This window comes from Nocardioides bruguierae, from assembly GCF_023554635.1.
Taxonomy (GTDB): Bacteria; Actinomycetota; Actinomycetes; order Propionibacteriales; family Nocardioidaceae; genus Nocardioides; species Nocardioides bruguierae.
The window spans coordinates 1-45,147 of record NZ_JAMJPH010000017.1; the positions used below are offsets into that span (position 1 = coordinate 1).

Sequence of the window (45,147 nt, forward strand, 5' to 3'; positions counted from 1 at the left end):
TCGCGAAGCTGCGCCGCGACCTCGGCCTCGCCTGACGCCCCGCTCCATCCACCCCGACCACCCGCCGAGTCGGCAGCAGCTTGCTGCCGACTCGGCGGTGAGTCGGCAGCAAGCTACTGCCGACTCGGCCAGGGGTCTCCGGCGATGCGGGCGTGCAGGTGCTCGTCGTGGTGGACCCCGTCGGGGTAGCGGTAGCTCTGCCGCAGCGTGCCCTCGAGCGCGAAGCCGGCGCGACGGGCGACTCCGCACGAGCCGGTGTTCTCGACCGCGTGGAACAGGTGCACGCGGTGGCAGTCCAGCCGCTCGTGGGCGAAGGCCGAGACCGCCCGGACCGCGGCCGAGGCCGCCCCGCGGCCCCGGGCCCAGGGGGCGGTCCAGTAGCCGACCTCCACGTCGCCCTGCTCCAGGTCGAGGTGGTGCAGCGAGACCGCCCCGACCAGCAGGTCCTCGCGGTCGGCGACGGCCCAGGAGGCGTGGCTGCCGTCCGACCAGTCGTTGCGCGAGCCGACCCAGGCCTCCAGCTCCTCGGGGTCGGTCGGCCCCGGGTTCCAGGTGCGGGTCACGGGATCCGTGAACGCCTGCACGAGCATCGGGACGTCGGCCGGCAGGTACGGACGCAGCAGCAGCCCGTCGTCCGCGAGGTCGATCTGCTGCGGCCCGGCGGCCAGGACGGCGGCGGGCGCGACGTCGTCGGCAATGTCCTCGCTCACCCGACGCAGGATAGTTCTCGGCCGGGACGGTGTCGGCGCAGGCTTCTAGCGTCAGGGCATGCCTGCCGAGAAATACACCCGTCGCATCCTTGCCGAGGCCGTCGAGCACAGTTCGTCCATGGCTGGCGTACTGCGCTACCTCGGGCTGAAACAGTCCGGAGGCGGACATGCGCACATCAGCAGGCGGATCAAGCGGTTCGGGATCGACACCTCGCACTTCGTTCGCTTCACCAATGGCGCCCACCGCACCAGGCTCTCAGCCGATCAGGTGTTGGTCCGCCGCTCCAGCGACAGCCCGCGCGCAAAGCCGTACTTGCTGCGGCGAGCTCTCGCTGAGATCAACCGGCCGCTCCGCTGCGAGATCTGCGACCTGGGCTCCGAGTGGCAAGGACAGCCGCTACTCCTGGAGATCGACCACATCGACGGGGATTTCCACAACAACGAGCGGGACAACCTGCGGTACCTGTGCCCGAACTGCCATGCCCAGACACCCACGTGGTGCGGACGCAACGTGAGTCGCCCCTCGCTCGCGGGCCGAACACCTCACGGGCTGGGGTCCGACGCAACACCTCCGTCGGCCCGTTCCTAGGATGGTCCAGGGCCTCCGGGTCCGAGCCGAAGTGGTGGAACAGGCAGACACGCAGCACTTAGGATGCTGTGCCCCAGGGCGTGCGGGTTCAAGTCCCGCCTTCGGCACGTATAGCGAGCAACGGCGCCCCCAAACCTGGTCAGGATCGCCAGAACGCCGGACACGCTGACGGCGACGTCCTACCGTTCCGGTCGTGACCGACGCCTGCATGCCTCCCCGCCGCCGACTCCGTGTCGACGTCGCCTTACTTCCCTTGGCCCTGGCGCTCAGCGCATGCGCCGCTCCGAGCGCCTCGATCTCCAACGTCAGTGCAGACACGAGTCCCACGGCTACGGCGGCATCGGCAACCGCGTCCGTCGAATCTCAGGAGAGTGAGAGCCCCGATGCCGAGAGCGCTGAATCTCCGACGGAGGAGCCGGCGCCGGTCGTCGTGTTCACTCGCCAACGCGAGCGCGTCGACATCAAGCACGGTTCGGTGACGCATCGCTCCTCCAGCCTCGACAAGGGCGTCCGGAAGGTCACTCAGCGCGGCAAGGACGGCGTGCGCGTCATCGTTCGCCGAGTCAAGGAGGTCGATGGCGAAGTCGTCTCCCGGTCCGTCGTCAAGCGGTACGTCGCACGTCGTCCACGCCCGCAGGTCACCACGATCGGCACCTACGTCGAGCCCGTCAGCAACTGCAACTCCAACTACTCCGGCGCCTGTGTCCCCATCGCGAGCGATGTGGACTGTGCTGGCGGCTCCGGGAACGGTCCCGCCTATGTCTCGGGCCCGGTGTACATCGTCGGCTCAGACGTGTACGACCTGGACTACGACGGCGACGGCGTGGCCTGCGAGTAGAAGCCCTGGCGGCTCAGCGCAGCCGCGCCGCCGCCACCGGGCCCAGCTCCCGCAGCGCGCGGCCGCGGTGGGAGATGGCGTCCTTCTCCTGCTTGGTGAGCTCTGCGGTGGTGCGGCCGGGGAGGTCGTCGGCGACGAAGAGGACGTCGTAGCCGAAGCCGCCCTCCCCGCGGACCTCGCGCACGACGTGCCCGTCCATCCGGCCCTGCACGACGGTCTCCCCCTCCGGGCCGTCCCCGTCCACGAGCGCCACGGAGCAGCGGAAGTGGGCACCGCGCCGCTCGTCCGGGACGTCGTGCAGCTGCGCCAGGAGCAGCGCGTTGTTCCGCTCGTCGCTCTTGGGCGGCCCGGACCAGCGCGCCGAGAGCACGCCCGGCATGCCGTTGAGGGCGTCCACGCAGAGCCCGGAGTCGTCGGCCAGGGTCGGCAGCCCAGTGGCGGCGAACCCGGCCCGAGCCTTGATCAGGGCGTTTCCGTCGAAGTCGGGTGCGTCCTCGACCGGCTCGTCGTAGGCGGGGACGTCGTCCAGGCCCACGACCTCGATGCCGGGCAGGTGCTCGGCGAGGATGCGCTGCATCTCCGCCACCTTCTTGGCGTTGCGCGAGGCCAGGTGGACGCGGACGCTCCCCGCTGCCGTCATCGCGCGAGAGCCTCGTTCTGCAGCGCCGTCAGGTCCGCACAGCCGCCCGCGGCGAGGTCGAGGAGCGCGTTGAGCTCCTCGCGGTCGAAGGCCGCGCCCTCGGCAGTGCCCTGCACCTCCACGAACGACCCGGCGCCGGTCATCACGACGTTCATGTCGGTCTCGGCGCGCACGTCCTCGACGTAGGGCAGGTCCAGCCGCGGGACGCCGTCGATGATGCCCACGGAGACCGCGGCCACCGAGCCGGTCAGCGGCTCGCCCTTCAGCGCGCCGGTGGAGCGCAGGTGGGCGACGGCGTCCGCGAGCGCCACGTAGGCGCCCGTGATGGCAGCGGTGCGGGTGCCGCCGTCGGCCTGCAGGACGTCGCAGTCGAGCTGGATCGTGTTCTCGCCCAGGGCCTCGTAGTCGACGACGGCCCGCAGCGAGCGGCCGATGAGCCGGGAGATCTCGTGCGTGCGGCCGCCGATGCGGCCCTTGACCGACTCGCGGTCGGAGCGGGTGTTCGTGGAGGCGGGGAGCATCGCGTACTCGGCCGTCACCCAGCCCAGGCCGGAGCCCTTGCGCCAGCGCGGCACGCCCTCGGACGCGGAGGCCGCGCACAGCACCTTGGTCCTGCCGAACTCCACCAGCACCGAGCCCGCCGCGTGGTCGAGCCAGTTGCGGGTGATCGTGATGGGTCGCAGCTCGTCGTCGCGCCGGCCGTCCTCGCGTGCAGTCATGACCGCGACGCTATCCCCCGACGCGTGAGCGGGTCACTTCGGCTCGGAGGTCAGCACCCGCCGGAAGCCGATGACGAAGGGCAGCACGACCCACAGCAGGATCGAGGTGACCACGGCCAGCGGCTTCTTCTCCAGGAACATCACCGTGGGGTCGTTCTCCGCCGCCAGGTAGGGCGCCATCGAGTAGTTCATGTCGATGTAGGGGATGACGTCCGGCGCCCAGCTGAGCAGCGCCAGCAGGATCGAGTAGACGACCAGCGGCAGCAGCAGCGCCACCACGTAGAAGAAGGCGATGCCGCCCGGCGAGGACAGGGTCACGGTCGCCAGGCCGAAGGCCATGAGGAAGTAGCAGAGCAGCTGGACGATGATCCAGGTCAGCGTCGCCGCCGGCAGGTTCCACTCCGGCGAGGAGCCGTCGATCCCGGCGTTGACGACGTTGGCGATCGCCGCGAGCCCGACGGAGACGACGATGACGCCGACCGCGAAGAGCACCACGGCCACGAGCTTGGCCAGGAGCACCCGCAGCCGGTGCGGCTCCAGGGTGAACGTGACGAGGCTGGTGCGCTGGCCCCACTCGCTGGTGACGGCGATGATCGGGAAGACCGGCAGCAGCAGCGTCAGCGGGGTGATCATCACCTGCACCCAGCCGTTGAAGCCGATGCCGAGGTCGTTGAGCTGCACCACCAGCTCGGTGATGCCGATGGCCGCGATGAGCAGCAGGCCCGTGATCAGCATCAGCCAGAAACCGGCGCGGGTGTCGGTCATCTTGCGCCACTCGACCCCGACGAGGCGGGTGAACGGGACGCGGGCGGTGGCGCTGACGTCGATGGCCAGCTGGGCGGCGGGGGCGGCGTGGCTCATGCGGAGGCTCCCTGGTCGGCGGGCGTGCTCGCGGGGGCGCCGGGCGCCTCGCGCTGGGTGTCGGAGGTGAGCTCGAGGAAGAGGTCCTCGAGGTTGACGGACGTGGCGCGCAGGTCGGTGAGCACCACGCCGGCCTCCAGGGCGGCGCGGCCGATCACGGCCGGCTCGGCCGCGACCTGCAGCCCGGCGCCGGCGGGGTCGACCTGGACGCCCTGGGCGCGCAGGGTCGCCGCGAGCCGGTCGTTGTCCTCGCTCATGGTCTGGCTGCCGCCCTGGCTGCCGGCGGTGAGCGTCTCGCGCGTGCCGCGGGCGACGATCCGGCCCTGGCCGATGACCACCATCTCGTCGGCGATGATCTCGACCTCGTGCAGCAGGTGGCTGGAGAGCAGCACGGTGCCGCCGCGGTCGGCGAAGCCCTTCAGCAGCCCCCGCATCCAGCGGATGCCCGCGGGGTCGAGGCCGTTGGCGGGCTCGTCGAGGATGAGCACCTGCGGGTCGCCGAGCAGCGCGTGCGCGATGCCGAGCCGCTGCCGCATGCCGAGGGAGTAGTTGCGGATCTTGCGCTTGGCCTCGGTGTCGGTGAGGGAGACCAGCGCCAGCATCTCGTCCACCCGGGACGACGGCAGCCCCATGACCTTGGCGCCGAGGCTCAGCACCTCGCGGCCGGACCGGCCGGCGTGCTGCGCGGAGGCGTCGAGCAGGACGCCCACGTGCCGCCCGGGGTTGGGGATGTCGGCGTAGGCGTGGCCACCGATGAGGGTGCGACCGGAGGTGGGCGGGGTGAGCCCGACCATCATCCGCATGGTGGTCGTCTTGCCGGCACCGTTGGGGCCGAGGAAGCCGGTGACCCGGCCGGGCTCAGCCGTGAACGACACGTCGTCCACGGCGGTGTACGCCCCGTAGGTCTTCGTCAGGGCCTCGACGGTGATCATGGCCTTTACCCTGCCATGCGGACCCAGACGCCCACCTCGGGGATCACCCTGGTCCGCGGCCGTGTCGCGCAGGAGTGGTGCCAGCACCCCCGGCACCAGGGACCAGGGACCCGCGCCACCAGCGCAGGGCCCAGGTCTCAGGGCAGGGCTCAGGTCTCAGGGCAGGGCTAGGGCTCAGAGCTCGACGAGCATCCCCGGCTCGGCGAGCGAGATCCGCCCACCGCCGAACGTGCTGCGCGCCTCGTCCACCTGCGGGGCCTTCTCGTACCACGGCGGGATGTGGGTGAGCACCAGGTGCTGCACCCCCGCCTCGGTGGCCAGGGTGCCGCACTCGGCGGCCGTCAGGTGCAGGTTCGGCGGGTTGACGTCGCCCTCGCGGAACGACGCCTCGGCCAGCAGCACGTCCGCGTCACGCGCGAGCTCGCTCAGCTGCGGGCAGGGCCCGGTGTCGCCGGTGTAGGCCAGCACCGCCCCGTCCACCTCGATGCGCATGCCGTAGGCCAGGACGGGGTGGTCGACGGCGCGGGTGTGCACCGTGAACGGGCCGACCCGGACGCCCTCGGCGGGTGCGTCGGCCCAGTCGAGGAAGTCGAACTCCTCGCTCATGCCCGGCTCCTCGGGCAGGTCGTAGGCCCGCGCCATGCGGCCGGCGGTGTCCTCGGGGCCCCAGACGGGGATCATCGGCTGCTGCCCGGTGGGGTGGTACTTGCGCATCACGTAGTAGCCGCACAGGTCGAGGCAGTGGTCGGCGTGCAGGTGGCTGATGAGCACCGCGTCGACGCCGAGCGGGTCGCTCCAGCGCTGGAGGTTGCTCAGCGCGCCGCTGCCGAGGTCGACGACGACGCGCCAGGTGCGCTCACCGGTGCCGTCGTCGAAGGGCGCCTCGAGCACGTAGGACGAGGCGGGCGACTCCGGCCCCGGGTAGGAGCCCGAGCAGCCGAGGACGCGGAGCGTGGGCCGGGCGCTCATGCCGACACCTCGCCGCAGGGACCAGCACCGCGCTCGACGCGGTGGCCGCGGGGGGCACCGTTGCCCGCCGGGGTCGTCACAGGACACACAGGAGAGAGGTTAAGCGCAGGTGACGACCGTGTGCACGACCGGGCTCCGCCACCCGGTCGCGGGCTGCGTCCCGGCACGCTCACCGCGGGGCCGCGCGTGGCACGGATCTCACCACCGGTACGCACCGTGCACACCTGCTAGCCGGCCACCCGGGAGATCTCTCCCGCGACGGGCCACGGGTTGAAGGTGCAGCCGCCGAGGTCCTTGGACTGCTGCATCATCACCGGCGCCGGCTGACCCGACCCCGGGCAGGTGCTGTGGCCCTGGCCGAGCCAGTGCCCGGTCTCGTGGTTGACGACCATGTGCCGGTAGTCGCGCAGCGAGCCGTCCGCCTCGTTCCAGGCCGGGGACGCGTGCCGCCACCGGGTCTGGTTGATCACCACGTAGCGGCCGACGCGGCACGACCACTGCGTGGAGCACTCGCTCGAGAAGTCGGTGAGGGTGGAGGCCTCGGCGAGCACCAGGGTGAAGTCGCCGCCCGAGCGCACGCGGGTGAAGCGGACGCCGGCCGAGCGCCAGCCACGGGCGTCGTCGTAGGTCTGCTGGGCCAGGCGCTTGAAGCGGCGCACGCTCGCCGAGACGTCCCCGCGGGTCTCCACGTGGTAGGTCACCGACCGCGAGACCCCGACCCGGTGCCGCACGCGCGGGGTCCGCTCGCTGCGCTTGGTGGCCGGCACGAGACCGGGCCCGGTGGCGCGGGCGACCACGAACAGCGTCGCGCCCACGTCCGCGGGCTGGAGGCGGTAGCGGCGCCCGGAGCCGACCTCCACCCCGCCGGCGCGGTACCAGGTGATCCGCACCCGGGCGGGGCGGTGCTCCCAGCGTCCCTGCCCGGCCCGCAGCACGCGGCCGTAGCGGGTGGTGCCGGCGACGCGGGGCGCGCGGGTGGCACGGTTCTCGGCGCGCCGCACGCGCGTGGTCCGACGGGACGTGGCGGTGCCGCTCGCCCCGTCCGTGGCCGTGGCCGTCACGACCACGGAGAGGCGGTTGCCCAGGTCCTCGAGCGAAGGGCGGTACCGCTTGCCGGTCGCCCCGGGGATCTGCTCACCGGCCCGCAGCCACTGGTAGGCGACGCTCACCTCGGACGGGGAGCGCCCCCAGCCTCCTCGGCCGGCGACCAGCGGCTCGCGGAAGCGCGGCTCCCCGCTGATCGTGGGCCGCTCGGTGGCGGTGAGCACGTCACCCTCGGCCGCCGTGGCCGGGGGCGCGAGCAGCAGCCCGCCCACCAAGAGCAGGCAGGCGAGGACCGGGACCCGCAGTGGGCCCCACGACGGGTCGCGCAGGGGGCTCAGGCCCAGAGCTGACCCTCGAGACGGTCCTCCGCCTCGTCGATCGTGCCCTCGTAGGCTCCCGTGGACAGGTACTTCCAGCCGGCGTCGCACACGACGAAGGCTATGTCAGCCTTCTCCCCCGCCTTGACAGCCTTGGCGGCCTGTCCCATGGCGGCGTGCAGGATCGCGCCGGTGGAGATGCCCGCGAAGATGCCCTCGTTGTCGATCAGCTCGCGCACCCGGCGGACCGCGTCTCGCGGGCCCACGGAGAAGCGGGAGTCGATCATCTCGGGGTCGTAGAGCTCGGGGACGAAGCCCTCGTCCATGTTGCGCAGGCCGTAGACGAGCTCGCCGTAGCGGGGCTCGGCCGCGACGACCTTGACCTCGGGCTTGGCGCGACGGAAGAACCGGCTGATGCCCATGAGCGTGCCGGTGGTGCCCAGGCCGCCCACGAAGTGGGTGATGGAGGGCAGGTCGGCGAGCAGCTCGGGGCCGGTGCTCTCCTCGTGGGCGAGCGCGTTGGCCGGGTTGCCGTACTGGTAGAGCATCACCCAGTCGGGGTGCTCCTCGGCGACCCGCTTGGCCACGCGCACGGCCTCGTTGGAGCCGCCGGCCGCGGGCGAGGAGATGATCTCGGCGCCCCACATGCGCAGCAGGAGGCGACGCTCCTCGGAGGTGTTCTCCGGCATCACGCAGACCATCCGGTAGCCCTTGAGCTTGGCGGCCATGGCCAGGGAGATGCCGGTGTTGCCCGAGGTGGGCTCGAGGATCGTGCAGCCGGGGCGCAGCAGCCCGTCCTTCTCGGCCTCCTCGATCATCCGCAGCGCCGGCCGGTCCTTGATGGAGCCGGTCGGGTTCTGGTCCTCGAGCTTGGCCCAGAGACGGACGTCCGGGCTCGGCGACAGGCGCGGCAGACCCACGAGCGGGGTGTTGCCGACGGACGCGAGCAGGTTGTCGTACCGCATGGGTGTCTCTTCAGGTGCCTTCGTGGGTGGGGGGTGCGCGTCAGCGCAGGAACGCGGCGGGGTCGAAGTCGTCGAGGTCGATGACCCGGACCCGCGGCAGGGGGGAGAGGAACGCCTTCACGTCGTCCTCGAGGTCGTGGACCTGGAGGCCGAGGGCCGTGAGCTGGCTGGAGGTGAACTCCCGCAGCGCGACCAGGCCCATCTTGGCGCCGGTGCCGAGGAGCCCCTCCATCTGGGGGGCGAAGTCGCCGTCGTGGCTGACGAGCAGCACGTCGGTGACGGGGCCCTCGTCGTCGCCGTCGAAGGCGCGCGCCGTGAGCTCCTCCAGCGTCCGCTGGATACCGATGTCCACGACCTTCTGGTCGGGACGGCCGGACAGCGGCACCGGCCGGTAGCCGATCGCCAGCAGCGCCTGGATGAACGGCGTGGGGAGGTGACCGCCCGAGGCGTTGAGGAAGAACAGCCCGACGACGGGCTGGTTCCACAGCTTCTCGGCGTAGTTGATCACCCGCTCCCAGCGGGGCCGCTCCTCCGGCGTGGGACGGCGCCCGAGCAGGGAGTTGCCCAGGGTCGCGTCGATGTTCTCGCCGTCGACCAGGACGACGGTGCGTCGCTCGTACTGGGGGATCTCCACGATGGGCGCCGTCCTCGCTGTCGTTCCGCTGCTGGGGTGCTGCTGTGCTGACCCTAGGGCGACCCTAGGGCAGTGTCAGGCGTCAGCAGCCACCCGCGACGGCGGGCAGCACGACGACGGCGTCGCCGTCGGAGAGCGGGGCCTCGAGGGAGCCGAGGAAGCGGACGTCCTCGTCGTTGACGTAGACGTTGACGAAGCGGCGCAGGACGATCTCGCCGCCCTTCTCCTCGACGAGACGGTCCTTGATGCCGGTGTACTTGGCCTCGAGGTCGTCGATGAGCGCGCTCAGGCTGGCGCCCTCACCGGTGACGGCCTTCTCGCCGCCGGTGTAGGTGCGCAGGATGGTCGGGATGCGGACCTCGATGGCCACGGGGTACTCCTTGCTCGGGACTGCAGTGTCGGTGGTGCGGCCCGCACCGGGTGGTGCGGACGGGGTTCTGGTCGGCGCTCGCGGGGCGAGGCCGGTGCCGGTCCGGTCCAGGGGGCCGGGCCGACGGCGGCCGGCTCAGGCCGGCGGGAGGGCGGCGACGACGGTGACCTCTTCCTCGGTCACCTCGCCGTCGACGATCCGGTAGGAACGAAAGTCCACGGGGCCCTCGTTATTCCCGTGCTCCCTCGTGGAGACCAGGACGTAGTGGGCGCCGGGCTCGTTCGCCAGCCCGATGTCGGTGCGGCTGGGGTAGGCCTCGGTGGCGGTGTGCGAGTGGTAGATCACCACCGGCTCCTCGTCGTTCGCCCACATCTGCTTGTAGAGGTCGAGCAGCTCGGTGGAGTCGAACTCGTAGAACGTGGGGCTGCCGGCAGCGTTGACCATCTCGACGTGGCGCTCCGGGCGGTCGGACCCCTCGGGCCCGGCGACGATGCCGCAGCACTCGTCGGGGTGGTCCCGCTTGGCGTGGGCGACGATCGCGTCGTACGTGGCCTGGTCGATGGTCAGCACGCCTGCCAGCGTAGGGGCGAAGAGGGCGCCACCCCGCATCCGACCGGGTGCCGGACGGCCCACCCGCCGCGGCGTCCGGGTGTGCCTGTCGCGCTCAGCGCACGAAGCGCGTGACGCTCTCACCCGCCACGACGTCCGAGATCCGACGGTGCATCTCCCCGGCCATGTCGGGGAGACCGTCCAGGGGCCACCAGCGGACCTCGGTGTTCTCGTCGTCGCCGACCGCGGCCTCGCCGCCGACCCAGGTGCAGGCGAAGGTCAGGTCGAGGTAGATGCCGAGGTCCCCGTTGCCGTGGCGCACCTCGTCGCTGACCGAGACCGAGGCGAGCCGGTCGACGGTGACCTCGACGGAGGCCTCCTCCAGCGCTTCCCGGCGCGCGGCGACGGCGGGCTCCTCCCCCGGGTCGACGATGCCGGTGATCGGCGCCCAGCGGCCGTTGTCGGCACGCAGCGTGAGCAGCACCTGCTCGTCGTGGACCACCACGGCGGTGACGGCGGGCAGCCACAGCCGGTGGGTGCCCACCATGGCGCGGAGCTCGGCGACGAACGGCGGGATGGGCATGGGTCTCCTCGCGGGGATGGGTGTCCGGCCGGACGGCCAGGGTCAGTGCGTCAGCGCGTGGACCAGGGTCTCCTGGAGCCCACCGACCCAGTCGTAGACGTCGTGGGCACGGGCCCGCGGGTCGTCGTCGGGCAGCGAGGCCCAGTACTCCTCGTCGTCGTCCTCGACCCCGAGGCGGACGGCCAGGGCCAGGCGCAGGTCCGTGAAGGAGCGCAGCCACAGCTGCGCGTCGGGCTCGGCCAGCTCGACGTCGATCACGAGCGCGTCGTCCTCCTCGAGCTCGTCGGGCAGGCCGCCCTCCTCGAGGCCGTCGATGATCGCGGACGCCGCACGGGCCTTGCCGTCGCGCAGGGTGTTCTCGGTGAACCGGCGGAAGTCGGAGGCCGCCTCCTCGTCGTCGGTGTAGGCCGTCGGGAACAGCCGCGCCAGCACCGGGTCCTCCGGGGCCGAGGTGGGGCCGCCGAAGTCGAGGAGCGCCTCGAGCGGGTCGCGGTCGTCGGGCACGGCGGCCTCGTGGTGCAGCAGCTCGACGAGCTGGGAGGCCAGGGAGCGCAGCAGGTCGGCCTCGAAGCCGGTGAAGGTGGCGACCAGGTGCTTGCTGCGCCGGTCGCGGTGGAACGCGCCCACGTCAGTCGTCCTTCTGCATCGTGGCCCACAGGCCGTACTCGTGCATCGCCTGCACGTCGCGCTCCATCTCCTCGCGGCTGCCGGCGGAGACCACCGAGCGCCCGTCCTCGTGCACCTCCATCATCAGCTTCTCCGCCTTCTTCTTGGAGTAGCCGAAGTAGTGCTGGAACACGTAGGTCACGTACGACATGAGGTTGACGGGGTCGTTCCAGACGATCGTCACCCACGGCTTGGCCGGGGTGACGACCGGCTCCCCCTCGGTGGAGGAGGCAGCGGTCGGGTCGACCTCGACGGGGCTCGCAGCGGGCACCCGTCCATGCTGTCACAGCGGCCCCCGCCGCCCGGGTGGGCACCCCGGGCGTGGGCGAGGTCTCCTCCTCGACACCCGTCGGGGGTGGGACGACGGCGGCGCCGGTGGTGCCTAGAGTCGGGATCGTGACCCGCTCGACCGCGCTGCTGACCGACCAGTACGAGCTCTCGATGGTGCAGGCGGCCCTCGCCGCGGGCACCGCGTCGCGCCGCTGCGGCTTCGAGCTGTTCGGCCGCCGACTGCCCGAGGGGCGCCGCTACGGCGTCGTGGCCGGGACCGGCCGCGTGCTGGACGCGCTGGAGGACTTCACCTTCGACCCTGCGACGCTCGCGTTCCTCGAGCCCCTGCTGGACGGGCCCACGCTGGAGCACCTGGCCGGCTGGCGGTTCTCCGGCGACGTGCACGGCTACGCGGAGGGCGAGGTCTACACCGCCGGCTCCCCGCTGATGGTCGTGGAGGGCACCTTCGCCGACGCGGTCGTGCTCGAGACGCTGCTGCTCTCGATCTACAACCACGACTCGGCCATCGCCGCGGCCGCCTCCCGGATGACGATGGCCGCGGGGGGTCGCCCGTGCATCGAGATGGGCGCGCGGCGCACGCACGAGGAGGCGGCGGTGGCCGCCGCCCGCGCCGCCTACGTGGCCGGGTTCGCCTCCACGTCCGTGCTGGCCGCGGGCCTGCGCCACGGCGTGCCCACCGCCGGCACCTCCGCCCACGCCTTCACGCTGCTGCACGACACCGAGGAGGACGCCTTCCGCGCGCAGGTGGCCTCGCAGGGCGCGGGGACGACCCTGCTGGTCGACACCTACGACGTGGCCGAGGCCGTGCGCACGGCCGTCGCGGTCGCCGGCCCGGACCTCGGCGCGGTGCGCCTGGACTCCGGCGACCTGGGCGCCACCGCCGCCGCCGTGCGCGCCGAGCTGGACGCGCTGGGCGCCACCGGCACCCGGATCACCGTCACCTCCGACCTCGACGAGTTCGCCATCGCCGCCCTCGCGGCCGCCCCCGTGGACGGGTACGGCGTCGGCACCCAGCTCGTCACGGGCTCGGGCCACCCGACGTGCGCGCTGGTCTACAAGCTCGTGGCCCGCGAGGACGCCGACGGCGTGCTCCAGCCCGTGGCCAAGCGCTCGACCGGCAAGACGATGGTGGGCGGGCGCAAGTGGGCGCGGCGTCGCTACGACGCCGACGGCACGGCCGTGGCCGAGGTCGTGGGCACCGGGGACGCCCCGCCGCTCGGCGAGCACGAGCGTGACCTGCTGGTGCCCCTGGTGCTGGGCGGCGAGGTCGTCGGCCGGGAGCCGCTGGACGCGGCCCGCGAGCGGCACGCCCGCTCACGCGCCGAGCTCCCGATCGACGCGCAGAAGCTCTCGCGCGGAGAGCCCGTGCTGGTCACCGAACGCGTGTGACCGGACCCTCAACGTGACCCCCCACCGGGACGGCTAGCCTGCTGGGCATGACCTCCGCGCTGATCGTCGTCGACGTCCAGAACGACTTCTGCGAGGGCGGCTCGCTCGCGGTCGAGGGCGGCTCGGCGGTCGCGGCGGCGATCGAGGGAACTCTGGCCGAGTGGCGGGCCGGCGTGCCCGGCGCCCCGTCCTGGGGCCACGTCGTGGCCACCAAGGACCACCACGTCGACCCGGGCGACCACTGGTCGGCGCACCCCGACTTCGAGCACAGCTGGCCGGTGCACTGCGAGGTCGGCACGCAGGGCGAGGAGTTCCACTCCGCGCTGCGTCCGGAGACCTTCGAGCAGGTGTTCCTCAAGGGCCGGCACGAGGCCGCCTACTCCGGCTTCGAGGGCGCCGCCGAGTCCGGCGACGACCTCGCCTCCTGGCTGCGGCGACGCGGGGTCACCGACGTCGACATCTGCGGCCTGGCCACCGACCACTGCGTGCGGGCGACAGCGCTCGACGCCGTCGCCGCCGGCTTCCGCACGCGGGTGCTCACCGGGCTGTGCGCCGGCGTCGCCCCCGAGACGACCACGCGCGCCCTCACCGAGATGGAGGCCGCCGGGGTGACGGTTGCCTGAGGCCACCCGGCCCGGCGTGCTGCACCTGGGTCCGGGCCTCGACGCCGACCTCGCGGCGGCGCTGGAGCGGGGTGCGCACGAGCCGGGGGTGCGGGCCGTCGTCCTGCACCTGGACGCGACCTCGCAGCTGCCGACCGACGTCGACGGGCGGGCGCTCCTCGCCCGCTGCGTGCGCGCGGTGCTCGCCGGTGACGTGCCCGTGGTGGCCCACCTGGCCGAGCGGGTCGGGACGGCGGCGTGCGCGCTGGCCCTGGTCAGCGACGCGGTCGTGGCGGACCGCTCCACCTCGCTGCAGCTGGGCGGCCCCGCCCGGGGAGGCATCAGCCTCACCCTGCCCGCGGCCGTCGGCCGACTGCGCGCACGCCGGCTGCTGCTGCTCGGCGAGCCGGTCACCGCCGTCTCGGCGGCGGACTGGGGCGTGGTCACGCACCTCGTCCCGTCGGGCTCCACGGCCACCGCACGGGTCGGCACGGTGCTGGACTCGCTGCTCGCCCACGACCCGCTCACGCTCACCGGCAGCCGCCGGGCGCTGGACGCCCCGCTCGTCGCCGACCTCGAGGACGCCCTGGCCCGCGAGGACCGCACCGCGGCCCTGCTCGCCCGCCACTCCCCCTCCGCCTGACCGCTCCGGGCCCCCGCCGGGGTACGACCCACCACATTCGTGGTCCGACCCCCGTGGAACCGCGAATGTGGTGGGTCGTACCCCCCAACAACCGTTTGACAGTAGCGACGGTCGAGGTGTCCACTACCCTCCAAGACTTCTTGGAGGGTTCATGACGGACGAGGACGGGCACGAGACCTCGAGCCTGCGGGCCGTCGCCCACCCGCTGCGGCTGCGGATGCTGTCGCTGCTGACGGGGACGGCGATGAGCGCCGCGGAGGTGGCCCGCGAGCTCGAGGTCACGCACGCGAACGCCAGCTACCACCTGCGCACGCTGGCCGAGGCCGGCTACGTGGTGGTCGACGGCGAGGAGAAGATCCGCGGCGGCGTGGCGAAGCGCTACCGCTACGTGGACGAGCGGGAGCACCACGAGAGCCCCAGCACCGAGGACGAGATCGCCTACCTGCACGCCTCCACCCGCGAGCTGGAGCGGCGGTACCACCGGCGTCGGGACTGGATCTGGAGCAGCGACCTCGAGGGCTGGGTCGAGCCGGAGGTCTTCGACGAGGCCATGCGGCTGCTGCGCCAGGCCTCGGCCCTGCTCCACGGCGCCAACCGGCCGCCCCGCACGCCGGGCACCGTGCCCGTCAGTGCCACGTCCATCGCCTTCCGTCTCGAGGAGACCCCGTGAGCCCCCGTCCGTCCCTGCGCCGGGGCACGTCACTGGCACCGCTCGGCGAGCGCAACTTCCGCTACTACTACGCCTCGCGCGTGGTGAACCTGATCGGCAACACGATGGCGTCCGTGGCCCTCGCGTTCGCCGTGCTCGAGGTGACCGACGACGACCCTGCGGCCGTCGGCTACGTGCTGGCGGCCCACACCGTGCCGCTGGTGCTCCTGCTGCTGTGGGGCGGCGTGATCGCCGACCGGTTCGGCCGCGTCACCGTGCTCCAGTTCTCCAACATCGCCTCGGCGATCACGCAGGGCCTCATCGCGACGCTGGTGATCACCGGCACCGCGCACCTGTGGTCGCTGGTGGCGCTCAGCCTGGTGCACGGCATCGTCTCGGGCATCGGGTTCCCGGCGATGGCCTCGATCATGCCCACCGTCGTCCCCCGCGAACAGCTGCAGCAGGCCAACGCCCTGGTCTCCCTGGCCCGCTCGGGGGTCACGATCATCGGCCCCACGATCGCGGCCCTCCTCGTCGTCGGCGTGGGCTCCGGCTGGGCGCTCGCCGTCGACGCCGCCGCCTGGCTGGCCAGCGGCCTGCTGCTGGGGTTGATCCGGCTGCCGGCGACGCCACCCCGCGAGGCCGGCGCGTCGGCGTTCGCCGAGCTGCGCGAGGGCTGGACCTACGTCCGCTCCACCACCTGGCTGTGGGTCGTGGTGGTCGGGTTCGGGTTCCTCAACGCCATCCATGCCGGCGCCTGGTTCACGCTCGGGCCGGCCCGGGCCAAGGAGACGATCGGCGAGGAGGGGTGGGGCCTGGCGCTCTCGGCCGAGGCCGTCGGTCTGCTGGTGATGACGCTGGTGCTGCTGCGGGTCCGGCTGGAGCGTCCGCTGCTGGTCGGCATGCTCGGCATCGCGACGCTCGGGCTGCCGATCGCCATCCTCGGGGTGGAGCCGCACCTGGGCTGGCTGATGGTCGCCACCTTCGTGGCGGGGGCAGGCACCGAGCTGTTCGGCATGGGCTGGAACCTCGCCATGCAGGAGCACGTGCCCGACGAGATGCTCAGCCGCGCCTACTCCTACGACGCGCTCGGCTCGTTCGTGGCCATGCCGATCGGGCAGGTCGTGTTCGGTCCGCTCGCGGTCGCGTTCGGCTTCTCCGGCGTCCTCGTGACCGCCGGCATCGCCTACGCCGCGATCTGCGGCCTCGTCCTGTGCTCGGCGTCGGTGCGCAACCTGCGCCGGGCCCCGACGACCCCGGCGACCACCGCCACCTGAGCCCGCACCCGGCGGGGGGGGGGGGGGGGGGGGGGGGGGGGGGGGGGGGGGGGGGGGGGGCGGCGCCCCCCCCCCCCCCCCCCCCGCCCCCGCCGGGGGGGGGCCGCGCCCGCGCCCCCCCACGACACTCACTCGACGGTGATGGGCTCCCCGTTCGTGACGAGGCGCCAGTCGACGGAGGCGAACGCGGCCGGGTCGATGGTGCCGTTCGCGGAGACCCAGTCGATGAGCAGCTGGCGGATCTCCACCTGGCGGTTGTAGACGACCTCGGCGGTCGAGACGTGGGGGAACCCGCCGCCACCGGACTGGCGGTAGTTGTTCACCGCCAGCGCGAACTCGGCCGCCTCGTCGACCGGCGAGCCCGCGTAGGCGAGGTTCGTGATCCGCGACCCCACCGGCTGCGCCAGGTCGATGTCGTAGGTCAGCTCCGAGCCGGGCAGGCCCGCGACCGCGTCGTAGTTGTAGTCCGGCGTCCCGTTGGGCGCGGTGGCGGTGACGGCGTTGGTGACGTCGTCCATGGGCACGGGACCCGTGGTCGTGACCTCCTGGAAGTACCGCGCCGAGTACTCCAGGTAGTCCTTGACCTGGGCGCCGGTCACCTTCACCGCCAGCAGCGTGTTGTCGTAGATGTAGAGCCCGGCCACGTCGCGCACGGTCACGTCGCCGGCCGGGAAGGACGCCGACCGGCTGAACGGTGCGGCGATGGAGAGCACCGGCAGGTCCACGCCGTCCTCGGCGAGCGCCGCCGCGACCGTGTCGGCCTGGACGTAGTTCACGAAGTCGATGATCGGGACGTCCTCGACCACGGCCCGGGCCGCGAGCAGCTCCTCGCTGGAGGTGCCGACCACCGAGTTCACGTAGTCGACCACGGTGTCGTGGTTGGCCTGGACGGCGGCGAGGACCTCCTCGTCCGCCACGGCGTCGGCGGAGTCCAGCAGGCGCGAGGAGACGTCGACGACCTCCCACCCGGTGGTGCGGCCGCGTCGGTTCTTGGTCTTGCGCAGCTCCAGGTCGATGACGGAGAGCCGCATGCCCCAGTACAGGGGCTCGGTCAGCAGCACCTTCTTGCCGGTGTGCTTGTTGGTGACGAAGCGCTCGGCGATCTCCTGGTGCGCGTGGCCCACCAGGATCGCGTCGATCCCGCCGACCCGGCGGGCGACCAGCGTCGCGGCGTTCTCCACCGCGGGCAGGGTGTCACCGTAGGAGGAGGACGTGTCGGCACCGGAGTGCGCGGAGACGATGACGACGTCGCACTTCTTCTCCTTGCGCAGCTCGCGCACCCACCTGCGGGCGGTCGGCACCAGCCCGGGGAACTCCATCCGGCCCTCGACGTTGGCCTTGTCCCACAGCGCGATGCCGGGGTTGGTCAGGCCGAGGATGCCGACCTTGACCTTGCGCCCGCGACCCACGTCGACGCGGCGGATCACGTACGGCTTGAAGGCGGGCAGGCCCGTGTCGGCGTCCACCGCGTTGGCGCCCAGCAGCGGGAAGTCGAGCTGCGACTCGAAGGTGCGCAGGGTGTCGATCCCGTAGTTGAACTCGTGGTTGCCCAGCGCGGCGGCGTCGTAGCCGACGAGGTTCATCGCCGTCGCCATCGGGTGCACGACGTCGCCGCCGATCGGCTCGACCCGGGCGTAGTAGTAGGCCAGCGGGGTGCCCTGGATGGTGTCGCCCGCGTCGATCGTCAGGGAGCCCTCGCCCGCGCCGTCGCGCAGGTGGCGCACCTGCTCCACGAGCGTGCGCACCTTCGCCAGGCCGATGTCGCGGTGCGAGGAGTCGTCGTACTCCGCGTCCTTGAAGTAGTTCCAGTTGAAGACGTTGCCGTGCAGGTCGGTGGTGCCGAGCACGGTGAGGCGGGCCCGGTTCGGGCCGCGTCGGGAGGTGCCCGGCAGGGCCGAGGCCGGGGTGGTCTGCCCGGTGACCAGCGCGCCGGCGGCGGTCACGGCGGCGGCGCCACCGAGGAGTCCGCGGCGCGAGGCGCCACGGGGAGCGGCAGCCGAGGTGGGCGCAGAGGTGGACGCAGAGGTGGGGTTGGTGGCGGGCGTGGTGGTTTCACGCTGGGTCATGGGGTTCCTCCCGAGAACGGACGAGACAGCGTCGTCCTTCCTACCCCAGCCCGGCGACAGCGGCGGCGAACGGAGGGCAACGATTCCGTCAAGATTGTTGCCTCAGGCACCTTTCGCCGGACGACGGCAGCCCGCTCAGCCCCAGCGCGAGCAGATCTCCGCGATCACCGTCGGGTTGCGCGTGGTGGCCACCGTGCCCAGCAGCCGCTCGATCAGGTTGTTGGTGATCTTCGTGCCGTGCACGCCGTCGGCGCCCACGAGCCAGTGCAGGGCCCGGCCCCCGACCTCCATCCGCTCCCCCGGGGCGCAGCGCGCACGCAGGGCCGCCAGCCCCGCCTCGTCCGGGAGGTCGCGCAGGAGCGCCACGTAGTGCTTGCCGTCGTGCTCGACGGCCCGGGCGGCGGCGTCGACCTCCGCCAGCTCGCCGGGGGTGAACACGATCGTGGGCACCTCGAAGCCGCGGTCGGCGGCGTAGGCCTTCTCGAGCGCGGCCTCGATCCGCAGGCGCGAGCGCATCGCCGTCGTCAGCCGGACGTTGCCGGTGTTGATGTAGGTCTCGACACCCTCGAAGCCGGCCTCGCTCGTGGTGCGCACGATGTCGGCCTTCGGGAACTTCCGGGTCGCACCGAGGTTGATCGCGCGCAGGAACGCCACGTAGGTAGCCACGCTCACATCCCAGCGGACTGGACGACCCATAGGCAACCTCTGTAAAACGGTTGATGTGGTCAACGATATTCAGGAGCGCGAGGACGTCGCCGGGCTGACCCCGCTCGCCGGCGACCTGGCCGTGCACGCCGCACGCCTCGTCCGCCGCATCCGCGCCGCCCAGGACCTGCCGCCCGGCTTCCGCGTCCTCTCGATCCTGGACCAGCAGGAGGCGACCGGCAGCCCGGGGCTCGGCGTCTCCCGGCTGGCCGCGCTCGACCACTGCGCCCAGCCCACGATGTCGGGGACCGTCACCGGCCTCGTCGAGCGCGGCTGGGCCACGAAGACCCCGGACCCGCACGACGCGCGCGTCAGCCTCGTCCGGCTCACGGACGGCGGGCGCGCAGCCCTGGCCGAGGGACGGCAGCGCAACGCCGCCCATCTGGCCCGGGCCCTGAGCCGCGCGGGCCACGACGCCCGAGACGTCGCCACCACCGTCGCGGTGCTCCGCGACCTCACCGAGGAAGGACAGCTGTGACCTCCCAGCACACACCAGCCCAGCACACGCCCCCTGAGAGCGCCTCGGCCGAGAACGCTTCGCCCCCGCAGCACACCGGCCTGCGCGCCTACCTGGACCAGCCGCGCGCCGTGTGGGCGGTCGCGTTCGCCTGCGTCATCGCGTTCATGGGCATCGGGCTCGTCGACCCGATCCTCAAGGACATCGCCGCCCAGCTGGACGCCTCTGCCAGCCAGGTCTCGCTGATGTTCACCAGCTACATGGCCATCATGGGCATCGCGATGCTGGTGACGGGCGCGGTCTCCAGCCGGATCGGGCCGAAGCGCACGCTCATGGCGGGTCTCGTCCTCATCATCGTCTTCTCCGCGCTGGCCGGCTCCTCCGACACCGTCGGTCAGATCGTCGGCTTCCGCGCCGGCTGGGGCCTGGGCAACGCCCTCTTCGTGGCCACGGCCCTCTCCACCATCGTGATGGCCGCGCGCGGCTCCACCGGGCAGGCGATCATCCTGTTCGAGGCTGCCCTCGGCATCGGCATCGCCTCCGGCCCGCTCATCGGCGGCCTGCTCGGCCAGATCAGCTGGCGCGGCCCGTTCTACGGCGTCGCGATCCTCATGGTGATCGGCCTGCTGGCGACGTCCTTCCTGCTGCCGAAGACCCCGCCGACGGGCCGCCGCACGACCCCGCTCGACCCGCTGCGCGCCCTGCGCCACCGCAGCCTGCTGCTGATCGGCATCACGGCGATCTTCTACAACATCGGCTTCTTCACGATCCTGGCCGCCGGCCCGTTCGCGCTGCCGACCGCCAGCATCCTCGAGACCGGCTGGATCTTCTTCGGCTGGGGCCTCCTGCTCGCCTTCACCTCGGTGGCCGTGGCCCCGCTGGTGCAGCGCGCGCTGGGCACCGTGCCCGCCATCATCACGATGCTGTTCCTGTTCGCCCTCGACCTGCTCATGCTGGCCGTCTTCACCTCGCACACCGTGGTGGTGATCGTGGGCATCGTGCTCTCGGGCGCCTTCATCGGCATCAACAACACCCTCGTCACGGAGGCCGTCATGGGCGCGGCGCCGGTCGAGCGGCCGATCGCCTCGTCCGCCTACTCGTTCCTGCGCTTCTGCGGCGGCGCGGTCGGCCCCTACGTCGCGCTGAAGCTCTCCGAGGACGTCAGCAGCCACGCCCCGTTCGTGTTCGGCGCGGTCGCGGTGCTCATCGGCACGCTCGTGCTGCTCGCCGGCCGCCGCACCGTCGAGGGCCGCACCCCGCACAGCGAGGTCGGCTCCTCCGCGGAGGCCGAGGCCGTGCTCGTCGGCGACCTGGACTGACGCCGACCTCCCCGGTCCGGGCTCGGGCTCAGACCGGGGAGCCGGCGAGCTGGCGGGAGACCTCGGCGGCCGCGGCCACGACCTGCTCGGCCACGCGGAACTCGTCGAGGTCACCGAGGGTGACGATGCCGACGGAGGCCTCCATGCCCTCGACGTCGCGCAGCGGGGCGGCCAGGCCGCGGGCACCGGTGCGCAGCTCGCCCTTGGTGAGGACGTAGGTCATCTCGTCGCGCTGGGTGCGACCGAGCAGCACCGCCTTGCCGGCGGCACCGCTGGAGAGCGGGTGCCGGGTGCCGACGCGGTAGGAGACGTGGAAGTCGGTCCAGGACGGCTCGACGACCGCGAGGGCCAGCGCCTCCTCGTTCTCGACGACCGTGAGGTGGGCGGTGCACCCGGTGTCCTCCGCGAGCTGGCGCAGGACGGGCATCGCGAGGTCGCGCAGCACCGGCTGCACGGCGCCCGCGAGGTGCAGGACGCCGAGGCCGACGTGCAGCCGGCCCTTCACGTCGCGGCGCACCAGCGCGTGCTGCTCCAGCGTGCTGACGAGCCGGTACACGACGGTGCGGTTGACCCCGAGCTGGCCGGCCAGCTCGGTCACGGTGAGGCCGCCCGCGGAGGAGGCCAGCACGGAGAGGACCCGCAGGCCGCGGTCGAGGGTCTGCGAGGTCTCGGCGGACATGAGAGCCATTCTAGGGACTGATCGGGTCCCGACCCCACGCATCGACCGCGGACACGCTGAGAGAGCGGTCACGATGAGCGACCGGTAACCCCGAGACCACCCTCGGATACCGGACGGTAGCGACAGGTGTCAGGCCGTCTGGGGCGGGCCGGGGCAGGCTCAGCCGGTCTGCCTCAGCCGGTCTGACCCGAGGCCCAGGCGCGCACGCGGTCGATCCGCTTGCGCAGCTGGTCGGCGTTGGCCACCGCCGCCGCGGGCCCGCCGCACTCGCGCCGCAGCGCGGCGTGGGTGACGCCGTGCGGCTGACCGGTGCGGTGGTACCAGGCGCCCACCAGACCGTTGAGCTCGCGCCGCAGCACCGCCAGCTGCTCGTGGGTGGCCACGTCCGCGAGGTCGTCGGCGGCCGCCGCCGTCCGGGCCTGCGCCTCGGCGGCCGCGGCCCGGGTCGCCTCGCGGCTCGAGCGGGTCTGGCGCATCCGGTCGTTCTGCCGCTTGTGCAGCAGCTCGCGCATCTGGTCGGGCTCGAGCAGGCCGGGGATGCCGAGGAAGTCCATCTCCTCCTCGGAGCCGACCTTGACCTCGCCCTCGTGGCCGAACTGCGCGCCGTCGAAGAGCGCGTGGTCGAAGCTCGCCTCCGAGCCGATCGCCTCGAAGCTGCCCTCGAGGTCGTCGGAGGCCGACTCGCTCGCGTTCGCCTCGGCCATCAGCTGGTCCTCGGCGGCGAAGATGTCGTCCTCGTCGCGGATCTTCTTGCCCAGCACGTGGTCGCGCTGGAGCTCCAGCTCGGAGGCGAAGCCGAGCAGGTTCGGCACCGACGGCAGGAAGACGCTGGCGACCTCGCCCCGGGTCCGGGCGCGGACGAAGCGGCCGACCGCCTGGGCGAAGAACAGCGGCGTCGAGGTCGTCGTGGCCCACACGCCCACCGCGAGGCGGGGCACGTCGACGCCCTCGGACACCATGCGGACCGCGACCATCCAGCGCGAGTCGTCCGCGCTGAACTGGCTGATCTTCTTCGACGAGGTGGGGTCGTCCGACAGCACGACCGTGGCGGCCTCGCCGGTGATCGCCCGCAGCGTCTTGGCGTAGGCGCGCGCCGACTCCTGGTCGGTGGCGATCACCAGGCCACCGGCGTCCGGCACGTGCCGGCGGACCTCGGAGAGGCGCTTGTCCGCGGCGGCCAGCACCGACGGGATCCACGAGCCCTTCGGGTCCAGCGCGGTGCGCAGCGCCTGGTTGACCAGGTCCTTGGTCAGCGGCTCGCCCAGCCGCGCCTCGATCTCGTCGCCGGCGCGGGTGCGCCACGACATGGCGCCCGAGTAGGCCAGGAACAGCACCGGGCGGACGACGTGGTCGGCCAGGGCGTCCGCGTAGCCGTAGGCGTAGTCGGCGGCCGAGCGCGGGATGCCGTCCTCGCCCTCGACGTAGGAGACGAACGGGATGGGGTTCACGTCCGAGCGGAACGGGGTGCCGGTGAGGCAGAGCCGGCGGGCGGCGGGCTCGAAGGCCTCGCGCACGCCCTCGCCCCAGCTCAGGGCGTCACCGGCGTGGTGCACCTCGTCGAGGATGACCAGCGTCTTGAACCGCTCGGTGCGGATGCGCATGGCCAGCGGGTTCACCGCGACGCCCGCGTAGGTGACGGCCACGCCGACGAAGTCGCCGGAGGTGCGACCCTTGCCGGCGGAGAAGCTCGGGTCCAGCGGGATGCCGGCGCGGTCGGCGGCCTCGGCCCACTGGGTCTTGAGGTGGTCGGTGGGCGCCACGACGATGACGCGGTCGATCTGACGGCGGCCCAGCAGCTCGGAGGCCACCGACAGGGCGAACGTCGTCTTGCCGGCGCCCGGCGTCGCGACCGCCAGGAAGTCCTTGGGCAGCTCGTCGAAGTACTTCGACATCGCGGCCTGCTGCCAGGCACGCAGCGAGGGCGCGGTGCCCCACGCCGCACGGTGCGGGAACGCGGGGGTGAGGGCAGGGGTCAGCGACGGGCCCGACTCCGGGTCGGGGGTCTGCGGAGTCACTCGGAGGAGCCCCCGCCGTCGCCGTCGGAGCCCCCGTCGCCCTGGAGCTCCTCCCAGACCTCCTTGCACTCGGGACAGACCGGGTACTGCTCCGGGGAGCGGCTGGGGACCCACACCTTGCCGCACAGCGCCACGACGGGGGTGCCGTTGACCATGGCCTCGGTGAGCTTGTCCTTGTCCACGTAGTGGCTGAACCGCTCGTGGTCGCCCGCGTCGGTGGGCAGGGTCGAGCGGTCCTGCTCGACCCGCTCGTCGACCGACGTCCCGGGCCCGAATCCGAAGGTGCTCACGGGCGTCACTGTACGTCAGGACGGGCCGCTCCCCCGCCCCGCGGCGGGGGTGAGGCGGGCCTCGTCGACTGCCGCGCAGGTCAGCCCGGGCGGGCGGTCGGGAGGCCCGGCGGGGTCCAGGGTGGAGTCCAGGGTGGAGCGCAGGAGGGGCTCAGTTGAGCTCGGGGTCGGCGGGCCGGGTGGAGTGCCAGGCGAGGTCCCCGGGCTGGCGCCTGAGCACCTCGCGCCACAGCCCGTCGGTGCTGGCGCGGCACACGTCCTCGTCCTCGGCAGGGACGAGGAACCAGCTGCCCTCCTCGAGCTCCGCCTCCAGCTGGCCGGGGCCCCAGCCCGCGTAGCCGGCGAAGATCCGCAGGCCGTCCAGGCCGCCGGTGACCAGCTCCAGCGGGGTGTCGAGGTCGAGCAGGCCGACACGGCCGACGACCGAGCGGAAGCCGACCGGCCCGTGGTCGGGCCCCGACGGCACGACCCCGAGCGCCAGGGCCCCGTCGCGACCGACCGGTCCGCCGGCGAACAGCACCTCGGGCGAGGCGACCACGTCGCCCCAGCCGCCGAGCACCTCGTCGACGGGCACCGACGTGGGCCGGTTCAGCACCACGCCGAGAGCACCCTCGTCGTCGGCGTCGAGCAGCAGCACGACGGTCTCGGCGAAGTTCGGGTCGAGCAGGTCGGGCGCGGCGAGCAGCAGCATCCCCGCACCCGGCACGCCCGTGGAGTCCATGGGTTCAGTGTGCACCCCGGCCGGGGTCGCGACCAGCGACGAGCCTCACGCCGCGAGGACCGCCCGGAGCCGGTCGACGAGGGTGCGGCGCTGCCCCACGGGACGGCGGGGCGCCGGCGTCCAGCCGAGACGGGCCGCCTCCTCCAGGCGCTCCCCCGCGGCGAGGGCACGGGGGTCCTCGGCGTCGGAGGTGCCGGCCAGGCCGGCGGCGACGGCGAGGGTGGCGTGCTCCTTGGCCCGGGCGCGGGCGAAGGCGGCGGCGGTGCGCTCGTCGGTCGGCGCGGTGGCCGCGCGGTCGAGGACGAGGCGGACGCCGGGCATCTCGTCGGCGGTGGCGCGCCAGGCGGCGACGACGGCGTCGGCCAGCGTGCGGTGGCCCGCGCTGCGGCCGGCGGACTGCTCGCGCTCGATCCGGCCGGCGAGCCGGGCGTGCCAGCGCAGCTGGAGGGCGCCCAGCAGGTCGAGGTCGTCGGCGAAGGCCGGGTGGGTGGCGGCGCGGACGCCGGGCACGTCGGTGGGCAGCAGGCCGTCGCAGCGGTGGTCGGCGGCGGCGATGACGGCGCGGAGGATCTCTCCGCGGCGGTGGCTGGTGGCGGTCATCGGTGCTCCTCAGGGGGATGGAGAGGTACTCACATACTCTGAGTACGTACCCAAAGTACGGAGACGTACTCCCGGTATGCAACGGAGAGGCACCGTGAGCCCGGACACGTCGTCACCGCCTCCGGGGCCGCGGCGGGGGCGTCCCTAGGATGGGTCGGTGCCCCGCAGCAGAACCGAGGAGGAGCCCCGCTCCCGCCGCTCGCGCCGCCAGCAGTACTCGGCGGCCACCCGGCAGGCGCTCGTGGACGAGGCGACCCGGCTCTTCACCGAGCAGGGGTACGGCGCCACGTCCCTCGACGCGGTGGTCGCGGCGGCCGAGGTGACCAAGGGCGCGCTCTACCACCACTTCGCCGGCAAGGCCGCGGTCTTCGCGGAGGCCTTCGACGCGGTCGAGACGCGGGCGGCCGAGAGGATCACGGCCGCGCTGGACGCCGAGGACGACCCGTGGGACAAGGCGCGTGCCGGCCTGGCCGCGTTCCTCACCGTCGTCCAGGAACCGGAGTACCGGCGCATCGTCGTGCAGGACGGCCCGGCCGTGCTCGGCTACGAGCGGTTCCGGGAGTCCGAGGAGCGCTCCACCTTCGCCTGCGTGACCGACATCGTGCGGGCGGTGCTGAGCAGCGAGCGCGGCCTCCAGGCCTCCTGGGCCGAGGACGAGGAGATGCTGGCGACCTTCGCGCGGATCTTCTTCGGCGCGCTCTCCTCGGCGGGCGAGGCCGTCACGACCTCGGCGGACCCCGAGGCGGCGGCCGGCCGGGTGGAGGCTGCGATCGGGCTGATCATCGCCGGCCTCCAGGCGCTCGTCGACGACGAGGACACCCGGGGCTGAGCCCCCGGGCGCCCCCGACGAGCGCGGGCCCTGCGGACTCAGCGCTTGGCGGTGATGCTCACGCTGCCGGTGTCGGCGGGCACGAGCTCGATCCAGGTGTGGCCGGCGGGCACCACCAGGTCCCGCTTCTTCTTGCCCTGGCCCGTGCTGAGCGTCAGGTTCGACTCCAGGCTCTTCTTGTTCCACGTGCCGCGCACGACGCGACCACCGTGGAACAGCATCGCCTGACCGGTGCCGGTGAACTTCGTCTCGGGGACGTAGTTGCCGGCCGGGTCCCGGTAGCCGGCGTCGCCGACCTGGACCCGGAGCACCAGCACCGAGTCGGCGTCGAACTCGTCACCGTCGGCGGCGTAGCCGTTGACGTTGCTGTACGTGCGCGACTGCGAGGAGTAGGACCACTGGGTCACGTGGGTGCCGAACCCGGCGGCGAGCCCGACGGCCTTGGCGCCCTTCGGGTTCTCCTTCATCTCGCCGAACGGCAGGTAGTCGTCCGGGCGGGCGGCCTTGTCGGTGCGCGCGAGGGTGACGGTCTCGTCGAGGCGGTCCATGAGGTTGTAGGGCGAGTAGCGCGCGGAGTCGCGGAAGAAGCCCTTGTCGCCCTCGGTGAACCAGGTGATGCCGGCCTTGTCGATCCGGTTGATGGTCACGTTCGCGGCGCCCGAGGTGACGACGTTCGCGTCGGCCGGGCCGACGATGCCGATGTCGCTGGCGCGCATGGACCGCACGGGCCCCACCAGGTCGGGCATCGTGGAGTAGAAGAAGACGGCGAGGCGGGTGTAGCCGCCCTCGACCAGCTCCTCCACGACCATGTCGGCCGAGCCCAGGCCGCGCTGCGGGGCCGAGGACGAGGTGTTGTCGATCTTCGTGACCATCACCGGGTACTTCTTGTCCGCGGTGCCGTTCCTCACGGTGAGGCCGGTCAGGGGCCAGGTGGCGTCGAGCGTGGTGCCCTCGGCCACGTCCTGCTCGGCGGGGGCCGAGGACGACGAGGTCGGGTCGGCCGCCGGGGTGTCCTCGTCGCCCGAGCAGGCGGCCAGGAACAGGCAGGAGGTGCTGGCCAGGGCCGCCAGGGCGGCGGTGCCGCGGCGGGTCAGGGCACGGGTGGGTCGCACGGTGTCGGGGCTCCTTGCGGCGAGGTGACGGGGAAGGACGGGCGGGCACGGGGCCGGGTCACCCACCCAGGAGGGTGGGTGGACCGTCGTCCAGTGTGCAACTCCCGGGGGTGTCGGGAGGTCACGCCCGCCCCCGCGAGTCTCGGCAGGCCGAGGAGACAGCCCAGGCCAGGAGTCGGCCCAGGAGTCAGCCCGGGAGTCAGCCCAGCGTCATCCCGCCGTCGACGTAGAGGGTCTGCCCGGTGACGAAGGAGGCGTCCTCGGAGGCCAGGTAGGTGATGGCCTGGGCGATGTCGGAGGGCTGGCCGATCCGCTTCACGGCGGTCAGCTCGGCGGAGCGGCGACGGAACTCGCCGACGTCCATCTTGAGCCGGGCGGCGGTGGCGTCGGTCATCTCGGTGACCACGAAGCCGGGCGCGACCGCGTTGCAGGTGATGCCGTAGGGGCCGAGCTCGAGGGCGAGGGTGCGGGTGAAGCCCTGGAGGCCCATCTTGGCGGCGCTGTAGTTGGCCTGGCCGCGGTTGCCGAGGGCGGAGGTCGAGGAGAGGTTCACGATCCGCCCGTAGGCCTGGGGCACGAACACCTTCTGGGCGGCCTGGCTCATGGCGAAGGCGCCGCGCAGGTGGACGCCGATGACGGTGTCCCAGTCCGCCTCGCTCATCTTGAACAGCAGGTTGTCGCGGGTGACGCCGGCGTTGTTGACCAGCACGTGCAGCCCGCCGAGGGCGTCCACGGCCCCCTGCACGGCCGCCGCCGCCGCGGCAGTGTCGGCCACGTCGCAGGCCAGGCCGACGGCGCTCGCACCCTCGACCAGGGGCAGGGACGCGGCAGCCCGCTCGGCCTCGCCCGCGTCGAGGTCGACGATCGCGACCGAGGCCCCCTCGCGGGCGAACCGGGTGGCCGTGGCGAGACCGATGCCGCGGGCGGCGCCGGTGACGAGCACCGACCGTCCGGCGTAGCGCCCCTCGTAGGTGGCCTCGGTGGGGGTGGACTGGTCGGTCATGGGTCGCTCCTGCTGCGTCGTTGCTGCCGGTGGGCGGCCACCTCAGGTGGCCTCGACGCGGACCCTAGGGCACCGGCGCCCCGGCGGTGCGTGACCGGCCCCACGCCGACGCGGGGCGCAGGGCGCAGGGCGCAGGCGGTCAGAGGAAGAGCGCGAACCCGACGGCCATCGGGATCAGCCCGAGCAGGTTCCACCAGGTCAGCACCGGCCGCTTGTGGATGGCGAGGCCACCCATCACCGCCAGGACGCCGAAGGCGCCGGCGATGACCGAGAGACCGACGCGGGCGACCACCTGGGAGTCGTCCATGAACCACGCGGCGACGAGGACGCCGGCCGCCATGTGCAGGATGCTGGAGACGACGAGGGTGGACATCACCCAGGTCTGGACCTTGCTGATGCCGGGGCTGTTGATGGTGTCGCGCTGCGGCGCGTTCGGGTCCATCAGGTGCTTGCGACGGGGCTGCTGCGTGGCCGGGGCGGTGGAGCTCACGGGTGCCTCCCAGGGGCATCTCGGGCGAGGGTCGGGCGTCAGTGGGACCAGCCTTCTCATCGGCGGCCGGTGACATCACCATAACCCCTGCCGGGGTTATTTGTCCGTACATCCTGGAACTTTTTTGTCCGGTCATTTGGGTGTGACCCGTCTCGCCCCGTCGACACGTGGAGAAATAACCCCCCTGGGGGTTAGGTTGCCCGTTCAACCAGACCCCCCCACCCGGTTAGAAGCCTGCCGATGCAGGCCGAGGTGGGGGCCACCCCCGAGCACGGAGGAGACCTCCCCTCATGACCTCGACCCAGCTCCCTGGCGGCCGGCCCGACCGGTCCGCCGGAGGCCGGACCGAAGCCGCACCGCACCGCTCGCCCTCGCAGCGGGGCGACCACGACCCGAGCACGCTGACCGGGACGCCGGGGCTGCTCGGCCGCCTCGGCCTCGCCGTGAGCCACCACGGCCGGGCGGTCGGCGCCGCGTGGCTGCTCCTCGTCGTCGTCCTCGGTGCCTTCGCCCCGCGCGTGGAGGCCGAGCTCTCCGGCGCCGGCTGGCAGGCCGAGGGCTCCGAGGGCGTCGCCGCCCGCGAGCTGGCCGTCGAGCACTTCGGCGGCAACGCCTCCTCCGCGCTCCAGGTCGTCGTCCACGACGACGAGGGCGGGGACGTCACCACCGGCACCGGGGCGGAGGTCCTCTCCGAGGTGACCGCCGTGCTCGAGGCCGAGCCCCGCCTGGGCGACGTGATCGCCCCGCAGCCCGGGGCCACGCTGAGCCAGGACGGCAGCACCGCCATCGTCCTCGCCGGCGCCGGCGTGGACACCAACGAGATGGTGAAGGTCGCCGGCGACCTGACCGAGGAGCTCCAGGAGCTCTCCACCGGCTCCGTGCGGGTCTACCCGACCGGCTCCTCGCAGCTGTGGTCGGACTTCAACGAGGCCAACCTCGAGGCGATGCTCCGCTCGGAGATGCTGTCCTGGCCGGTCACGCTGGGCATCCTCGTCCTCGCCTTCGGCGCCCTCGTCGCCGCGGGCCTGCCGCTGATCCTGACCCTCGCCGGCCTCGTCGCCTCCGCCGGCTCCCTGGTGCTCATCAACGAGCTGGTCCCGGTCTCCATCTGGGCGATGAACTTCGCGATGATGTTCGCCCTCGCGCTGGGCATCGACTACGCCCTCTTCCTCGTCGTGCGCTACCGCGGCGCGCGCTTCGGCAACGGCGCGACGCGCGACCAGGCGATCGCCGAGACCATGGACACCGCCGGCAAGGCCGTGCTGCTCTCGGGCATCACCGTGCTGGTCTCGCTCTCGGCGGTGATGCTCGTGCCGAGCCCGGCGTTCCGCTCGATGGCGGGCGGCATCATGCTGGCGGTCGTCTTCATCCTGGCGGCCACGTTGACGTTGCTGCCGCTGGTCCTGCACAAGCTCGACCACCGCATCAACAAGCTGTCCTTGCCGTGGGTGAAGGCCGGCGAGCACCGCTCCCCCGCCTTCGCCGCCTGGGGTGAGCGACTGTGGCGCCGCCCGGTCGCCTGGGGCGCAGTCGCGCTCGTCGTCCTCGTGGCCCTGGCCGCCCCGGTGCTCGGCCTGCGCACCGCGATGCCCTCCATCGCCGTGCTCCCCGAGGACGCCTCCGCCCGCGTCGGGTACGACGTCGTGCAGGACGCCTTCGGTGACGGCGCGCCCGGCACCCTGCAGGTCGTCGCCGACGAGGCGGACGCCGACGCGGTCGCCGAGGTCCTGGGCGAGGACGACGGCATCGCCGGCGTCATGCCTGCCCAGCCCGCCTCGGACGACTCCGGCCTCGTCCTCGTCCAGGCCGTGCCGACGGTCGACCCCTCCGACCCGACGCTGGGCGACACCGTCGACCGGCTGCGCACCGACCTGCCCGGCTCCGCCCTCGTCGGCGGGGCCGCGGTGGAGAACCTCGACCTCAAGGACCAGCTCGACACCTCGACGCCGCTGGTGATCGGCGTCGTCCTGGCGCTCGGCTTCGTGCTGCTCCTGATCGCGCTGCGGGCGCCGCTGATCTCGCTGCTCGGCACCCTGGTGAGCCTGCTGTCGACCGCCGCGGCGTTCGGCGTGGCCCGCCTCGTCTTCCAGGACGGCTGGGGCACCGACCTGATGGGGTTCGAGTCCCAGGGCTTCCTGGACGCCTGGGCCCCGGTGTTCTTCTTCGCGATGATCTTCGCGATCGCGATGGACTACACCGTGTTCCTGCTGGCCTCGGCCAAGGAGCACTACGAGCGCTCCGGCGACCCGCGTGAGGCCATGATCGGCGCCGTGGCGCACTCGGGCCGGGTCATCTTTGCCGCGGGAGCGGTCATGGTCGCGGTGTTCTTCACCTTCGCCCTGGCCGGGCCGCTGCCGCCCAAGGAGATGGGCATCGTGCTCGGCACCGCGGTGCTGCTCGACGCCTTCCTCGTCCGGCTCGTGCTGCTGCCCGTGCTGCTCCGCCTGACGGGTCGCGCCGCCTGGTACGTGCCCCGCTGGCTCGACCGGCTCCTGCCGACAGTGACGTTCTCGCACGGCTGAGCGGAGCGCCGCTCCCCGTCGCGCCTGAGTGTGCTGCTCAGAGCAGCAGGAACCACACCAGGCCGACGGGGATCGGCAGCAGCCCGAGGAGCAGCACGGGGCTCACGACGGGCGCCCGGTGGATCAGCCGCCCCACGGCGAACGCGATCACGCCGAAGGCCCCGGAGATGACGGTCAGCCCCAGCTGCGAGACGAGGTGGTCAGGGCCGGCCAGCCAGGCGGCCAGCAGCACCGCGATCGCCAGGTGCAGGATCGTGGAGACCGCCAGGATGGAGAGCACCCACGTCTGCACCCGGGTGATGCCCGCGGAGTTGATGGTGTCGCGCTGCGGGGCGGCCGGGTCCATGAGGTGCCGGCGGCGCTGCGGTGCGACCGGGAGCCTGTCGTTCACGGCTCCAGGGTAGGTGGCTCAGGTCTCCAGCGCGGCGCGCAGCCGCTCCGCGGTCCCGGCCCGGGCGGCGTCGTCCGCGTAGCCGCGGCGGGGCCAGAAGAAGCCCTTGAGGCCGTCGCCCTTGGTGCGCGGGACGACGTGCAGGTGCAGGTGCGGCACGGACTGGCTCACGGTGTTGTTGATCGACACCCACGAGCCCTGCGCGCCGAGCCCGTCGACGACGGCTGTGGCGATCCGTTGCGCGGCGGCCAGGAACGGGTCGCGCAGGTCCGCCGGCAGGTCCGGCAGGGTGCCGACGTGCCGTCGGGGCACCAGGAGCACGTGGCCCGGGAAGACGGGGCGGCGATCCAGGAACGCCACCAGGTCGTCGGTGGCCAGCACCACGTCGGCGTCCGCCTCCCCCGCCGCGATGGCGCAGAAGACGCAGTCGCGCGCCCGGCCGGGCGCCGGGTCAGTCACAGACCTCGACGCTGCAGACCCGCGGCAGGCTCGGCCAGGCCGCGTCGGAGCGTCGTCCGCCCGAGGGGTAGGCGTCGAAGTGCTGGGTGTCCGAGAGCCCGTACGTCCAGGCCAGGCCGTGGCGCGCCATGATCTTCACGACCTCGTGGGAGGACGAGCGCCAGGCCACGCGCGGGTGGCTGTGGTACTGCCACCAGGAGTTGGGCACGAGGCCGTTGCTGGAGCGGAACGGGTTCTCCCACGTGTTCACGTCGAGCGCGCGACCGTAGGCGTGCGGCGAGGTGACGCCGGGGCGACCGACCACGTGCCGGCAGTTGAAGGCCGAGGTGTTGCCGGCGGCCATGGAGGCGTAGTCGTCCGCGCCCTGCACCCGGCTGCTCCAGCCGAACCGGTCGACCCGGTACATGGAGCGGATCGGCAGCTCGTTGCGGTACATCTGCGCCAGGGCCGCCGCCATCTGGCCGATGACGTCGGCGTTGGCCACGAGCGTGCCGCGGTAGCGGTAGCCGTCGTAGCCCCAGTAGTTGATCCGCAGCAGGCGCAGCTGCGGGCGGCCGACCGGGCAGCCGTAGTGCCAGCTGTTGCCCACCATGCTCGCCCAGATCTTCTCCGGGATGCGGGTCACCTTGGGGTTCGCGCCCTTGCCCACGGCCCGCCGCTGGCGCGGCAGGTCGCGCCGCGGCTCGGGCGCGGCGGCGGGCAGCCGCACGCGGGTGCCCGGGGGCAGGTTGTCGATGGTGTGCACGGGGCTGGTGTTCCGCGCGATCCAGGGACGGCGGAGCACGACCGCCCGCCAGCGCGAGTCGCTGCGCGGGGAGACCTTCACCGAGGCGATCCCGTCGGCGTTCGTGCGCAGCGCCGCGCGGTTGCGCCAGCGTCCGTCGACGCGCCGCTGGAGGCGCACCCACGAGACGAGCGGTGCGCCCTGGCGGGTCACGAGGCGGACCCGGACGATCACCCGGCGTCCGTCCACCACCGTGCCGGGGCCGGAGACCCGCACCCGGGACTCCTGGCGCACGAGCGCGATCCTCCCGGCCTCGCTCGAGGCCTCGTGGGTCTCGTCGCCGGCGAAGGTCGCACGCACGCGGTTGCGCGCCGGGTCCTTGGCGACGGCGACCCTGGCCGAGGCGTGCCCCTGGGCCCCGGTGGTCACCTCGGCGACCCGGGACCAGCCATCGGCGGTACGGCGCTCGACCAGCACGCTCGCCCCGGCCACCGGCCCGTCGGCGTCGGTGAGCGTGAGGCGCACGGCCTTGCGGATGCCGGCACGCGCCGAGCCCGGCTCGAGCACCAGCGTGGTGGCCACGACCGCGGGCGGGTCGCTGGGGCTCGTGGAGTCCGAGGGGTCGGCCGGCGTGGTGCCCGCGGCCTGGGCGGTGCCCGCCAGGCCGACGGTGCCGACGGCTCCGACGGCGCCCGCGAGGGCACCGACGACGAGGGTGACCCCGAGGACGGAGGCCACGGCCGGCGTCAGGACGCGGCGGGCCAGGGGCCGCACGCGCGAGCGGGAGGAACGGGAGGGCGTCGGGCCCGGTCGCCCGAGACTGCGGACCGGCATGCGCGGAGTGTGCCGCACGCCCGGGACGCATGCCTCACCCGGAGTAAGGGGACGGCTCGGCTGTGAAGAAACCATGAAGGTCCGTCAAAGGCCCCCGGGGGTATTCGGTGGACCGGACCATCTCCTACGACAGGAGCACGGGGCCGTCCCGCGCACCACGACCCCGCTGGAGCTCCCCGCCGTGGACCAGTACTCGGACCAGACGCAGGACCGCACGCAGCCGGACGCACCCGACGCCGGCCTCGCCACGATCTCCGGCCGCACCACCGACGAGACGCTCGCCCCCTACGCCGCGAAGGAGTCGAGCACCGCGGTGACCGCGAGCACCAGCGCGCGACCGGTCGCCCTGCCCTCGGCGGCGGGCCGCCACGTCCTCAACCGCTTCAGCTGGGGCATCACCCCCGGGCTGGCCCGCGCCGTGGCCGGCGGCAAGCACCTGGCCTGGTTCGACGCCCAGCTCGCGCCGGCGCGGATCAAGGACGGCCCGGGCTCGCGCGCCGACCGCTGGTGGCCCGACCTGCGCCGCACGCCGCTGGACCAGTGGATGCGCTACCGCGACGGCACCAAGTCGAACTGGGACATGTACTACGAGCACGGCCAGTGGGTGATGGCCAAGCGGCTGCTCTCCCACCGCCAGCTGCTCGAGGTGATGACCGCCTTCTGGGAGAACCACCTGCACGTGCCGCTGACCACGGACGGGCACTTCGTGTGGCGGCCCAGCTACGCACGCCTCATCCGCAAGCACGCCCTCGGACGCTTCGACCAGATGCTCGCCGAGGCCACCCTGCACCCCGCGATGCTCTGCTACCTGGACGCGGCGATCTCCACCAAGATCGCGCCCAACGAGAACCTCGGCCGCGAGCTGCTCGAGCTGCACACGGTCGGCGTCGGCCACTACAGCGAGCGCGACGTGAAGAGCTCCGCCGCGATCCTCACCGGCTGGCGGGTCGACATCAACGACACCTGGCAGCGCCTCTACGTGCCGGAGTACCACGCCACCGGCGCGGTGCGGGTCGGCTCGTTCCGCAGCGCCAACCGCAGCAGCGACGGCCGTGCCGTGACCCGCCAGTACCTGCACTACCTGGCTCACCACCCCGACACCGCGCGGCACCTGGCCACCAAGCTGGCCACGGCGTTCGTCTCCGACGACCCGCCGCGCACCCTCGTGACGCAGCTGGCCAAGGTCTACCTCGACGCCGACACCCGGATCGCCCCGGTGCTGCGCACCCTGGTGCGCAGCAAGCAGTTCCGTGGCTCCGTGGACGAGAAGCTCCGCACGGTGGACGAGGACCTGCTGGCGACCTTCCGCGCGCTGCGGATGAAGGTGACCGGTCACGTGGACGGCAACTCCGGCACCGGCGTCCTGCGCTCGTGGACGGGCAGCCTCGGCCTGTCCACCGGCTCCTGGCCGGCCCCGAACGGCGCCCCGCTCACGGCCGACTACTACGCCACTCCCCTGCGGGCCCTGGCCTCGGTCTCGGCGCACTGGAGCGTCGCCAACCGCTGGTACCCGACCCAGGACACCGTCTACCGCACGCCCGACTCCTGGCTGCCGGCGCTGCCCGCGACGTTCCGCCAGATCTGCGAGCGCATGTGCCGCGAGCTGCTCTACCGCCCGCTCAACGCCCGGCTCCTGACCGCCATGGCCACCGCCGCCCAGGTCAGCGACGTGGACGAGTCGCTGAACGCCGACTCGATCGTCGTCCGCTACCGCCTCAACGCCATGCTCGCCGCCCTCCTCGACTCCCCGGAGCACTACGCGCGATGACCACGGACACCCAGCACCTCGGCTCCCCCGACTTCCCCGGCACCCCCGGGCCCGACTCCCGCCCCTGCGGCTGCCCCGAGGGCGTCGCGCTGCCCGGCCTGGCCACCTCGCGCCGCGGGCTGCTGCGCGGCGCGGCGCTCGGCGGGCTCTCGCTCAGCGTCGGCGGCGCCGTCGTCAGCCAGGCCCCGATCGCGGCCGCCGCCGAGACCAGCGACCACGCGATCGTCGTCGTCTCCCTGCGCGGCGGCTCCGACGGGCTGTCGATGGTCGTCCCGCACGGCGACCAGAGCTACTACGACGCCAGGCCGAACACCGGCGTCGCGGCCGACCGGCTCCTGATGAAGGACGCGATGTTCGGGTTCCACCCGTCCATGAGCGCGCTCCAGGGCCTCTGGGACGCCGGGTCGCTGGCCGCCGTCCACGCCGCCGGCCTGCCCGTGGCCAACCGCTCGCACTTCTCCGCCATGGAGGAGATCGAGGACGCCGACCCCGGGTCCGCCGCCCGGGTCGGCTGGCTGAACCGGCTCCTGGGCACCGACGCCCTCACCTCGCCGCTCCAGGGCCTCTCGGTCGGCGGCCGCCCGCTCGCCATGGTCGGGCCCGAGCCCACGATGACCGTGGGCGACGTCAACGGCGTGAAGGTCAGCGGCGCCTCCAGCCTGAGCAACAGCGACCCGCGGTTCGGCTCCCTGCGTCAGGCCTGGAAGGGCAGCGTGCCCGGCCCGGCCGCCATGCGCGACGGCATGAGCGCCGCGCTCACCGCGGCCTCGGACTTCCAGGCGGTCAAGGACGTCTCCACCACCGCCACGTTCCCCAACAGCTCGCTGGGTCGGGCGCTGGCGATCGTCTCGCGCACGGTGCGCGCCGACGTCGGCTCCTCGGTGTTCACCGTCGACTCGGGCAACTGGGACATGCACACCGACATCGGCTCCTCCAGCAGCGGCTGGATGGTCAACAACGCCCGCGACCTCGCCGCGAGCATCGCCGCGTTCTTCACCGACCTCGGGGACGCGGCCTCCCGGGTCACGCTCGTGACCATCTCCGAGTTCGGCCGGCGGGTCGCCGAGAACGCCAACCGCGGCTTCGACCACGGCTGGGGCAACGTGATGCTGGTGGCCGGCGCCGGGGTCCGCGGCGGGCAGTACCACGGCTCCTGGCCGGGGCTGGCGACTGGCGTGAACGCCGACCTGAGCGTCACCACCGACTACCGCTCGGTGCTCGCCGAGGTGGTCGCGGCACGCACCGCGGCCTCGACAGCCACGGTGTTCCCGGGGTTCCGGCGCGAGAGCGTGGGGGTCATGACCGGCCAGTGAGCCCGGCCGGACCCCCGGCTGCCTCACGTCATCTCGGAGAAGCGCTCCACCTTCTCGCGCTGCCCGGAGACGATGATGACGTCCCCGCTCTGCACGACCGTCTCGGCAGTCGCGTAGGTGAAGGCCTCGCCGGGTCGCTTCACGCCCACGACGGTCACGCCGTAGGACTTGCGGATGTCCGAGTCCGCCAGCGCGCGCCCCGTCATCCGCTTCGGCGGCTGCGTCTTGGCGAAGGCGTAGCCGTCGTCGATCTCGATGTAGTCCATCATCCGCCCGCGCACGAGGTGGGCCACGCGCTTGCCCATGTCGTGCTCGGGGCGGACGACGTGGTGCACGCCGACCTGGGAGAGGATGCGCGCGTGCGCCTGGCTGATCGCCTTGGCCCACACGTGCTCCACGCCCAGGTTGAGCACCACCGAGGCCGACAGGATGCTGGCCTCCAGGTCGGTGCCCACACCGATGACGGCGCGGTCGAAGTCCTGCACGCCCAGCTGCCGCATGGCCTCCTCGTTGGTGGAGTCGGCCTCCACGACGTGGGTGAGCCGCCCCGCGAGGGACTGCACGGTGCGCGGGTCGGAGTCGATGCCGAGCACCTCGGTGCCCTCCGCGACGAGCTCCAGCGCCAGCGACTTGCCGAAGCGTCCGAGCCCGATGACGACGACACCGCCGGTGTCGACGTCCTTGCGGTTCCAGAACTTGCTCGAGCTAGCCAATGATCGGCCTTCCTTCCGGGTTCTGGTACAGCCGCTGCCGCTCGCGCAGAGCGAGCGCGGAGACCAGCGTGATGGGCCCTAGTCTGCCCACGAACATGAGGATCACCAGCACCATCTCGCCCGCCGCGCCCAGCTGACCCGTGATGCCGGTCGACAGCCCCACCGTGGCGAACGCCGAGGTGGTCTCGAAGAGCACCTGGTGGAGGCTGAAGGGCGTCATCTCGACGAGCGTCATGGTGCCCACCGCGACGAGCGCGACCGAGAGCAGCGCCACCGTGACGGCCTGGCGCATGGCGCGGTCGCCGATCCGTCGTCCGAACGCCTGGACGTCGGCCTCACCGCGCACCTCCGCCCAGATGACGAAGAAGAGCAGCACGAAGGTGGTGACCTTGATGCCGCCCGCGGTGCCGGCCGAGCCGCCGCCGATGAACATGAGGAAGATGGTGCCGACCAGCGTGCCCTCGCCGAGCTGGCCGACGTCGAGGCTGTTGAAGCCCGCCGTCCGCGCCATCACCGAGGCGGTCAGCGACGGCAGCACGCGGTCGTGCGCGGCCAGCGCCCCGAGCGTCTCGGGGTTGCGCCACTCGTTGGCCAGCACCAGCACGAAACCGGCCACGAGCAGCACCGGCGTCGCGGAGAGCACGATGCGGGTGTGCAGCGACCACTCGCGCGCGTGGCGGCGTCGCTTGAGCACCTCGAGGATCACCGGGAAGCCCAGGCCACCGAGCACCACCGCGACGCACAGCGGCAGGCACACCCACCAGTCGGTGGCGAAGCCGACGAGGCTGTCGGACCACAGCGCGAAGCCGGCGTTGTTGAACGCCGAGACGGCGTGGAAGACCCCGAACCAGACGGCCCGCCCGAAGCCGTAGTCGTAGCCCAGCCAGAGCCGGGTGGTGAGGACGACGGCGGTGACCGCCTCGACCGTCAGGCTGGTCGCGGCGACGCCGCGGAGCACGCTGCGCACGTCGCCCAGGCCGAGCGCCTTGGTCTCGGCCGCGGCGTTGAGCCGGGTGCGCAGGCCCATCCGGCGCGAGACCAGCAGCGCGAGCAGCGAGGCCATCGTCATGATGCCGAACCCGCCGACCTGGATCAGCAGCAGGATCACCGCATGGCCGAAGGGCGTCCAGTAGGCGGGCACGTCGACCGTCGAGAGACCGGTGACGCACACCGCCGAGGTGGAGGTGAACAGGGCCGTGACGAAGCCGGCGCCGCCCTCGCCGCTGCGCGAGACGGGCAGCATCAGGAGTGCGGTGCCGACCGCGATGGTCGCCGCGAACCCGGTCACCACGAGCTGTGCCGGGTGTCGGAACGCGCGCTGCGGGATCCGGGCCACGGGACGACGGTAGGGGATGCGGCTCACCCGATCAGCGGGCGGCCCTCCGGGTGCTGGTAGAGCCGCTGCCGCTCCCGCAGCGCCAGCGCCGAGACGAGGGTGACCGGGCCGAGCCGGCCGATGAACATGAGCAGCACGAGCACGACCTCGCCGGCGTCGCCCACCAGGGGCGTGATGCCGGTGGACAGGCCCACCGTGGCGAAGGCCGAGACCGCCTCGAACATCACCTGGTAGATGGGCAGGTCGGTGATCTCGACGAGCACGAACGTGCCGGTCACCGCCCCGGCCACCGACAGCAGCGCCACGGTCAGCGCCTGGCGGGTGGCGCGGTCGCCGATCCGGCGTCCGAACACGTGCACGTCCTTCTCGCCGCGCACCTCGGCGAGGATCACGAAGAACAGCAGCAGGAACGTGGTGACCTTGATGCCGCCGGCGGTCGAGGCCGACCCGCCACCGATGAACATCAGCACCGCGGAGACGAGCAGGCTGCCGTGGTGCATCTCCCCGGTCTCCACGGCGTTGAAGCCGCCGCTGCGGGGCATGACGGCGTGGAAGAACCCCGGCAGGAACCGGTCGTGGACCGGCAGGGCTCCCAGGGTCGCGTCGTTGCGCCACTCGTTGGCCACCATGAAGATCGTGCCGAGGACGAGGAGCAGCACCGTGCCGGTGAGCGTGATCCGCGTGTGCAGCGACCACTGCCGCGGCCGCAGGAAGTGCCGCCGCAGCTCCAGCATCACCGGGAAGCCGATGCCGCCGAGGATGACGCCGCCGGCGATCGGCAGCAGCACCAGCGGGTCGGTGGCGAAGCCGACCACGGAGTTGTCGAAGAGCACGAAGCCCGCGTTGTTGAAGGCCGAGACCGCGTGGAAGACGCCCAGCCACACGGCCTGGCCGAAGGACTCGTCGTAGCCCAGCCAGAACCGCAGGGTCAGCATCACCGCGATGACCGCCTCGATCAGCAGCGAGATGCGGAGGACGCCCTTGACCACCGAGCGGACGTCGCCGAGGTCGACCGCCTTGTACTCGGCGGCGGCGCTGAGCCGCGTGCGCAGGCCCATCTTGCGGCTCACCAGCAGGCCGAGCAGCGACGCCGTGGTCATGATGCCGAAGCCGCCGACCTGGAAGAGCATCATGATCACCACGTGCCCGAACGCGGACCAGTAGCCGCCGGTGTCGACCACGACGAGGCCGGTCACGCACAGCGCGGAGGTCGCGGTGAACAGCGCCGTCGACCAGTCCGCGGAGGTGTCGGAGGCCGTTGCGACCGGCAGGCTCAGGAGCAGCGTCCCGATCCCCACGGCGACGGCGAAGGCCACCACCACGAGCTGCGCGGGGTGGCGGACGAGCTTGAAGGTCGCGCTGGGCACGCCCCGACGGTAGGCGACAACGCCCGATGTCGGAGCCTTCCCCTAGGTTCGTTCACGACACGAGCACACCCCGCCCACCACCTCGGGAGGCCCTCATGGCCGAGATCCTGCTGCTGCACCACGTCTGCGGACTCACGGAGGGGATGGAGGTGCTCGCCGGCCGCATGCGCGCGGCCGGCCACACCGTCCACGCCCCGGACCTGTTCGCCGGAGCCACGTTCCGCACCGTCGACGAGGGCGTGGCCTTCGTGAACACCCTCGGCGACGACGTCCTCACCTCACGGGTGGACGAGGCGGCGTCGGCGCTGCCCGCCGACATCGTCTACGCGGGCGTCTCGCTCGGCGTGATGAGCGCGCAGCGGCTGCTGGGCGCACGCCCGGGTGCGCGCGGTGCGCTCCTGTACGAGGCGTTCATCTCGCCGGAGTGGGCCGGGCCGTGGCCGGACGGGCTCCCGGCCCAGGTCCACGGCATGGAGCAGGACCCGTTCTTCGGGCTGGAGGGGGACCTGGCGGCGGCGCGGGAGGTGTCGGCCCAGCACCCCGAGGTGGAGGTCTTCACCTACCCCGGCTCGGTGCACCTGTTCAGCGACGCCTCGTTGGACAGCTACGCACCTGACGCCACTGAGCTGTTGCTCGAGCGCAGTCTCGCCTTCCTCGAGCGGGTGTGAGCCGGAAGCGGCCGGCCTCCCGACCGGAGTGACGGTGGCGGCGGCCGGGCTGTCCGGAGGGACGGGGCTGGTGCACTGGCACACCCCCAGGCTGCCACCCGAACCTGAGATTCGGCCAACGGGGGGCCGAACGACCCGCCTCGCGCGGGTCGGGACACCCCCTCAGCCGAGCAGAGTGGCCAGGTCGCGCTCCAGGTAGCGGCGGTGGGCCACGTGCTCGCGCAGGACGACGGCGACGCACTGCCGCGCCGTCCGCGTCTCCGGGCCCCAGTCCGGCGCCGGGAGGCCGGTGCGGGAGGTGCCCAGGTCGGCGTCGGTGAGGTCGCCCAGGGCCGCGTCCACGCGCCGCCCCGCGTCCTCGAAGGCCGTGCGCACCGCTGGCCAGGGCGCGCTGCCGAGCGGGTCGAGGCCGAGGGCGCGAGAGCCCTCGAGCCGGTAGTCCTCGGGCAGCAGGCCCAGCGGGTGGAACGGCGCCTCGACCTCGGCCAGCATCCGCCCGATCCAGATGTCCACGGCCGCGACCAGGTGCCGCAGGGTCTGGGCGGCGGACCACTCGCCCCGCACCCGCTGCTCGCGCACCTCCGGCGAGGCCTGCTCGAGCCGCTCCAGGGTGCCCGCCCAGCCGATCCGCACGGCCGTCCAGGCGGCGGTGAGCTGCGCGACGGTGCCGTCGTCCTGGGCCTGGCGCACCGCGGCCCGCTCGGGGTACCGCCGGTCCAGCTCGGCCTCCACGAACGCGGTGACGTCCACCCCGTCGACCCGCACCGGCCCGTCGAAGCGTCCGGCGAAGGGCCAGACCTCCAGGCCGCCCACGAACGCCCCCACCACCCGCAGGCCCCGCAGGTCGGGCTCGACGAGCGTCGCGTCCGAGAGATCGGGCTGGTGCAGCACCTGGCCGGAGAGGTCGAGTCCGTTCTCGCTCATGCGCCCAGCATCACCCGCCCCGGCGGCCGCCGGAAGGCCCGGACGCCCGGCGAGCGACCGGGCCGCCCGCTCAGCGCGGCACGAGCGGCTGGTCGGAGTCCACGATCACGCGCCCGAGCGGCAGCAGGGAGATCGGCACCATCTTGAACGAGCCGATGCCGAGCGGGATGCCGATGATCGTGACGCACAGCGCGATGCCGGTGGTGATGTGCCCGATGGCCAGCCAGAGGCCCGCGACCAGGAACCAGATGACGTTGCCGACCATCGTGAGGGTGTCCCCGAGCGGCCCGGAGTCGCGACGCACGGCCCGGCGGCCGAAGGGCCACAGGGCGTACACGGCGATCCGGAAGGAGGCGATGCCGAACGGGATGGTGACGATCAGCAGGCAGCACACGATGCCGGCGGCGATGTAGCCCAGCGCCATCCAGAACCCGGAGAGCACCAGCCACAGCAGATTGAGGATCAGCTTCACGCGGTGAAGCCTGGCAGACGGGCGGCGCCCTCACGACCCACCCGTGGGGGTCAGATCCCCTCCAGCGCCTCCGGGGACTCCGGCAGCACCTGGCCGCCGTCCACCACGATCGTCTGACCGGTGATGAACCCGGCCTCGTCGGTGGCCAGGAACAGGGCGGCGTGCCCGATGTCGGCCACCGAGCCGAGCCGGCGCTGCGGGATGGAGGCGGTCATGCCCGCCACGTAGTCCTCCCCCATGTCGGCCAGCCCCTCGGTGGCGATGTTGCCGGGCATCACCGCGTTGATGGTGATGCCCTGTGGCGCCAGCTCGATGGCCGCCGTCCGGATGAAGCCGAGCTGGGCGGCCTTGGAGGCGCCGTAGTGGCTCCAGCCCGGGTAGCCGGTGATCGGCCCGGTGATCGAGGAGGTGACCACGACCCGCCCGTGCCCGGAGGCCGCGAGCGCGGGGAGGCAGGCCTGCACGGCGAAGACGGTGCCGTGGAGGTTGGTGCCCATCACCTGGGCCAGGTCGGCCGGCGTCATCTCGGCGAGCGTGGCCGAGGGGAAGATGCCGGCGTTGGCGCACAGGACGTCGATGCCGCCGTGGCGAGCGACGACCATCTCGGCCAGGTCCTGGCACGAGTCCCGGTCGGCGACGTCGGCGGCGAACCACTCACAACCCAGGTCCTCGGCGGCCGCGACCAGCGCCGCCTCGTCCCTGCCGGTGATGGTGACCTTCGCGCCCGCGGCGGCGAAGACGCCCGCGATGCCCTTGCCGATGCCCTTGCTGCCGCCCGTGACCACCACGGACCGACCCTCGACGGGGGTGAACATGCCTGCCTCCTGCGCTCGTGCCTGCTCGCACCGGCATCTCACCAGCGCGCGGAGCCGCCCGGTGTCGCCGAAACCGAAAGGTCACCCTCAGTGGGCAGAGTTCACCGGGCGTTGACAGAGACCCGCGGCAGCGCACAGTGGACCAGTCCGGTCCGCAGGTCCGCGGGTTTGTCGCACGCAACCGTGTGCGCTGTCGATGGGGCGGTGGACGAAGGAGATCACCGACATGGTCCTGCCCCACCGCGCCCCGGCACTCGTGCTGGCGCTCAGCCTGTCCTGCGGCCTGGCCGCGACCCTGGCAGCGGCACCCGCCGGTGCGGGCACCCCGAGCGTGCCCGGCACGGACGGCCCCGGAGCCGGTGGGACCGGGGAGGTCGGCCCCTCGGTCGTCGGCACCACGCTCTCCCGCCGCCAGGCCGAGCACCTGCTGCGCACCGACGACACGGTGCACCTGGACCGGCGCGGTCGCCTGTACGTGGTCGACCCCGTGCCGCCCGCCCCGCCCGCGGACGCCGTCGGCACGGGTGGGCCCTCCCCCGCCGCCCGGGCGAGCGTGGCGGCGCTGCTCGCCCCGGCCGGGGACACCTTCGCCCTGCACAGCCGCCCCGGCGCGGAGCGGACGATCTTCCTGGACGTGGACGGCACCACCCTGGGTGAGACCGCGTGGGGCCTGGCCCGCACGGGCGCGAACCACCCCGCGTGGGACCCGGCGGGCGACGGTGCCGGGTTCAGCGCCACCGACCTCGACGCGGTGCAGAAGGTGTGGGCCTCGGTGGCCGCCGACTTCGAGGCCTTCGACGTGGACGTGACCACGCAGGACCCGGGCAGCGACGCCCTCGTCCGTTCCTCGGCGAGCGACACCACCTACGGCATCCACGTCGTCATCGGCCCCTCCCCCGCCTGGGGCCCGCTGTGCAGCAGCGCCTGCGGCGGCGTGGCCTACGTCGGCACCTTCCCCGAGGTCGGCGGCAGCCACCAGCCCGCCTGGGTCTTCACCCAGGGCACCGGCAACAGCCCGAAGTCGGTGGCGGAGGCCGCCTCCCACGAGGTGGGCCACACGCTCGGCCTCGGGCACGACGGCACCCGCACCAGCGGCTACTACACCGGGCTGGGGCTGTGGGCACCGATCATGGGCGTGGGCTACTACCGACCCGTCACCCAGTGGAGCCGCGGCTCCTACTACGGCGCGACCAACCGTCAGGACGACGTCACCATCCTGCGCACCGTGCTCGGCTCCCCGGCGGACGAGGCGGGCCCGACGTGGGCCCTGTCCGGCACGTTCCCCGAGGACGGCACCGCGCGGATCACCTCGATGCAGGACAAGGACGCGTTCGCGCTGGGCGCGTGCACGGTCGGCAGCAGCATCTCGGTCTCCCCCACCGCCTACGCCTCGAACCTCGACCTGGGCATCACGCTGCGCACCACGCGCGGGCTGCGGCTCACCGGCGCGTACCAGGTCACGACCGCCGGCGACGGCGTGACGGCCGCCGGCACCGGCGCCTCCGTGCTCGTGCCCGCCCCGGCAGCGACGAAGCCGCCGTGGGGCGACCTCGTCCTGGAGGTGACCGGCGCCGCCGAGAGCACGTGGTCACGAGGCGGCTACGACGCCTACGGGTCGATCGGGCAGTACGAGATCGACGCCCCCGGCTGCAACCTCGAGCCCCTGCGGCCCGCGCCGCCGGTCTCCGTGGCCGCTGCCGCCCGCTACGCCGACACCGCGGTGCTGACCTGGGAGGCCGGCACCGGCGGCGACCTGCTCACCACCGGCTACCGGGTCTCGGTCAACGGCGGTACGTGGCGCTCGGTCTCCGCGCGGGCCGTCACGTTCACCGCCACCGGCCTGCGGCCGGGCGCGGAGAACACCGTCGCCATCCGCAGCGTCAACGGCGTCGTGCCGAGCGAGACCGTCGAGGTCACCGTGACCACGCCGCCGCTGCTGCCGCCGGGCGCGCCGGGCTCGGTGACGGTCGTGCCGGGCACGGGCCAGCTGGCCCTCTCCTGGGCCCGTCCGGCCGAGGACGGCGGCGCCCCGCTGCTCGGCTACGAGCTGCGCGTGGGCGGGCTGACCTACCGGCTCTCCTCCGGCGCGACCCGGATGACGGTCTACCGGCTCCTGCCCGGCACGCCCTACGCGATCACGCTGCGGGCCCGGAACAAGGCGGGCTACGGCGACGCGATCACCGGCACGGTGAGCACGCTGCCCTGAACCGTGCGGGCCTGAACGGGGGTGGGTGCGATCACTGGCAGCAGGTGCCAGCGATCGCCCCCCCCCCCCCCGCCCACCACCCCCGGCGCCCCGGCACCCCGGGGGCCCGCGG

48 protein-coding genes and 1 tRNA gene are annotated in these 45,147 nt (G+C 73.0%); 16 read left to right on the top strand and 33 right to left on the bottom strand.

What is annotated here, in order from left to right:
• Positions 1–113: 113 nt before the first annotated feature.
• Positions 114–710, bottom strand: a complete 597-nt coding sequence (locus M8316_RS09315; RefSeq protein ID WP_250053996.1) for a GNAT family N-acetyltransferase — start codon at positions 708–710, stop codon at positions 114–116.
• Positions 711–768: 58 nt separating this feature from the next.
• Here M8316_RS09315 and M8316_RS09320 point away from each other — a divergent pair, with 58 nt between their 5' ends.
• The 3 genes from M8316_RS09320 (at position 769) to M8316_RS09330 (ending at position 2,137) form a co-directional block, all read left to right on the top strand.
• Entirely contained in the window at positions 769–1,299 is a 531-nt protein-coding gene (locus M8316_RS09320; RefSeq protein WP_250053998.1) for an HNH endonuclease signature motif containing protein, read from the top strand.
• Positions 1,300–1,324: 25 nt separating this feature from the next.
• A tRNA-Leu gene (locus M8316_RS09325) sits at positions 1,325–1,406 on the top strand.
• Positions 1,407–1,492: 86 nt separating this feature from the next.
• Positions 1,493–2,137, top strand: coding sequence for a G5 domain-containing protein (locus M8316_RS09330; RefSeq protein ID WP_250054000.1), 645 nt, complete (start codon positions 1,493–1,495; stop codon positions 2,135–2,137).
• A 13-nt stretch (positions 2,138–2,150) separates the two neighbouring features.
• On the opposite strand, the gene rdgB is transcribed toward M8316_RS09330, so the two are convergent.
• The 13 genes from rdgB to clpS form a co-directional block, all read right to left on the bottom strand.
• Positions 2,151–2,777, bottom strand: a complete 627-nt coding sequence (rdgB, locus tag M8316_RS09335; protein WP_250054002.1) for an RdgB/HAM1 family non-canonical purine NTP pyrophosphatase — start codon at positions 2,775–2,777, stop codon at positions 2,151–2,153.
• Positions 2,774–3,496, bottom strand: a complete 723-nt coding sequence (gene rph, locus M8316_RS09340; protein WP_250054004.1) for a ribonuclease PH — start codon at positions 3,494–3,496, stop codon at positions 2,774–2,776. The genes rdgB and rph overlap by 4 nt, the downstream gene beginning before the upstream one ends.
• Positions 3,497–3,529: 33 nt before the next feature.
• Positions 3,530–4,357 (bottom strand): hypothetical protein, encoded by an 828-nt coding sequence (locus tag M8316_RS09345; protein ID WP_250054005.1) that lies wholly within the window; start codon positions 4,355–4,357, stop codon positions 3,530–3,532.
• On the bottom strand, positions 4,354–5,289 hold the full coding sequence (locus M8316_RS09350; protein ID WP_250054007.1) for an ATP-binding cassette domain-containing protein: 936 nt from the start codon (positions 5,287–5,289) through the stop codon (positions 4,354–4,356). Before M8316_RS09350 ends, M8316_RS09345 begins: the two co-directional genes overlap by 4 nt.
• 174 nt (positions 5,290–5,463) lie before the next feature.
• Entirely contained in the window at positions 5,464–6,258 is a 795-nt protein-coding gene (locus tag M8316_RS09355; RefSeq protein WP_250054009.1) for an MBL fold metallo-hydrolase, read from the bottom strand.
• A 227-nt stretch (positions 6,259–6,485) separates the two neighbouring features.
• A complete protein-coding gene (locus M8316_RS09360) occupies positions 6,486–7,574 on the bottom strand; it encodes a DUF3152 domain-containing protein (protein ID WP_250054011.1) in 1,089 nt (362 codons plus the stop codon).
• A gap of 62 nt (positions 7,575–7,636) precedes the next feature.
• On the bottom strand, positions 7,637–8,584 hold the full coding sequence (locus M8316_RS09365) for a PLP-dependent cysteine synthase family protein (RefSeq protein ID WP_250054012.1): 948 nt from the start codon (positions 8,582–8,584) through the stop codon (positions 7,637–7,639).
• Between the two features lie 40 nt (positions 8,585–8,624).
• The gene (locus M8316_RS09370) at positions 8,625–9,218 is read right to left on the bottom strand and encodes an NYN domain-containing protein (protein ID WP_250054014.1); all 594 of its coding nucleotides are present in this window, start codon (positions 9,216–9,218) and stop codon (positions 8,625–8,627) included.
• Positions 9,219–9,300: 82 nt separating this feature from the next.
• Positions 9,301–9,588: a MoaD/ThiS family protein gene (locus M8316_RS09375; protein WP_250054016.1), complete on the bottom strand. Its 288-nt coding sequence runs from the start codon at positions 9,586–9,588 to the stop codon at positions 9,301–9,303.
• Between the two features lie 135 nt (positions 9,589–9,723).
• Positions 9,724–10,158: a M67 family metallopeptidase gene (locus M8316_RS09380; protein ID WP_250054018.1), complete on the bottom strand. Its 435-nt coding sequence runs from the start codon at positions 10,156–10,158 to the stop codon at positions 9,724–9,726.
• Between the two features lie 94 nt (positions 10,159–10,252).
• The gene (locus M8316_RS09385) at positions 10,253–10,720 is read right to left on the bottom strand and encodes an NUDIX hydrolase (protein ID WP_250054020.1); all 468 of its coding nucleotides are present in this window, start codon (positions 10,718–10,720) and stop codon (positions 10,253–10,255) included.
• A gap of 42 nt (positions 10,721–10,762) precedes the next feature.
• Positions 10,763–11,347 carry a DUF2017 domain-containing protein gene (locus M8316_RS09390; protein WP_250054022.1) on the bottom strand — a complete coding sequence of 195 codons (585 nt, stop codon included), beginning with the start codon at positions 11,345–11,347 and terminating at the stop codon, positions 10,763–10,765.
• 1 nt (position 11,348) lies between these two features.
• A complete protein-coding gene (gene clpS / locus M8316_RS09395) occupies positions 11,349–11,657 on the bottom strand; it encodes an ATP-dependent Clp protease adapter ClpS (protein WP_372490194.1) in 309 nt (102 codons plus the stop codon).
• A gap of 125 nt (positions 11,658–11,782) precedes the next feature.
• Between clpS and M8316_RS09400 the strand changes: the two genes are divergently transcribed.
• From M8316_RS09400 to M8316_RS09420, 5 genes are all read left to right on the top strand, one after another.
• The gene (locus tag M8316_RS09400; RefSeq protein ID WP_308195986.1) at positions 11,783–13,066 is read left to right on the top strand and encodes a nicotinate phosphoribosyltransferase; all 1,284 of its coding nucleotides are present in this window, start codon (positions 11,783–11,785) and stop codon (positions 13,064–13,066) included.
• A 47-nt stretch (positions 13,067–13,113) separates the two neighbouring features.
• Entirely contained in the window at positions 13,114–13,689 is a 576-nt protein-coding gene (locus M8316_RS09405) for an isochorismatase family protein (RefSeq protein ID WP_250054024.1), read from the top strand.
• Positions 13,682–14,311, top strand: a complete 630-nt coding sequence (locus M8316_RS09410; RefSeq protein ID WP_250054026.1) for an enoyl-CoA hydratase/isomerase family protein — start codon at positions 13,682–13,684, stop codon at positions 14,309–14,311. Before M8316_RS09405 ends, M8316_RS09410 begins: the two co-directional genes overlap by 8 nt.
• A gap of 151 nt (positions 14,312–14,462) precedes the next feature.
• Entirely contained in the window at positions 14,463–14,981 is a 519-nt protein-coding gene (locus tag M8316_RS09415) for a winged helix-turn-helix domain-containing protein (RefSeq protein WP_250054028.1), read from the top strand.
• Positions 14,978–16,237: an MFS transporter gene (locus tag M8316_RS09420; protein WP_250054030.1), complete on the top strand. Its 1,260-nt coding sequence runs from the start codon at positions 14,978–14,980 to the stop codon at positions 16,235–16,237. The genes M8316_RS09415 and M8316_RS09420 overlap by 4 nt, the downstream gene beginning before the upstream one ends.
• Positions 16,238–16,365: 128 nt before the next feature.
• On the opposite strand, the gene M8316_RS09425 is transcribed toward M8316_RS09420, so the two are convergent.
• Positions 16,366–18,303, bottom strand: coding sequence for a bifunctional metallophosphatase/5'-nucleotidase (locus tag M8316_RS09425; protein ID WP_250054031.1), 1,938 nt, complete (start codon positions 18,301–18,303; stop codon positions 16,366–16,368).
• 135 nt (positions 18,304–18,438) lie between these two features.
• Entirely contained in the window at positions 18,439–18,969 is a 531-nt protein-coding gene (locus M8316_RS09430) for a DUF1697 domain-containing protein (protein ID WP_250054032.1), read from the bottom strand.
• A gap of 55 nt (positions 18,970–19,024) precedes the next feature.
• Here M8316_RS09430 and M8316_RS09435 point away from each other — a divergent pair, with 55 nt between their 5' ends.
• A complete protein-coding gene (locus M8316_RS09435; RefSeq protein ID WP_250054033.1) occupies positions 19,025–19,486 on the top strand; it encodes a MarR family winged helix-turn-helix transcriptional regulator in 462 nt (153 codons plus the stop codon).
• The gene (locus M8316_RS09440; protein ID WP_250054034.1) at positions 19,483–20,784 is read left to right on the top strand and encodes an MFS transporter; all 1,302 of its coding nucleotides are present in this window, start codon (positions 19,483–19,485) and stop codon (positions 20,782–20,784) included. Before M8316_RS09435 ends, M8316_RS09440 begins: the two co-directional genes overlap by 4 nt.
• Positions 20,785–20,812: 28 nt before the next feature.
• On the opposite strand, the gene M8316_RS09445 is transcribed toward M8316_RS09440, so the two are convergent.
• The 5 genes from M8316_RS09445 to M8316_RS09465 form a co-directional block, all read right to left on the bottom strand.
• Positions 20,813–21,463, bottom strand: a complete 651-nt coding sequence (locus tag M8316_RS09445; protein ID WP_250054035.1) for an IclR family transcriptional regulator — start codon at positions 21,461–21,463, stop codon at positions 20,813–20,815.
• Positions 21,464–21,636: 173 nt separating this feature from the next.
• The gene (locus tag M8316_RS09450) at positions 21,637–23,355 is read right to left on the bottom strand and encodes a DEAD/DEAH box helicase (RefSeq protein WP_250054073.1); all 1,719 of its coding nucleotides are present in this window, start codon (positions 23,353–23,355) and stop codon (positions 21,637–21,639) included.
• Between the two features lie 119 nt (positions 23,356–23,474).
• A complete protein-coding gene (locus tag M8316_RS09455; RefSeq protein ID WP_250054036.1) occupies positions 23,475–23,768 on the bottom strand; it encodes a DUF3039 domain-containing protein in 294 nt (97 codons plus the stop codon).
• A 151-nt stretch (positions 23,769–23,919) separates the two neighbouring features.
• On the bottom strand, positions 23,920–24,489 hold the full coding sequence (locus tag M8316_RS09460) for a YqgE/AlgH family protein (protein WP_250054038.1): 570 nt from the start codon (positions 24,487–24,489) through the stop codon (positions 23,920–23,922).
• 45 nt (positions 24,490–24,534) lie between these two features.
• Positions 24,535–25,089, bottom strand: coding sequence for a hypothetical protein (locus M8316_RS09465; protein ID WP_250054039.1), 555 nt, complete (start codon positions 25,087–25,089; stop codon positions 24,535–24,537).
• A gap of 157 nt (positions 25,090–25,246) precedes the next feature.
• On the opposite strand from M8316_RS09465, the gene M8316_RS09470 reads away from it, so the two are divergent.
• Positions 25,247–25,918: a TetR/AcrR family transcriptional regulator gene (locus M8316_RS09470; RefSeq protein WP_250054041.1), complete on the top strand. Its 672-nt coding sequence runs from the start codon at positions 25,247–25,249 to the stop codon at positions 25,916–25,918.
• A 38-nt stretch (positions 25,919–25,956) separates the two neighbouring features.
• Here M8316_RS09470 and M8316_RS09475 read toward each other — a convergent pair whose 3' ends face one another.
• The 3 genes from M8316_RS09475 to M8316_RS09485 form a co-directional block, all read right to left on the bottom strand.
• On the bottom strand, positions 25,957–27,030 hold the full coding sequence (locus M8316_RS09475; RefSeq protein ID WP_250054043.1) for a DUF3048 domain-containing protein: 1,074 nt from the start codon (positions 27,028–27,030) through the stop codon (positions 25,957–25,959).
• A 199-nt stretch (positions 27,031–27,229) separates the two neighbouring features.
• Positions 27,230–28,033: an SDR family NAD(P)-dependent oxidoreductase gene (locus tag M8316_RS09480; protein ID WP_250054045.1), complete on the bottom strand. Its 804-nt coding sequence runs from the start codon at positions 28,031–28,033 to the stop codon at positions 27,230–27,232.
• Positions 28,034–28,172: 139 nt separating this feature from the next.
• Positions 28,173–28,523 (bottom strand): hypothetical protein, encoded by a 351-nt coding sequence (locus M8316_RS09485; RefSeq protein WP_250054047.1) that lies wholly within the window; start codon positions 28,521–28,523, stop codon positions 28,173–28,175.
• A gap of 290 nt (positions 28,524–28,813) precedes the next feature.
• Between M8316_RS09485 and M8316_RS09490 the strand changes: the two genes are divergently transcribed.
• Positions 28,814–31,045: an MMPL family transporter gene (locus M8316_RS09490; RefSeq protein ID WP_250054049.1), complete on the top strand. Its 2,232-nt coding sequence runs from the start codon at positions 28,814–28,816 to the stop codon at positions 31,043–31,045.
• Between the two features lie 37 nt (positions 31,046–31,082).
• Here the strand turns inward: M8316_RS09490 and M8316_RS09495 are convergent, their stop codons facing one another.
• From M8316_RS09495 to M8316_RS09505, 3 genes are read right to left on the bottom strand one after another with little or no spacing between them, the layout of a single operon-like run.
• Positions 31,083–31,436, bottom strand: coding sequence for a hypothetical protein (locus M8316_RS09495; RefSeq protein WP_250054050.1), 354 nt, complete (start codon positions 31,434–31,436; stop codon positions 31,083–31,085).
• Between the two features lie 18 nt (positions 31,437–31,454).
• Complete coding sequence (locus M8316_RS09500) at positions 31,455–31,895, bottom strand: HIT family protein (RefSeq protein WP_250054052.1); 441 nt, start codon at positions 31,893–31,895, stop codon at positions 31,455–31,457.
• A complete protein-coding gene (locus M8316_RS09505) occupies positions 31,888–33,453 on the bottom strand; it encodes a M15 family metallopeptidase (RefSeq protein WP_250054054.1) in 1,566 nt (521 codons plus the stop codon). Before M8316_RS09505 ends, M8316_RS09500 begins: the two co-directional genes overlap by 8 nt.
• A 181-nt stretch (positions 33,454–33,634) precedes the next feature.
• Between M8316_RS09505 and M8316_RS09510 the strand changes: the two genes are divergently transcribed.
• On the top strand, positions 33,635–35,221 hold the full coding sequence (locus tag M8316_RS09510; RefSeq protein ID WP_250054055.1) for a DUF1800 domain-containing protein: 1,587 nt from the start codon (positions 33,635–33,637) through the stop codon (positions 35,219–35,221).
• On the top strand, positions 35,218–36,534 hold the full coding sequence (locus M8316_RS09515) for a DUF1501 domain-containing protein (RefSeq protein WP_250054057.1): 1,317 nt from the start codon (positions 35,218–35,220) through the stop codon (positions 36,532–36,534). The genes M8316_RS09510 and M8316_RS09515 overlap by 4 nt, the downstream gene beginning before the upstream one ends.
• A 23-nt stretch (positions 36,535–36,557) precedes the next feature.
• On the opposite strand, the gene M8316_RS09520 is transcribed toward M8316_RS09515, so the two are convergent.
• Genes M8316_RS09520 through M8316_RS09530 form a run of 3 tightly spaced genes read right to left on the bottom strand, consistent with a single transcriptional unit; the run spans position 36,558 to position 39,950 of the window.
• On the bottom strand, positions 36,558–37,247 hold the full coding sequence (locus M8316_RS09520) for a potassium channel family protein (RefSeq protein ID WP_250054059.1): 690 nt from the start codon (positions 37,245–37,247) through the stop codon (positions 36,558–36,560).
• Positions 37,240–38,583, bottom strand: a complete 1,344-nt coding sequence (locus M8316_RS09525; RefSeq protein ID WP_250054060.1) for a TrkH family potassium uptake protein — start codon at positions 38,581–38,583, stop codon at positions 37,240–37,242. Before M8316_RS09525 ends, M8316_RS09520 begins: the two co-directional genes overlap by 8 nt.
• Positions 38,584–38,606: 23 nt before the next feature.
• Positions 38,607–39,950 carry a TrkH family potassium uptake protein gene (locus M8316_RS09530; protein ID WP_250054062.1) on the bottom strand — a complete coding sequence of 448 codons (1,344 nt, stop codon included), beginning with the start codon at positions 39,948–39,950 and terminating at the stop codon, positions 38,607–38,609.
• 95 nt (positions 39,951–40,045) lie between these two features.
• Here M8316_RS09530 and M8316_RS09535 point away from each other — a divergent pair, with 95 nt between their 5' ends.
• A complete protein-coding gene (locus M8316_RS09535) occupies positions 40,046–40,618 on the top strand; it encodes a dienelactone hydrolase family protein (protein ID WP_250054064.1) in 573 nt (190 codons plus the stop codon).
• Between the two features lie 162 nt (positions 40,619–40,780).
• On the opposite strand, the gene M8316_RS09540 is transcribed toward M8316_RS09535, so the two are convergent.
• The 3 genes from M8316_RS09540 to fabG all read right to left on the bottom strand — a co-directional run bounded on the left by M8316_RS09540 (position 40,781) and on the right by fabG (position 42,829).
• Positions 40,781–41,542 carry a DinB family protein gene (locus M8316_RS09540; RefSeq protein ID WP_250054066.1) on the bottom strand — a complete coding sequence of 254 codons (762 nt, stop codon included), beginning with the start codon at positions 41,540–41,542 and terminating at the stop codon, positions 40,781–40,783.
• A gap of 70 nt (positions 41,543–41,612) precedes the next feature.
• The gene (locus M8316_RS09545) at positions 41,613–42,014 is read right to left on the bottom strand and encodes a YccF domain-containing protein (protein WP_250054068.1); all 402 of its coding nucleotides are present in this window, start codon (positions 42,012–42,014) and stop codon (positions 41,613–41,615) included.
• A 50-nt stretch (positions 42,015–42,064) separates the two neighbouring features.
• Positions 42,065–42,829 (bottom strand): 3-oxoacyl-ACP reductase FabG, encoded by a 765-nt coding sequence (fabG, locus tag M8316_RS09550; protein WP_250054069.1) that lies wholly within the window; start codon positions 42,827–42,829, stop codon positions 42,065–42,067.
• 226 nt (positions 42,830–43,055) lie between these two features.
• Here fabG and M8316_RS09555 point away from each other — a divergent pair, with 226 nt between their 5' ends.
• Positions 43,056–45,035 carry a fibronectin type III domain-containing protein gene (locus M8316_RS09555; RefSeq protein WP_250054070.1) on the top strand — a complete coding sequence of 660 codons (1,980 nt, stop codon included), beginning with the start codon at positions 43,056–43,058 and terminating at the stop codon, positions 45,033–45,035.
• The last annotated feature ends 112 nt before the right edge of the window (positions 45,036–45,147 follow it).

What these genes read in the sequence shown, in the direction of transcription:
- M8316_RS09320 (WP_250053998.1), top strand. Translation starts at nt 769, where the DNA reads ATGCCTGCCGAGAAATACACCCGTCGCATCCTTGCCGAGGCCGTCGAG.
- rdgB (WP_250054002.1), bottom strand. Translation starts at nt 2,777, where the DNA reads ATGACGGCAGCGGGGAGCGTCCGCGTCCACCTGGCCTCGCGCAACGCC.
- rph (WP_250054004.1), bottom strand. Translation starts at nt 3,496, where the DNA reads ATGACTGCACGCGAGGACGGCCGGCGCGACGACGAGCTGCGACCCATC.
- M8316_RS09345 (WP_250054005.1), bottom strand. Translation starts at nt 4,357, where the DNA reads ATGAGCCACGCCGCCCCCGCCGCCCAGCTGGCCATCGACGTCAGCGCC.
- M8316_RS09350 (WP_250054007.1), bottom strand. Translation starts at nt 5,289, where the DNA reads ATGATCACCGTCGAGGCCCTGACGAAGACCTACGGGGCGTACACCGCC.
- M8316_RS09355 (WP_250054009.1), bottom strand. Translation starts at nt 6,258, where the DNA reads ATGAGCGCCCGGCCCACGCTCCGCGTCCTCGGCTGCTCGGGCTCCTAC.
- M8316_RS09365 (WP_250054012.1), bottom strand. Translation starts at nt 8,584, where the DNA reads ATGCGGTACGACAACCTGCTCGCGTCCGTCGGCAACACCCCGCTCGTG.
- M8316_RS09385 (WP_250054020.1), bottom strand. Translation starts at nt 10,720, where the DNA reads ATGCCCATCCCGCCGTTCGTCGCCGAGCTCCGCGCCATGGTGGGCACC.
- M8316_RS09405 (WP_250054024.1), top strand. Translation starts at nt 13,114, where the DNA reads ATGACCTCCGCGCTGATCGTCGTCGACGTCCAGAACGACTTCTGCGAG.
- M8316_RS09415 (WP_250054028.1), top strand. Translation starts at nt 14,463, where the DNA reads ATGACGGACGAGGACGGGCACGAGACCTCGAGCCTGCGGGCCGTCGCC.
- M8316_RS09425 (WP_250054031.1), bottom strand. Translation starts at nt 18,303, where the DNA reads ATGACCCAGCGTGAAACCACCACGCCCGCCACCAACCCCACCTCTGCG.
- M8316_RS09445 (WP_250054035.1), bottom strand. Translation starts at nt 21,463, where the DNA reads ATGTCCGCCGAGACCTCGCAGACCCTCGACCGCGGCCTGCGGGTCCTC.
- M8316_RS09450 (WP_250054073.1), bottom strand. Translation starts at nt 23,355, where the DNA reads ATGTCGAAGTACTTCGACGAGCTGCCCAAGGACTTCCTGGCGGTCGCG.
- M8316_RS09460 (WP_250054038.1), bottom strand. Translation starts at nt 24,489, where the DNA reads ATGGACTCCACGGGCGTGCCGGGTGCGGGGATGCTGCTGCTCGCCGCG.
- M8316_RS09465 (WP_250054039.1), bottom strand. Translation starts at nt 25,089, where the DNA reads ATGACCGCCACCAGCCACCGCCGCGGAGAGATCCTCCGCGCCGTCATC.
- M8316_RS09480 (WP_250054045.1), bottom strand. Translation starts at nt 28,033, where the DNA reads ATGACCGACCAGTCCACCCCCACCGAGGCCACCTACGAGGGGCGCTAC.
- M8316_RS09490 (WP_250054049.1), top strand. Translation starts at nt 28,814, where the DNA reads ATGACCTCGACCCAGCTCCCTGGCGGCCGGCCCGACCGGTCCGCCGGA.
- M8316_RS09505 (WP_250054054.1), bottom strand. Translation starts at nt 33,453, where the DNA reads ATGCCGGTCCGCAGTCTCGGGCGACCGGGCCCGACGCCCTCCCGTTCC.
- M8316_RS09515 (WP_250054057.1), top strand. Translation starts at nt 35,218, where the DNA reads ATGACCACGGACACCCAGCACCTCGGCTCCCCCGACTTCCCCGGCACC.
- M8316_RS09535 (WP_250054064.1), top strand. Translation starts at nt 40,046, where the DNA reads ATGGCCGAGATCCTGCTGCTGCACCACGTCTGCGGACTCACGGAGGGG.
- M8316_RS09540 (WP_250054066.1), bottom strand. Translation starts at nt 41,542, where the DNA reads ATGAGCGAGAACGGACTCGACCTCTCCGGCCAGGTGCTGCACCAGCCC.
- fabG (WP_250054069.1), bottom strand. Translation starts at nt 42,829, where the DNA reads ATGTTCACCCCCGTCGAGGGTCGGTCCGTGGTGGTCACGGGCGGCAGC.
- M8316_RS09555 (WP_250054070.1), top strand. Translation starts at nt 43,056, where the DNA reads ATGGTCCTGCCCCACCGCGCCCCGGCACTCGTGCTGGCGCTCAGCCTG.